This window comes from Shewanella colwelliana ATCC 39565 (assembly GCF_000518705.1).
GTDB lineage: Bacteria > Pseudomonadota > Gammaproteobacteria > Enterobacterales > Shewanellaceae > Shewanella > Shewanella colwelliana.
In genome coordinates this window covers 115,344-170,725 of record NZ_JAEC01000014.1, presented here as the reverse complement: position 1 = coordinate 170,725, position 55,382 = coordinate 115,344, and the positions used below count along the sequence as shown (strand labels likewise).

The 55,382-nt window shown below is 44.9% G+C and carries 50 protein-coding genes and 1 pseudogene (1 of these 51 only partly in view); 13 read left to right on the top strand and 38 right to left on the bottom strand.

Annotated features, from left to right (window positions below; all coding sequences use genetic code 11):
• Nucleotides 1–448: 448 nt before the first annotated feature.
• Entirely contained in the window at nucleotides 449–1,876 is a 1,428-nt protein-coding gene (gene ccoG, locus L876_RS0108935) for a cytochrome c oxidase accessory protein CcoG (RefSeq protein ID WP_028763493.1), read from the bottom strand.
• Between the two features lie 89 nt (nucleotides 1,877–1,965).
• Here ccoG and L876_RS0108930 point away from each other — a divergent pair, with 89 nt between their 5' ends.
• The 4 genes from L876_RS0108930 to L876_RS0108915 all read left to right on the top strand — a co-directional run bounded on the left by L876_RS0108930 (nucleotide 1,966) and on the right by L876_RS0108915 (nucleotide 4,663).
• Nucleotides 1,966–2,319 carry a hypothetical protein gene (locus L876_RS0108930; protein ID WP_028763492.1) on the top strand — a complete coding sequence of 118 codons (354 nt, stop codon included), beginning with the start codon at nucleotides 1,966–1,968 and terminating at the stop codon, nucleotides 2,317–2,319.
• Between the two features lie 128 nt (nucleotides 2,320–2,447).
• Nucleotides 2,448–3,350, top strand: a complete 903-nt coding sequence (locus L876_RS0108925) for a 1,4-dihydroxy-2-naphthoyl-CoA synthase (RefSeq protein ID WP_028763491.1) — start codon at nucleotides 2,448–2,450, stop codon at nucleotides 3,348–3,350.
• A 351-nt stretch (nucleotides 3,351–3,701) separates the two neighbouring features.
• Nucleotides 3,702–3,896 (top strand): DUF2061 domain-containing protein, encoded by a 195-nt coding sequence (locus L876_RS0108920; RefSeq protein ID WP_028763490.1) that lies wholly within the window; start codon nucleotides 3,702–3,704, stop codon nucleotides 3,894–3,896.
• 227 nt (nucleotides 3,897–4,123) lie between these two features.
• Nucleotides 4,124–4,663 carry a porin family protein gene (locus L876_RS0108915; RefSeq protein WP_028763489.1) on the top strand — a complete coding sequence of 180 codons (540 nt, stop codon included), beginning with the start codon at nucleotides 4,124–4,126 and terminating at the stop codon, nucleotides 4,661–4,663.
• A gap of 57 nt (nucleotides 4,664–4,720) precedes the next feature.
• On the opposite strand, the gene L876_RS0108910 is transcribed toward L876_RS0108915, so the two are convergent.
• From L876_RS0108910 to ubiG, 23 genes are all read right to left on the bottom strand, one after another.
• Nucleotides 4,721–5,074 (bottom strand): cupredoxin domain-containing protein, encoded by a 354-nt coding sequence (locus L876_RS0108910; protein WP_028763488.1) that lies wholly within the window; start codon nucleotides 5,072–5,074, stop codon nucleotides 4,721–4,723.
• A gap of 10 nt (nucleotides 5,075–5,084) precedes the next feature.
• On the bottom strand, nucleotides 5,085–7,331 hold the full coding sequence (locus L876_RS0108905; protein ID WP_028763487.1) for a heavy metal translocating P-type ATPase: 2,247 nt from the start codon (nucleotides 7,329–7,331) through the stop codon (nucleotides 5,085–5,087).
• Nucleotides 7,324–7,761, bottom strand: coding sequence for a MerR family transcriptional regulator (locus tag L876_RS21430; RefSeq protein WP_037428259.1), 438 nt, complete (start codon nucleotides 7,759–7,761; stop codon nucleotides 7,324–7,326). The genes L876_RS0108905 and L876_RS21430 overlap by 8 nt, the downstream gene beginning before the upstream one ends.
• Nucleotides 7,762–7,907: 146 nt before the next feature.
• Nucleotides 7,908–9,737 (bottom strand): glutamine--fructose-6-phosphate transaminase (isomerizing), encoded by a 1,830-nt coding sequence (glmS, locus tag L876_RS0108895; protein WP_028763486.1) that lies wholly within the window; start codon nucleotides 9,735–9,737, stop codon nucleotides 7,908–7,910.
• Nucleotides 9,738–9,775: 38 nt separating this feature from the next.
• The gene (locus L876_RS0108890; RefSeq protein ID WP_028763485.1) at nucleotides 9,776–10,546 is read right to left on the bottom strand and encodes a DeoR/GlpR family DNA-binding transcription regulator; all 771 of its coding nucleotides are present in this window, start codon (nucleotides 10,544–10,546) and stop codon (nucleotides 9,776–9,778) included.
• A 160-nt stretch (nucleotides 10,547–10,706) separates the two neighbouring features.
• Nucleotides 10,707–12,839 carry a TonB-dependent receptor gene (locus tag L876_RS0108885; protein ID WP_028763484.1) on the bottom strand — a complete coding sequence of 711 codons (2,133 nt, stop codon included), beginning with the start codon at nucleotides 12,837–12,839 and terminating at the stop codon, nucleotides 10,707–10,709.
• A 198-nt stretch (nucleotides 12,840–13,037) separates the two neighbouring features.
• Nucleotides 13,038–14,402 (bottom strand): bifunctional UDP-N-acetylglucosamine diphosphorylase/glucosamine-1-phosphate N-acetyltransferase GlmU, encoded by a 1,365-nt coding sequence (gene glmU, locus L876_RS0108880; protein WP_028763483.1) that lies wholly within the window; start codon nucleotides 14,400–14,402, stop codon nucleotides 13,038–13,040.
• A gap of 116 nt (nucleotides 14,403–14,518) precedes the next feature.
• Nucleotides 14,519–14,875, bottom strand: a complete 357-nt coding sequence (locus L876_RS0108875) for a DsrE/DsrF/TusD sulfur relay family protein (protein ID WP_028763482.1) — start codon at nucleotides 14,873–14,875, stop codon at nucleotides 14,519–14,521.
• A gap of 503 nt (nucleotides 14,876–15,378) precedes the next feature.
• Complete coding sequence (locus L876_RS0108870; protein ID WP_028763481.1) at nucleotides 15,379–15,807, bottom strand: F0F1 ATP synthase subunit epsilon; 429 nt, start codon at nucleotides 15,805–15,807, stop codon at nucleotides 15,379–15,381.
• A 34-nt stretch (nucleotides 15,808–15,841) separates the two neighbouring features.
• Nucleotides 15,842–17,218 (bottom strand): F0F1 ATP synthase subunit beta, encoded by a 1,377-nt coding sequence (gene atpD, locus L876_RS0108865; protein WP_028763480.1) that lies wholly within the window; start codon nucleotides 17,216–17,218, stop codon nucleotides 15,842–15,844.
• Between the two features lie 34 nt (nucleotides 17,219–17,252).
• Nucleotides 17,253–18,113: a F0F1 ATP synthase subunit gamma gene (gene atpG, locus L876_RS0108860; protein WP_028763479.1), complete on the bottom strand. Its 861-nt coding sequence runs from the start codon at nucleotides 18,111–18,113 to the stop codon at nucleotides 17,253–17,255.
• Nucleotides 18,114–18,162: 49 nt separating this feature from the next.
• The gene (gene atpA, locus L876_RS0108855; RefSeq protein ID WP_028763478.1) at nucleotides 18,163–19,704 is read right to left on the bottom strand and encodes a F0F1 ATP synthase subunit alpha; all 1,542 of its coding nucleotides are present in this window, start codon (nucleotides 19,702–19,704) and stop codon (nucleotides 18,163–18,165) included.
• A gap of 14 nt (nucleotides 19,705–19,718) precedes the next feature.
• Nucleotides 19,719–20,252 (bottom strand): F0F1 ATP synthase subunit delta, encoded by a 534-nt coding sequence (atpH, locus tag L876_RS0108850; protein ID WP_028763477.1) that lies wholly within the window; start codon nucleotides 20,250–20,252, stop codon nucleotides 19,719–19,721.
• A gap of 15 nt (nucleotides 20,253–20,267) precedes the next feature.
• Nucleotides 20,268–20,738, bottom strand: a complete 471-nt coding sequence (gene atpF / locus L876_RS0108845; protein WP_028763476.1) for a F0F1 ATP synthase subunit B — start codon at nucleotides 20,736–20,738, stop codon at nucleotides 20,268–20,270.
• A gap of 37 nt (nucleotides 20,739–20,775) precedes the next feature.
• Nucleotides 20,776–21,027, bottom strand: a complete 252-nt coding sequence (atpE, locus tag L876_RS0108840; RefSeq protein ID WP_011639455.1) for a F0F1 ATP synthase subunit C — start codon at nucleotides 21,025–21,027, stop codon at nucleotides 20,776–20,778.
• 69 nt (nucleotides 21,028–21,096) lie between these two features.
• The gene (gene atpB, locus L876_RS0108835) at nucleotides 21,097–21,891 is read right to left on the bottom strand and encodes a F0F1 ATP synthase subunit A (protein ID WP_028763475.1); all 795 of its coding nucleotides are present in this window, start codon (nucleotides 21,889–21,891) and stop codon (nucleotides 21,097–21,099) included.
• A gap of 3 nt (nucleotides 21,892–21,894) precedes the next feature.
• The gene (locus tag L876_RS0108830; RefSeq protein WP_028763474.1) at nucleotides 21,895–22,287 is read right to left on the bottom strand and encodes an ATP synthase subunit I; all 393 of its coding nucleotides are present in this window, start codon (nucleotides 22,285–22,287) and stop codon (nucleotides 21,895–21,897) included.
• A 223-nt stretch (nucleotides 22,288–22,510) separates the two neighbouring features.
• The gene (locus tag L876_RS0108825; RefSeq protein ID WP_028763473.1) at nucleotides 22,511–23,389 is read right to left on the bottom strand and encodes a ParB/RepB/Spo0J family partition protein; all 879 of its coding nucleotides are present in this window, start codon (nucleotides 23,387–23,389) and stop codon (nucleotides 22,511–22,513) included.
• Between the two features lie 10 nt (nucleotides 23,390–23,399).
• Nucleotides 23,400–24,188 carry a ParA family protein gene (locus tag L876_RS0108820; protein WP_028763472.1) on the bottom strand — a complete coding sequence of 263 codons (789 nt, stop codon included), beginning with the start codon at nucleotides 24,186–24,188 and terminating at the stop codon, nucleotides 23,400–23,402.
• Between the two features lie 93 nt (nucleotides 24,189–24,281).
• Nucleotides 24,282–24,911, bottom strand: coding sequence for a 16S rRNA (guanine(527)-N(7))-methyltransferase RsmG (gene rsmG, locus L876_RS0108815; RefSeq protein ID WP_028763471.1), 630 nt, complete (start codon nucleotides 24,909–24,911; stop codon nucleotides 24,282–24,284).
• 101 nt (nucleotides 24,912–25,012) lie between these two features.
• Nucleotides 25,013–26,902 carry a tRNA uridine-5-carboxymethylaminomethyl(34) synthesis enzyme MnmG gene (gene mnmG / locus L876_RS0108810; protein ID WP_028763470.1) on the bottom strand — a complete coding sequence of 630 codons (1,890 nt, stop codon included), beginning with the start codon at nucleotides 26,900–26,902 and terminating at the stop codon, nucleotides 25,013–25,015.
• A gap of 483 nt (nucleotides 26,903–27,385) precedes the next feature.
• On the bottom strand, nucleotides 27,386–27,826 hold the full coding sequence (mioC, locus tag L876_RS0108805; RefSeq protein ID WP_028763469.1) for an FMN-binding protein MioC: 441 nt from the start codon (nucleotides 27,824–27,826) through the stop codon (nucleotides 27,386–27,388).
• Between the two features lie 256 nt (nucleotides 27,827–28,082).
• Nucleotides 28,083–28,847: a bifunctional 2-polyprenyl-6-hydroxyphenol methylase/3-demethylubiquinol 3-O-methyltransferase UbiG gene (gene ubiG / locus L876_RS0108800; RefSeq protein WP_028763468.1), complete on the bottom strand. Its 765-nt coding sequence runs from the start codon at nucleotides 28,845–28,847 to the stop codon at nucleotides 28,083–28,085.
• Between the two features lie 236 nt (nucleotides 28,848–29,083).
• Between ubiG and L876_RS21425 the strand changes: the two are divergent.
• A pseudogene (locus L876_RS21425) lies at nucleotides 29,084–30,065 on the top strand (nucleoside hydrolase).
• Nucleotides 30,066–30,177: 112 nt separating this feature from the next.
• Here the strand turns inward: L876_RS21425 and L876_RS0108790 are convergent.
• Complete coding sequence (locus L876_RS0108790; RefSeq protein ID WP_028763467.1) at nucleotides 30,178–30,819, bottom strand: LysE family translocator; 642 nt, start codon at nucleotides 30,817–30,819, stop codon at nucleotides 30,178–30,180.
• A 215-nt stretch (nucleotides 30,820–31,034) separates the two neighbouring features.
• Nucleotides 31,035–31,610 (bottom strand): HNH endonuclease, encoded by a 576-nt coding sequence (locus L876_RS21420; protein WP_156029393.1) that lies wholly within the window; start codon nucleotides 31,608–31,610, stop codon nucleotides 31,035–31,037.
• A 318-nt stretch (nucleotides 31,611–31,928) separates the two neighbouring features.
• Here L876_RS21420 and L876_RS21415 point away from each other — a divergent pair, with 318 nt between their 5' ends.
• Both L876_RS21415 and L876_RS0108775 read left to right on the top strand, forming a co-directional pair.
• Complete coding sequence (locus tag L876_RS21415) at nucleotides 31,929–32,639, top strand: sulfotransferase family protein (RefSeq protein WP_051413041.1); 711 nt, start codon at nucleotides 31,929–31,931, stop codon at nucleotides 32,637–32,639.
• Nucleotides 32,640–32,764: 125 nt separating this feature from the next.
• On the top strand, nucleotides 32,765–35,272 hold the full coding sequence (locus tag L876_RS0108775; RefSeq protein ID WP_037428278.1) for a helicase-related protein: 2,508 nt from the start codon (nucleotides 32,765–32,767) through the stop codon (nucleotides 35,270–35,272).
• A 400-nt stretch (nucleotides 35,273–35,672) separates the two neighbouring features.
• Here the strand turns inward: L876_RS0108775 and mnmE are convergent, their stop codons facing one another.
• The 5 genes from mnmE to rpmH all read right to left on the bottom strand — a co-directional run bounded on the left by mnmE (nucleotide 35,673) and on the right by rpmH (nucleotide 39,499).
• On the bottom strand, nucleotides 35,673–37,034 hold the full coding sequence (gene mnmE / locus L876_RS0108770) for a tRNA uridine-5-carboxymethylaminomethyl(34) synthesis GTPase MnmE (RefSeq protein ID WP_028763465.1): 1,362 nt from the start codon (nucleotides 37,032–37,034) through the stop codon (nucleotides 35,673–35,675).
• 102 nt (nucleotides 37,035–37,136) lie between these two features.
• Nucleotides 37,137–38,765, bottom strand: a complete 1,629-nt coding sequence (yidC, locus tag L876_RS0108765; RefSeq protein WP_028763464.1) for a membrane protein insertase YidC — start codon at nucleotides 38,763–38,765, stop codon at nucleotides 37,137–37,139.
• A 3-nt stretch (nucleotides 38,766–38,768) separates the two neighbouring features.
• On the bottom strand, nucleotides 38,769–39,023 hold the full coding sequence (yidD, locus tag L876_RS22435) for a membrane protein insertion efficiency factor YidD (protein ID WP_081730661.1): 255 nt from the start codon (nucleotides 39,021–39,023) through the stop codon (nucleotides 38,769–38,771).
• Nucleotides 38,990–39,346, bottom strand: coding sequence for a ribonuclease P protein component (gene rnpA, locus L876_RS0108760; RefSeq protein WP_028763463.1), 357 nt, complete (start codon nucleotides 39,344–39,346; stop codon nucleotides 38,990–38,992). The genes yidD and rnpA overlap by 34 nt, the downstream gene beginning before the upstream one ends.
• 15 nt (nucleotides 39,347–39,361) lie before the next feature.
• Nucleotides 39,362–39,499 (bottom strand): 50S ribosomal protein L34, encoded by a 138-nt coding sequence (gene rpmH, locus L876_RS0108755; protein WP_011867659.1) that lies wholly within the window; start codon nucleotides 39,497–39,499, stop codon nucleotides 39,362–39,364.
• A 445-nt stretch (nucleotides 39,500–39,944) separates the two neighbouring features.
• Between rpmH and dnaA the strand changes: the two genes are divergently transcribed.
• The 5 genes from dnaA (at nucleotide 39,945) to L876_RS0108730 (ending at nucleotide 46,892) form a co-directional block, all read left to right on the top strand.
• Nucleotides 39,945–41,327 (top strand): chromosomal replication initiator protein DnaA, encoded by a 1,383-nt coding sequence (gene dnaA / locus L876_RS0108750; protein ID WP_028763461.1) that lies wholly within the window; start codon nucleotides 39,945–39,947, stop codon nucleotides 41,325–41,327.
• A gap of 21 nt (nucleotides 41,328–41,348) precedes the next feature.
• The gene (dnaN, locus tag L876_RS0108745; RefSeq protein WP_028763460.1) at nucleotides 41,349–42,449 is read left to right on the top strand and encodes a DNA polymerase III subunit beta; all 1,101 of its coding nucleotides are present in this window, start codon (nucleotides 41,349–41,351) and stop codon (nucleotides 42,447–42,449) included.
• Between the two features lie 75 nt (nucleotides 42,450–42,524).
• Complete coding sequence (recF, locus tag L876_RS0108740) at nucleotides 42,525–43,607, top strand: DNA replication/repair protein RecF (protein ID WP_028763459.1); 1,083 nt, start codon at nucleotides 42,525–42,527, stop codon at nucleotides 43,605–43,607.
• Nucleotides 43,608–43,623: 16 nt separating this feature from the next.
• Nucleotides 43,624–46,041 (top strand): DNA topoisomerase (ATP-hydrolyzing) subunit B, encoded by a 2,418-nt coding sequence (gyrB, locus tag L876_RS0108735; RefSeq protein ID WP_028763458.1) that lies wholly within the window; start codon nucleotides 43,624–43,626, stop codon nucleotides 46,039–46,041.
• A gap of 470 nt (nucleotides 46,042–46,511) precedes the next feature.
• A complete protein-coding gene (locus L876_RS0108730; RefSeq protein WP_028763457.1) occupies nucleotides 46,512–46,892 on the top strand; it encodes a hypothetical protein in 381 nt (126 codons plus the stop codon).
• Here the strand turns inward: L876_RS0108730 and pxpA are convergent.
• The 5 genes from pxpA to glyQ all read right to left on the bottom strand — a co-directional run bounded on the left by pxpA (nucleotide 46,873) and on the right by glyQ (nucleotide 52,340).
• Nucleotides 46,873–47,673 (bottom strand): 5-oxoprolinase subunit PxpA, encoded by an 801-nt coding sequence (gene pxpA / locus L876_RS0108725; RefSeq protein ID WP_248674533.1) that lies wholly within the window; start codon nucleotides 47,671–47,673, stop codon nucleotides 46,873–46,875. The two genes, L876_RS0108730 and pxpA, sit on opposite strands and share 20 nt — an antisense overlap.
• Nucleotides 47,621–48,553 (bottom strand): 5-oxoprolinase subunit C family protein, encoded by a 933-nt coding sequence (locus L876_RS0108720; RefSeq protein WP_028763455.1) that lies wholly within the window; start codon nucleotides 48,551–48,553, stop codon nucleotides 47,621–47,623. The genes pxpA and L876_RS0108720 overlap by 53 nt, the downstream gene beginning before the upstream one ends.
• Entirely contained in the window at nucleotides 48,550–49,212 is a 663-nt protein-coding gene (pxpB, locus tag L876_RS0108715) for a 5-oxoprolinase subunit PxpB (RefSeq protein ID WP_028763454.1), read from the bottom strand. Before pxpB ends, L876_RS0108720 begins: the two co-directional genes overlap by 4 nt.
• A 141-nt stretch (nucleotides 49,213–49,353) precedes the next feature.
• On the bottom strand, nucleotides 49,354–51,423 hold the full coding sequence (glyS, locus tag L876_RS0108710; RefSeq protein ID WP_028763453.1) for a glycine--tRNA ligase subunit beta: 2,070 nt from the start codon (nucleotides 51,421–51,423) through the stop codon (nucleotides 49,354–49,356).
• Between the two features lie 11 nt (nucleotides 51,424–51,434).
• Entirely contained in the window at nucleotides 51,435–52,340 is a 906-nt protein-coding gene (gene glyQ, locus L876_RS0108705) for a glycine--tRNA ligase subunit alpha (protein WP_028763452.1), read from the bottom strand.
• A gap of 109 nt (nucleotides 52,341–52,449) precedes the next feature.
• On the opposite strand from glyQ, the gene L876_RS0108700 reads away from it, so the two are divergent.
• Nucleotides 52,450–53,019, top strand: coding sequence for a DNA-3-methyladenine glycosylase I (locus tag L876_RS0108700; RefSeq protein ID WP_028763451.1), 570 nt, complete (start codon nucleotides 52,450–52,452; stop codon nucleotides 53,017–53,019).
• A 5-nt stretch (nucleotides 53,020–53,024) separates the two neighbouring features.
• Here L876_RS0108700 and L876_RS0108695 read toward each other — a convergent pair whose 3' ends face one another.
• Together L876_RS0108695 and L876_RS0108685 are read right to left on the bottom strand one after the other, a co-directional pair.
• Entirely contained in the window at nucleotides 53,025–53,672 is a 648-nt protein-coding gene (locus L876_RS0108695; protein WP_028763450.1) for a hypothetical protein, read from the bottom strand.
• A gap of 229 nt (nucleotides 53,673–53,901) precedes the next feature.
• Nucleotides 53,902–55,382 carry the 3' end of an amidohydrolase family protein gene (locus L876_RS0108685; protein WP_028763449.1) on the bottom strand. The gene runs 1,711 nt beyond the window's last position, so only the last 1,481 of its 3,192 coding nucleotides appear in the window; the start codon falls outside the window, past its right edge; the stop codon is at nucleotides 53,902–53,904.

Genomic DNA, 55,382 nt, shown 5'->3' with positions numbered 1-55,382 from the left:
TTCATCTTGTTAAAGAGCGTTGGTATCAATCTCTCAGATACCGCCGTTAGACGCTAGGTCGTTGGCTTAGGGATGCGTATTCTACACTTCCCGTTGTTGGCGTCAAGTGCTTATTTTAAGAAGTTTTCCAAGCGATGATTTGTTAACCACTGATGTGATAATCAATCAACACTGGAAGCCTGCTAAAGCGCTTACCACCTGAGTCTAATTCCGAAAAACTAAACTCTCTCACACTGCTGCAAGTCCCGTGCTGCCTAGCGTTTGCTAAGAGCGATTGGCCTGCTGTGCCGTGTCAGTGGATGCGCATTATAGGGAGTTCTCGGATGGGCGCAAGGGCTTTTTGAAAGAATATGACACATTTATGTTTGAGCGCGCAGTTATCAAACGATACGTATAAAAAAGGGGCTAATTAGCCCCTTTTACTACCTATATAACATGATCTTCGCGGTTATTGGCTGAAGAACCTCGATTCCTGTGTCGCTTCCACAGTCTCTCCATCTATTACGGTAGAAACCTTAAAGTCGACTTTAAGCATTGGTCGAGATAAGGAGACAGGGTCAACCGCAACACTAACTGGTAGCGTTAATACCTCACCGCCTGCAATGGTTACAGTCTGTGGGCCAAACCACTGATACTCTGGCAGTCCATCGACACTTAAATCATATTCATGCACGGATTCAGTCTTGTTGAGAATTTTTAGAGTAAAGGTGTTCTCTGTGAGTCCCTGATCATTTTCTCTAAACAGCTGGTTTCTATCACGGATGATATCCACTCGCACTGGTGCAATCGTGGCGCTAGCATAGACAAAGATAAGTATCATGACAGTCAGCACGACACCATAACCCACCAACTTAGGGCGAAGTACCTTTTCCTTTACACCATCTAGTTTATTTTCAGTGGTGTAAGCGATTAAGCCTTTTTGATAACCCATACGCTCCATGGTGGTATCGCACGCATCGATACATGCACCGCAGTTAATACACTCGTATTGCAAGCCGTTACGAATATCGATACCGGTTGGGCATACCTGTACACACAGGTCACAATCGATACAGTCACCAAGGCCCATCTCTTTGTGGTCAGCTTTACGTGAACGCGGACCTCTAGATTCACCACGCTTTGCATCATAGCCCACAATATAGGTGTTCTTATCGAACATAGCGGCCTGGAAACGTGCATAAGGACACATGTGAATACACATGATTTCACGCATCCACCCCGCGTTCCCGTATGTCGCTAAGGTAAAAAGCACCACCCAGAAGTAGATACCACCGGACGCGCTGCCACTAAATACATCGATGTAGACTTCAGTGGTTGGCACAAAGTAGGAAACAAAGGTCATTGCCGTTAAGAGTGAGATCAATAGCCAAGCAGTATGTTTAGCCGTTTTACGCCACAGTTTATTAAAACTCCATGGCATTTGATCTAGCTTAATGCGCTTATTGCGCGCTCCCTCTAACTTCTCTTCAAACCAGATAAAGATAAAGGTCCACACGGTTTGTGGGCAAGTGTAGCCACACCAAACACGGCCAAGATAGGTAGTAACGAAAAATAGGCCAAATGCAGCTATCATTAATAGTGCTGCGAGTAAGGTAAGGTCTTGAGGCCAGATAGTTAAACCAAAGATGTGAAACTTCTGCTCACCAAGGTTAAACCATACTGCTTGTCTATCCCCCCAAGGGATCCAAGGCAATATAAGGAAGAATAGCATCGCGACCCAACCCAAACGGCGACGAAGTTGTGTCCACACACCTTCGATTGCTCTGACATAAATGCGGTTGCGGGGGTTAAAACGATCGGACTTATTGACGTCAGGCTGATGAATTTTGATTCGCTCAGTCTTTGAATAATCCTTTTTATTTGATTCTGCGTTCATATTTAGCAGCCTTACAGCTTTAATATTCCATGAAAACTGGCTTATTATACCTTTTCTATTACAAATTGTTCACCAAGGTTGGTTAAATAATGAGAGGCTGGATTATTTTAGGAGTGGGTGTTGGGTTACTTTATTACCTCGCGACCAAAACAGATAAGCTGGATGAGCCCATAGCTCAGACCGATGCACTGATGAAAAAGGTTGAGCGTAAGCTGGACTCAATGACAGGAACCAAAATCATCAAAGTCGATAGCCATATCTCTCAACTTAAAACCGAAATAGCTAATCGGCTAACAAAAGCAGAACTTGCTGCGTTAGATAGCATTCTCGAATCAGAACAAACCGTATTAGAGTACAAAGATGAATATTGTGGTGGCAAAGCCAGCCGCTTCTCTGATTTAAGTAAAGACAATCAGATTTTCATTTGCGATAAATTAAGATAGTCCCTTCGATAAGATATGAACGCCGCGCTCACAGCACGGTTTTCATATCCATTATTGACCTCAATAAATATTAAGCCTAGCCTTGGCAAATTCCTCTTAGTTAACGAGTCAGATACAGGATAATGAACATGACTGATAAGGTTTCAGATATTTTTGACCCTAGATTGTGGGATCAAGTGGCTGGATTTGAATTTGAAGATATCACCTACCATAGAGCCAAAGATCAGGGTACTGTTCGTATCGCTATTAATCGCCCCGATTGCCTCAACTCATTTAGACCCAAAACAGTCGATGAACTCTATATTGCTTTGGACCATGCGCGCCAATGGTCAGATGTGGGTTGTGTATTAATCACTGGCAACGGCCCATCAGCCAAAGGGCAATACTCTTTTTGCGCTGGCGGTGATCAACGTATTCGTGGCAAAGACGGTTATAAATATGAAGGGGAGCAGCAAGGTACCCCCGATATAGCCCGCATGGGTCGCCTACATATATTAGAGGTTCAGCGTCTGATCCGCTTTATGCCGAAAGTCGTGATTGCTGTAGTACCGGGTTGGGCTGTTGGTGGTGGCCATAGCTTGCATGTCGTGTGCGATCTCACTCTTGCATCAAAAGAGCATGCCATATTTAAACAAACAGACCCTGACGTCGGCAGTTTCGATTCTGGCTACGGCAGCGCATATCTTGCCAAGATGGTCGGTCAAAAGCGTGCCCGCGAAATCTTCTTCTTAGGTTTTAACTACAGCGCAGATGAAGCGTTCGATATGGGTATGGTCAATCGTTCGATTCCTCACGCAGAACTTGAAACCGAGGCCTTAGTCTGGGCGAAAGAGATTAACTCAAAATCGCCAACGGCCATGCGCATGTTGAAGTATGGCTTCAACCTCCCAGATGATGGATTAGTCGGTCAGCAACTGTTTGCTGGTGAGGCGACTCGTCTGGCCTATGGCACCGATGAGGCGGTTGAGGGACGCGATGCTTTCTTAGAAAAGCGTGACCAAGACTTTTCTAAATTCCCTTGGCACTATTAATCACAAATCTTTAGCCACCAAAGTCTCTCCTAAAACAAAGCCGCATATCTGCGGCTTTGTTATGTTAATGGGTTAAACCAGTCAGTATAAGAAAGTGATCGACTCAGCCTGTTTTTAGCTACTAATTCAAGGCCAATGGGCGATGAAATGGTTGATCCTTTGTGAGGCAAGTAGGAAGCAAAAACAGGCTTAACAGGGAGCTTTAGCGCTGGACGAGCACATCTTTATATTGATTGGTATTACACACACCCTGGGGCAATCTAAAAACTCTTTTAGCCCTATCGGCATTATCCTCTTTAAAACGCAAGTGATAATGATTATCATTTAATGGAATTAAAGAGGAGTTACATCATGACTAAGACATTCACTTTTGCAATACTGTATTTCAGCGTTGCCTTCACTGTTACTTACCTATTAACAGGCAGTATTGTCATTGGTGGTGCTATTGCCTTGATTGAGCCTGCGATCAACACTGTGGTGTTCTACTTCCATGAAAAAATATGGAAGCGCTTTGAGAATAAACAACTCAAGCCCTTAGCCGCCTGACCATTTATAGACGGTTACCACCATTGATGCGGTGCAAAAAATAACGGTCGCGATAGTGCCTGCATCCCACAGAGGTTTATCTATTAATTCGACACAAACAAAAACTAATCAACTCAATGTTAAGGAAACACTTTGGTAAAGTATGGTATACCCTGTTTCAGACAGATTAAATATCTGATATAAGTCAGTTTCGATATTTAGTCGTTATCACTTTACAAAGGATTGTTATGAAAACAGTAATCACTGCATTATGCCTGCTTATCTCCCCGCTCACACTCGCCGCAGACTACCAGCACGCGCTATCGGCGGGTATAGGTTGGGGAGTGACCGAAGCGTCATCAGACAAAGATATTGATACTGATGATGTGCAAACCCACTACGATATTGCCTACCGGTATCAGTTTAATCCTGAGTGGGGCGTGGAGCTGGGTTATATGGAGCAAGATGTTTTTCTAACCGATATCATCACCATCAACAATCAACTAAAAGATGTGTACAGTTTTCGCGTGGCGGCCTTATATGCACTTCCGCTTTCTCAGCGTAACCGCCTAGTGTTTAAACTTGGCGCTAACCAATATAACCTCAAGTTTATCGATACCAATAATGATTACCAGCGACATAAAAAGGATGGCGTTGGCTTGCTTGCGGGTCTGGGTTGGCGCTTTGAGTTTAGTTCAGGGTTAGAGATGTCCGTTAACTATGCTTTCCAAACCATGGATCTGCTTGATACACATACCACAACCATTAACCTAGGCTATAGATTCTAACGCTAACAACCTCTATTAGGGTAAACCTAAGTCGGTGGTTTACCCTGCCCATAAAATCTATTCAACAATAAGCACACCTTTATACATCTGCATTTGACAATGAAATGGATAAACGCCTTTCGCTAGTGGCGGAAGATTAATAAGCGTGGCCGAACCTAAGGCTAACTCTTGGCTTATCTCTAAATCAGGAATCAACAAACTTGCCGAGCAGCCAGACTGATCATGACGAAGAAAAGTCAGTGTGGTGGCCTGTTGTGCTTTCACTTTGACTCTCGCAGGTGTGTAGACCCCATCTTTGACCACAACCGCTTGATTATCACCGACACTTGTCGCGACAGCTGGCTTGTATAACCAGAACCACCAGATGATGAATCCAATAAAAGCGACACAGAATATATTGATAAATAACATACAGTAACTCCTAATGATCTTTAGCTTTAAATAAGCGTAAACGGTTAGCATTACTCACCACAGTTAGCGAAGAGAAAGCCATAGCAGCCCCAGCTATCACCGGGTTAAGCAACACACCAAACAAGGGATATAAAATCCCCGCAGCAATGGGAATGCCTGCGATGTTATAGATAAATGCGCCAAATAGATTTTGCTTAATGTTTGCTAGCGTCGCCTTACTCACGGCTATCGCATCCGCCAATCCATGCAGAGATCCACGCATGAGGGTAATATCAGCACTTTCAATGGCAACATCCGTTCCAGTGCCTATGGCAAACCCCACATTAGCTAATGCCAAGGCTGGCGCATCATTAATACCATCACCTGTCATGCCGACTATCTCGCCTTCAGCTTGCAGGTCTGCAACTTTTTTAGCTTTATCCTCCGGCATCACTTCGGCATAAAAATGGTCAATATCTACCATCGCTGCCACGGCCTCTGCAGTAGATTTATTGTCCCCGGTTAACATAATTACTTTAATACCATTACGCTTTAGACGTTTGATGGCTGCCACTGAGTCGACTTTAATCGGGTCTGCTACCGCAATAATGGCAACCAATTGGCCCGCTACCGAAAAATAGATGGGGGTTTTTGCCTCACTGGCTAACTGTTGCGCCTTAGCTTGATAAGCATCGATGTTAATCTTGCTGTCATGCATTAACTTCTCATTACCAAATAGCAGTATTTGGCCTTTAAAATCGGCCTCAACCCCTTTACCCGCTAACGCGTTAAACATTGTGATATCCACCAGCGGTAGTGAACGACTTGCAGCACTCGCCACAATCGCGTCGGCCAAGGGATGTTCAGAGTGACGCTCAATACTTGCTGCCAGACTTAAAACTGTGTCTTCATCAAAGTCTTTGACATCAGTCAATACGATGTCTGTGACCTTGGGGGCCCCTTCGGTAATAGTGCCGGTTTTATCTAGCACCATGGCAGTAATTTTAGAGGCTGTTTGCAGAGCTTCGCCATTACGGATCAGCACGCCTGACTCAGCCGCTTTACCAACGCCCACCATCACTGACATTGGCGTGGCTAAACCCAAGGCACAAGGACATGCGATGATCAATACGGTCGTAGCCGATACCACAGCAAATACCAATGAGGGTTGAGGGCCAAAGTTGAGCCATACCATGGCGCTAATAGTAGCGATAATGATAATGGCTGGAACAAAGTAACCGGCAATCATGTCGGCTAGCCGTCCAATTGGTGGTTTTGCATTCTGTGCTCGCTTAACCATATTGATAATGCGGGCCAGCGCGGTATCTTTACCAACGCGTGTAGCGGTAAAAGTAATGGAACCGGATTTATTGAGGGTGCCTGTAACCACCTCGTCATCAATGTTTTTTTTGATTGGCATAGGTTCACCCGTTAACATCGACTCATCAATGGTGGTCCTACCGTCAACAACAACGCCATCTACCGGTACTTTTTCACCAGGGCGTACTTTGACGATGTCACCGAGCAACACCTGAGCAATATCGATATCAAGTTCAATCCCATCACGGATCACTCGTGCCGTTTTCGCTTGCAATCCAATAAGACGCTTGATCGCTTCCGAGGTTTTCCCCCGAGCTTTGACCTCTAATGCCAAGCCAAGATTGATCAAACCTATGATCATCGCTGTCGCCTCAAAATAGACGTGGCGTGCCATTTGCGGCAGCAGATCAGGCACCGCAACCACGACCATTGAATAGAGCCAAGCAGTACCTGTACCCAATGCGATCAACGTATCCATATTAGCGTTATGGTTAAGGAATGATTTCCAAGCCCCGACATAAAAATGTTTACCCGACACAGCCATAATGGCAAGAGTCACTAAGCCAACCGCACTCCAAACTATCTGTTCAGAGGGGCTACTCACCGTCATCTCACCTATCAATAGTCCGTAGACCATCAAAGGCACGCCAACACTAAGCGCCACAAAGGTGTAACGCAACAGCTTATGATAGTAGGCCTGATCCGCCAGTTCTTTCTCATTCATTGCAGCTTCAGAAGCGCCTGCTTGAATAGCTGTAGCCTTGTAACCCGCGGCTTCAACCGCATCAATAAGTTGCTCAATTGGGGGGCTACCCAGCACTAAAACAGTACGGTCAGCAAAATTCATTTCGGCAGACTCGACACCAGCGACGCCCTTAATGGCAGCCTCAATTTTTCCGACACAACTAGCACAGCCAGCACCAATAATATTGAGCTGAATACTTGATGATTTACTCATGATGCTCTCCCCCATTCGCGCCGCTAAGGTTGGCACTGCCCTCTATAAGGTGACAAATCATATTACCCGTTGGCGCTTGATCAGGCTTTGTCGACCACTCCGTCACGGCTTGAGTCAGTTTAGAGCGTAGCTTTACCATCTCTTGAAACTGCTTTTCAGTCTCTTGCAGTTTAAGCACTATCATCTGTCTCACTATTTGGCAGGCGCTTTCACCATGATCGGTGCGGGAAAAGATCACTTTAATATCGTCGACACTAAAACCAAGGTTACGAGCACTTAAAATAAACTGCATGCGCGACTGATCAGTTTCGCTGTAATCTTTATAGCCATTGACCTCTGACTTAATCGGCGTTAGCAGGCCAATACGCGTATAGAAGCGCACTGTATCACCGGTAATATTTAGATTTTTAGCTAGTTGATTGACTCGCATAACAACACTCCAATAAGACATTTTTAAACTCTATGCCTTGACTATAAGCCTGTGTGTTAGACACAGGTCAAGAAAATAGAGAATAAAAAAAAGCAGCCTCAATGGAGGCTGCTTTTAAATAATGAGCAATGTGGTCAACCGATGGGTTATTCCACTGTTACAGATTTTGCGAGGTTACGAGGCTGATCCACATCAGTACCTTTAATCAATGCCACATGATATGACAGAAGCTGCAGAGGTATGGTGTAGATAAGTGGTGCCATAAACTCATCGCAATGAGGAACTGGGATCACCTTCATCGTGTCATCTGACTCAAACTCGGCATCTTTGTCGGCAAACACATACATTAGGCCGCCACGTGCGCGTACTTCTTCAACGTTTGATTTTAGTTTTTCCAATAACTCATTGTTGGGTGCAACAACAATCACTGGCATATCAGCATCGATAAGGGCTAATGGGCCATGCTTTAATTCACCCGATGCATAAGCTTCTGCATGAATATAAGAGATCTCTTTAAGCTTAAGCGCACCTTCCATCGCAATAGGGTACTGATCGCCACGACCTAAAAACAGTGCGTGATGCTTGTCAGCAAAATCTTCCGCCAGTTCAGCAATTGCATCATCTAAACCTAGAGCCTGCTCAACTTTAGCTGGCATAGATTGTAGGCTTTGAGTGATCTTAGCCTGCATTTCGTCAGACATGCCGTTATGGCGCCCAACCACTGCGGTTAGCATAAGAAGGCCAGCGAGTTGTACCGTAAAGGCTTTAGTTGATGCTACACCAATTTCAGCGCCCGCTTTCATCATGTAAGCCATATCTGACTCGCGCACCAAAGAGGAACCCGGTGCATTACAGATGGTCATAGTGGCTTTGTAACCCATCTCTTTAGCAAGACGTAGCGCCGCTAATGTATCGGCGGTTTCACCTGACTGTGAAATAGTCACTAGCAAGCTGTTAGGAAACAGGTGTGATTTGCGGTAACGGAACTCAGAGGCAATTTCGACGTTACATGACACACCCGCCCAATCTTCAAGCCAGTAACGTGCAGCCATACCTGCATGATAGCTGGTACCACAGGCAATAATTTGTACGTGTTTAATATCTTTTAAAAACTCAGCGGCATTTTCGCCAAATGCAGAATCTAAAACATGGCCACTCGCAATACGACCCTCTAAGGTATGGGCAATCGCGCGTGGCTGCTCATAAATTTCTTTGAGCATGTAATGGCGATATTCACCTTTATCACCCGCATCATGGGTCACTTCAGACTCTTTGATTTCACGCTCAACGGCATTGCCATCGACATCAAAAATACTCACGGTGCGACGAGTCACTTCTGCAACATCACCCTCTTCTAAGAAAGCAAAAGAGCGTGTCACTGGCAGTAGTGCTAACTGATCAGAAGCAACAAAGTTCTCACCTAGGCCGTAACCAATAACCAGTGGGCTACCGCTACGGGCAACAATCATGCGCTCGCTATCGCGACGGTCAATCACAACGGTACCGTAGGCACCTTCCAGTTGCTTTACCGTGGCTTGGACTGCGGCAAGTAAGGTGTCATGTGACTTAAGCTCATGATGCACTAAGTGACAGATCACTTCGGTGTCGGTATCAGAGGCAAACACATAGCCTAGGCCTTTAAGCATTTCGCGTAGCTTATTGTGGTTTTCGATAATACCATTGTGTACCACGGCAATATCACCAGATGATTGATGTGGATGCGCATTGCGCTCACTTGGCTCACCGTGAGTCGCCCAACGGGTGTGGGCAATGCCCGTGCCGCCAACCAATGGCATTTGTTCTAGCGCACTCGATAGCTCTTGCACCTTCCCCACACGACGAGTACTGCTAAGCTCACCATTATGGATAACCGCAACGCCCGCCGAGTCGTAACCGCGGTACTCAAGACGACGTAAGCCTTCGACCAAAATTTCCGCAACATCCCTTTGCGCTACTGCGCCAACAATTCCGCACATAATCTATTCCTACACTTAATAAATATTAAAAACTAAAGTTAATTTGAATAGGGCGCTAATATCACTTCAACACCCTGCTCTGTAATTTGTTTGATGACTGAAGGCTCAACTCTATCATCGGTAACCAACACACTAATCTGCTGCCAAGCGAGCTCTAAATTGGGAATACGCTTACCAATTTTATCTGAATCCACCATTACGATAACTTCACGAGACACTTCGGCCATCACCTTGCTCAGGCCAGTCAGTTCGTTAAATGTGGTGGTACCACGGCCTAAATCGATACCATCGGCACCAATAAATAGCTGGTCGAAGTTATAGGAGCGCAATACTTGCTCGGCGACCTGGCCTTGAAAGGATTCAGAATGCGGGTCCCAAGTGCCACCAGTCATCAATAATGTTGGTTCATTTTCCAGCTCATGTATGGAGTTAGCCAGTTGCAGCGCATTGGTCATCACCACCAAACCACGCTTATCGTTTAACTGCTGCACTATGCCAGAGGTCGTGCTGCCACTGTCGATAATGATACGATTATGATCTTTTATTAACTTGGCGGCTGCCTGAGCAATGGACAACTTATTGGGTGCAATTTTGGCACTGAACTGTTGGGTCACTTCATCAGGAATGGCTACGGCACCGCCATAACGGCGTAGTAACAAACCGGTTTTTTCTAACTCAGCAAGATCTTTTCGAATAGTTACTTCAGAGGTTTCAAAACGATTAGACAACTCATCGACACTGACTTCACCTTGCTGATTCAAGATGGCAATAATGCTGTGTCGGCGCTGTTGCGTATTTCGTTTGTTCATAAAACCTTTCATTTAACTTTCGTTTCGAAAGATGCATTATAGTGAAACGAAACATTTTTACCAGCATCGAAACTCATTTTGGCTAAATTTCCCAAAAAAAGCCCCTATCGAAAGATAGGGGCTCATAAATAATGTATGGCTTACGCCAAACTCAACTTGTTTAGAACTTAGCTTCTAGCGCCAAACCAAAGTGTCGCCCTTCGCCGACAGTCACATCGGTATTGGTGCCACCCGCTAAGTAGTCAGTGTCGAATAGATTTTTAACGTTCAAACGCACACTAACGTCACTGCCCATCACATCCATGGAATACGCAGCGCCCATATCGAAACGAACATAGCTATCTTTGCTAATGGTATTTTGAGTATTAGCAAAACGTTCACCCACATACACGGCGCCAAAGTTAAATGCTAATGCTTCAGTGACTTCATAACGGGTCCAGATATTAGCCGACCACTCAGGTGCATCGACTGGCGTCTTACCGTCTAATGCATCTGCGGTGTCATAAACCGCATCCAAATACATCATTGAACCTGTGACAAACCAGCTATCACTGACTTGACCCTGAGCGCCCATCTCGAAGCCTTTATGGCGTTGCTCACCACTTTGGTTAGTAATCGTTTTATCACCCTCTTCATTAGGCACTTCAAGATCTTGCGTGACGGTGACATTGGAAACGGTAATATCGAATACGGCACCGGTTAATAATAAACTGCCATCGAACAGCTCCCACTTGGTACCCATTTCATATTGCTCGCCATACTCAGGATCGAGATTCATGCCGTTATTTACATCATCCTCATCATTCACTATCCCTTGCGGGGTGAAACTTTTGGAATAGTTAACATAGATACTGCCGTTTTCCGCTGGCGAGTAAATAACGCCAAACTTTGGTGACACGGCGTAGCTGTTATTACCCGACCCGTCTTTCTTTTGCTCGTCGTAACGCACACCAGCTAATAACTGCCACTGATCATTTAATGTAACTAGGTCCTGGATATAGAAGCCGTAGTGTTTGTATTCGCTCTCATAGAGGGTACCATCACGATGGTAATCAAGATCGGGTTTTGGCAAGGGTTGACCAGGCATGACTGGTTGGCCCCTTTTGCCAGCATCTTTCAATTGACCATAATAGTAATCCAGCATATTGGCGCCGATGAGAAACTGATGATCAATATCGCCAGTGCTGAAGTCACCAGTAAAGTCGATAAAGCCTGTCTTATGTTGCCAGTCATCATAGCGATCGAATGGGCTGATGGTATAACCGTCTTTGAATGGATCTTCAGAACCTTTAGCTAAACTTGGCGATGAATCTAAACGCTGACGATTAAACTGCTGATCGTTATAACCCGCTTTCACTTTCCAATCATCACTGATGTGATAAGTCAGCTCGGCCCCCAAGTTTGATACCGTATTATCAGTAAAAGCCCACGGCATATCCCAAATAATATCTTTGCCACCGATTAACTCGCCGTCGCTATTAAGCCAACCACCGCGATCAATTCCGGTCTTGTCTTGAGTGTGATCGTATTTAAGTGACAGCAATAGATCATCGGTAATATCAAATTCAAGATTTAAGTAACCTAGCCAGCGGTCACGCTCTTGGTTCGATCCGTCTTGGTATTCACGCCAGTAAGTCGTATCTTGTTTAACTAATACACTGCGATAGCGAATTGTTTGATCTTCATTCAAACTGCCGCCAGCATCAATTTGGTAACGAGTAGAACCATGCTCATCAGTATCAAAGCCAACATCGAAAAACGTGTCATAGGTTGGCTTCTTAGTCACCATGTTAATCAATCCACCAGGGCCAGATTGACCATATAACATACTTGATGGGCCTTTAAGCACTTCAACTTGTTGCAGTGTCTCAATAGGCTGAACATAGTGAGACCATTGCTGCTGACCATTGATTAAGAATCCTGAGCCTGAAGATAACTCAAACCCACGAATATTGAATACTTGGCGGTTCCACTTTTCGCTGCCACCCGTTACGCTAGAGTCATTGACTAAGACTTCCGATAAATTGGTCGCTAATTGCTCGTCAGTAACAAAGTCAGGAATAATAGTTACCGATTGAGGGGTATCCATTAAATCAATATCCCCCCGCATCGCACCGGACGCGACTCCCACTTTATAATCGTTGAATGTACGTCCAGTAACAGTAATCCGCTCAATATTGGTAGTTACCACACTCTCTGCAGCATCTTCGGCAACAGCAGGTAGGCTGGCGAGGCCCGCTAAAACAGCTAAACCAATAGTAGAATAATTAAACGAAAAACCTTTAAGAGACATGAAAACCTCACAACAAAAAAACGGGAATAACATCAAAGTTGAAAGGAATATAAATGAGAATCGTTTTTATTTGAGATTTATTTACACTCTTTACATTGCAAAGAGATCACCATCAACAAAGTCGATAACTCCCCCTTAATGAGTGAGACTTAACCAATAAAAAAGCGACCCTTAGGTCGCTTTTTTAATGAAGGAAATTTACTTCTTTTTCTTAACTGGGCGAGCCCACCCCGATAAATGACGTTGTTTAACACGAGTTATTACTAATTCATCCGCGGCCACATCACGAGTAATCGTCGAGCCCGCGCCAAGCGTTGCCCCCTTGCCTATAGTCACAGGTGCCACAAGCTGAGTATCACTACCAACAAACACGTTGTCCTCAATAATGGTAAGGTGTTTATTCGCGCCATCATAATTACAGGTAATGGTTCCTGCACCTATATTTACCCCAGCACCAATTTGCGCATCACCTATATAGGCTAAGTGCCCCGCTTTAGAACCTTCACCCAACACCGCTTTCTTCATCTCTACGAAGTTACCAATATGGGCGTCACGTTTTAATTCGGCACCGGGACGCAGGCGAGCGAATGGCCCAGCGCTAGCCTCAATACCAAGCTTGGCATTTTCGATAATAGAATAAGGTTTGATTTCAGCATTATCGCCAATCTCACAATCAATCAAAATCGCACCAGCGCCAATAGTCACGTTATTACCGATAGTCACTTTGCCTTGGAATATCACATTAACATCGACCATAACATCCATGCCCACGCTAACATCACCGCGGATATCGATACGAGCAGGATCCCTAAGGTTTGCGCCCTCAAGCATCAGTTTCTCGGCAGCGCGAGCCTGATAGGCACGTTCCAATTGTGCTAATTGCACGCGGTTGTTAGCGCCTTCCACTTCGATAGCCGACTGAGGTTGTGCAGTGGTAATCGCCACACCATCGCGGTGAGCCATAGCCACTATATCAGTAAGGTAATATTCACCTTGGGCATTGTCCGATGACAGCTGACCTAACCACTCTTTTAACTGCTTGCCGGGGGCAGCCATAATGCCGGTATTAATCTCATTGATGGTTAACTGCTCAGCATTCGCATCTTTCTGCTCGATAATACCTATGACCTTACCCGCCTCACGCACGATACGACCATAGCCCGTAGGATTGGGCAGATTAACAGTCAAAATAGCCAAACCATTCGCTTCACGCGCTGATAGTAGCGCCTCGAGCGTCGATGCCTGAATTAATGGCACATCGCCATATAGAATGAGCACGGTATCATCATCAGCAATATGAGTATTAGCTTGAGCTACAGCATGCCCTGTCCCCAGTTGCTCTGCTTGCAGTACCCAGTTAAGTTGTTGCTCACCTAGGTTTGCTTGCAGTTTATCGGCACCGTAACCATAAACCAGCTGAATCGCATCACTGCCTACCTGATGGGCTGTATCGATAACATGTTGAACCATGCTTTTGTGCGCTATAGGATGAAGAACTTTAGGGAGATCTGAGCGCATGCGGGTTCCCTTGCCTGCGGCCAAAATCACTACATTCAATGCCATGAAAAAATCCTTGAGAGACTACCTAATGGTAAAAAGTAAATTTGAGGTCTATTTTTATGGACTGATTTTAAGCTATTAGTAGCCTAAAAGCGACTACAGCCAACACCACACTATATTTAAAAGGAAACGGTTTTATCTGCACTTAATACCCATTGGGCGAGTTCATCCATCGTAGCCACTTCGCAACCTTCAATCACACTAAGTTGCGCTAACCCGCGAGCATGCATACAAGAACCACAAAACTTCACAGGGCTGTTTTGTGCTATCAAAATCTCCAGCATCTGCTGAATGTTATAGCCCTCATTTGGATTTTGTTTAGGGATTACAGCGGTGATAGCATCTGATAATAGAAATAAGCTGACTTGCGCTAGTGGACTTTCTTGTTCATTGAGCTGTATAGCCAGACGCAGGGCATTAAAGAGTCTTTCAGATCCATAAGGGGCGTCATTAACGATAATAAGGACGTGTTGCATAGAGAAGTTCCCAGACATTAAATGAGTGCCAGAGGTTAACACTCAAATCAGGTTTAAAGACTTACACGGATCACGATAATTAATTCAAGCGATTAGATTCTACTAAAAGGTACTAGGACGTGACGCTGTCACGGCTAGAGCGTCGCTACGCTCCTGCTAGGTCCTATAAGAGCTATACCGACAACGCTAACTTGGCTTTCCTGCTCTTACAACAAATTTAGCCCCCCTTAATTGACGGGCTAAAGCCTGACCTACAAAAATCAAATTATTTCGTCTTTTCCGTTAGTGAGCTTGCAAGCGTTCTATTATCCGTCAGCAAAGCGTTCGCAACGACTTTTCTAGAACCATCTTTTCCGTCAGCGTAGCGTTCCGTAAGTGACGCAGTCACGTTCCCTAGGCCGCAGGCCGTTCGTCTTTGTTTTTCCTAGCATCTAGGAGCTGCTTTTTACTTTTTAGACACAAAAAAAGCGCCATGAGGCGCTTTTTTTCATCAAACAATAACCTTATCTGGCAATGTTCTTCTTGATGGTTTCTACAACGCGCAATTGAGCGATAGCCTGAGCTAATTCAATCGCTGCAGCGGCATAGTTTAGGTCTGCACCAGCATCAGCCATATGGGCCTCTGCACGACGCTTCGCTTCTACAGCTGCCTGCTCATCAATCTCTTCGGCACGCAATACCACGTCAGCCAATACGGAAACTGAAGAAGGTTGCACTTCCAGGATACCACCCGAAAGATAAAACACCTCTTCTTTACCATCTTGCTTGACGATGCGCGCCATGCCAGGTTTGATATTTGTCAGCAAAGGCGCGTGACCAGGCATAATACCTAAATCACCTTCTGAACCAGTTACTTGTAGGTGTGCTACAAGACCAGAATAGATGCTACTTTCTGCACTTACTATATCAAGTTGTACTGTCATGGCTGCCATCCGTTCTCCTTAAAATACCAAGCCTAGGGCTCGATTATTTTTTGTTAGCTCGCTCGATAACTTCGTCGATTGAACCTGCCATGTAGAACGCTTGCTCTGGAATGTGGTCAAACTCACCTTCCAATAGTCCCTTAAAGCCACGGATAGTGTCTTTTAGAGAAACGTACTTACCTGGAGAACCGGTGAATACTTCTGCTACGAAGAAAGGCTGAGAAAGATATTTTTCAATCTTACGCGCACGAGATACAGTGGTCTTATCTTCATCAGATAATTCGTCCATACCAAGAATCGCGATGATATCTTTCAGCTCTTTATAGCGCTGTAGTACCGTTTGTACACCACTTGCTACGTTGTAATGCTCTTGGCCAACAACCAATGGATCTAGCTGACGTGAAGTCGAATCCAATGGGTCAACCGCTGGGTAAATACCTAGCGAAGCAATGTTACGTGACAATACAACAGTCGCATCTAAGTGAGCGAAAGTTGTTGCTGGTGACGGATCCGTCAAGTCATCCGCAGGTACGTATACAGCTTGAACAGAGGTAATAGACCCTGTCTTAGTTGAAGTAATACGCTCCTGAAGTACACCCATCTCTTCAGCCAGTGTTGGCTGGTAACCTACTGCTGATGGCATACGGCCTAGCAGTGCAGATACTTCAGTACCCGCCAAGGTGTAACGATAGATGTTATCAACGAAGAAAAGAACATCTTTACCTTCGTCACGGAACTTTTCAGCCATTGTTAGACCAGTCAGTGCCACACGTAGACGGTTTCCTGGAGGCTCGTTCATCTGACCATAAACCATGGCCACTTTGTCGAGAACACCAGACTCTTCCATCTCGTAGTAGAAGTCGTTACCCTCACGAGTACGCTCACCTACACCAGCGAATACTGATAAACCTGAGTGTGCTTTAGCGATGTTGTTAATCAGTTCCATCATGTTAACTGTTTTACCAACACCCGCACCACCAAACAGACCTACTTTACCACCCTTAGCAAACGGACATACAAGGTCGATAACCTTAATACCTGTTTCTAAAAGTTCAGTAGTGTTTGATTGATCTTCATATGAAGGCGCTTCACGGTGAATCTCATAACGATCTTCTTCACCAATTGGGCCCGCTTCATCAATCGGCTTACCTAATACGTTCATGATACGGCCAAGGGTTGCAGCCCCAACCGGAACAGAAATAGGTGAACCTGTATTTACTACCTCAAGACCACGACGCAGACCATCTGAAGTACCCATAGCGATGGTACGAACTACACCACCACCAAGTTGTTGCTGAACTTCCAGCACCAAGTCTTCACTTTTGATCTCTAGAGCGTCATAAACCTGAGGTACGGCATCATGTGGAAACTCAACGTCCACAACCGCGCCAATTACTTGGACAACAGTACCTGTGCTCATGATTAATCCTCTAAACTTTTATTCGTTACCCAGCCTAAACTGCTGAAGCCCCTGAAACAATTTCCGACAGTTCCTGCGTAATCGCAGCCTGACGGGCTTTGTTGTAGACCAACTGCAAGTCACTGATAAGATCACCAGCATTGTCTGTCGCAGCTTTCATAGCAACCATACGGGCTGCTTGCTCAGATGCGATGTTTTCGACAACACCTTGATACACTTGAGATTCAACATAACGAACCAATAATGTATCCAAAAGTTCTTTTGGATCAGGCTCGTACAGGTAATCCCAGTGATGAGAAATCTCATCGCTTTCCGACTTAGGCAAAGGTAGCAGCTGTTCGATCACAGGCGTCTGACTCATGGTATTAACAAACTTGTTAAATACCACATACAGACGGTCTAGCTTGCCTTCGTTGTAAGCTTCTAGCATCACACGTACTGTACCGATCAAGTCAGCTAACGACGGAGCGTCACCTAGACCTGAAGCAGAAGCAGATACCTGTCCACCAAAGCTTGAGAAGAATTGTACGCTACGTGCGCCAATTGGGCAGAATTCAACTTCTGCTCCGGCTTCACGTTGCTTCTTCACGTCTGCGATAACCTTTTTGAAAAGGTTAACGTTCAGACCACCACAAAGACCACGGTCGGTTGATACAACAATATAACCGACTCGCTTAGCTTCTCTCACTTCCAAATATGGATGCTTATATTCGAGAGAACCTTGCGCCACGTGACCGATCACCTTACGCATATTTTCTGCATATGGACGGCTCGCTGCCATGCGGTCCTGCGCTTTGCGCATTTTGCTGGCTGCAACCATTTCCATCGCAGATGTGATCTTCTGAGTGTTCTGAACACTCGCGATCTTGGTTTTAATCTCTTTAGCGCCGGCCATCTTTACTCTCCAATCTGGACCTGAGGTGTCTTAAGACACCTCTGTGTCTTTACCAGGTTTGGGTTTCTACGAACTTGTCGAGGCCAGCCTTCAAACTACCTTCGATATCAGCATTATAATCGCCAGTATCATTGATAGATTTCATTAGGTCAGCATGCTCGCTGTTCATGTAAGAGAGCAAAGAAGCTTCGAAGTCACCGATCTTGTTAAGCTCAACGGCCTTTAGGTAACCTTTTTCAGCTGCGAAAATTGACACAGACTGATCAGCTACGCTCATTGGCGCGTATTGCTTTTGCTTCATAAGTTCGGTAACACGCTCACCATGCTCAAGCTGAGCACGAGTTGCATCGTCAAGATCAGATGCAAACTGAGAGAACGCCGCAAGCTCTCGATACTGTGCTAGTGCGGTACGGATACCACCAGACAGTTTCTTGATGATCTTAGTCTGCGCCGCACCACCAACACGAGAAACTGAAATACCAGGGTTAACAGCAGGACGTAGGCCTGAGTTAAATAGGTCAGTTTCAAGGAAGATCTGACCATCGGTAATCGAAATTACGTTGGTCGGTACGAATGCAGATACGTCACCAGCTTGAGTTTCAATAATTGGCAATGCTGTTAGAGAACCAGTTTGGCCTTTAACTTCGCCTTTAGTGAACTTCTCAACATACTCAACGTTTACACGTGAAGCACGTTCTAGTAGACGTGAGTGAAGATAGAAAACGTCGCCTGGGTATGCTTCACGTCCTGGAGGACGCTTTAGTAGCAATGAGATCTGACGATAAGCAACTGCTTGCTTAGACAGGTCATCATAGACGATTAGTGAGTCTTCACCGCGGTCACGGAAGTATTCACCCATTGAACAGCCAGAATATGGCGCCAAATATTGTAGTGCAGCGGCTTCAGAAGCGGTTGCAACAACAACGATGGTATTAGCCAATGCGCCGTGCTCTTCAAGTTTGCGAACTACGTTAGCAATGGTAGAAGCCTTTTGGCCTACTGCTACGTATACACACTTAATGCCAGAGTCTTTTTGATTGATAATGGCATCGATCGCTAGCGCTGTTTTACCAGTCTGACGGTCACCAATTACCAATTCACGTTGTCCACGACCGATAGGGATCATAGAGTCAACGGCTTTATAACCAGTTTGCACTGGTTGATCTACTGACTTACGTTCAATAACACCTGGTGCGATAACTTCAACAGGAGAGAAACCATCGTTGTCGATAGGTCCTTTACCGTCGATTGGTTGACCCAATGTGTTGACTACACGGCCTAATAGACCACGGCCAACTGGAACTTCCAAAATACGACCAGTTGTTTTAACTTTTTGACCTTCTGCCAAAGAGGCATAAGGACCCATAACTACGGCACCGACAGAATCACGTTCTAAGTTCAACGCGATTGCGAAACGGTTACCAGGCAGTTCGATCATTTCACCTTGCATAACATCGGCTAGGCCGTGGATGCGGATGATGCCGTCACTTACTGCAACGATAGTACCTTCGTTGCGAGCTTCACTAACGACTTCGAACTGCTCGATCCGCTGTTTAATCAGATCGCTGATTTCAGTGGAATTCAGTTGCATGCTCAAACTCCCAATTACGACTGCAGCGTTTCAGACAGACGGTTTAGTTTACCGCTGACCGAGCCATCAATGACTAGGTCGCCTGCCGTGATAATTACACCAGCAACAAGGCTGGCATCTACGCTGCAATTCAGCTTAACTTTGCGTGTGAGACGTTTCTCTAGAGAAGCACTAATGTGCTGCTGTTGCTCTGCGTTAAGCTCAGTGGCAGAAACAACATTTGCTTCAACCTCTTTTGCCCACTCATTGCGGAACTCATGAAAGAGTTCACTTACAGCAGGAAGTACTTCCAAACGACCGTTTTCAGCCATTACCTTTAACAGGTTTTGACCTTGCTCATTGACCTGCTCACCACAAACTTTAATAAAAAGCTCTGCAAGCTGGTTACTGGCTAAAGCGCCAGACAGTAGCGGCTTCATAGTTTCGTTTTCACTAACTATGGCGGCAAAGTTAAGCATTTCTGCCCAACTATCTACTGCATTTTTCTCAATAGCAAAGTCAAACGCTGCCTTTGCGTAAGGACGAGCGATGGTGGTTATTTCAGCCATAACTCAACTCCCTTATCAAATTTCAGCAACTAGTTTATTAACTATGTCACTGTGGGCGGCTTCATCAATCGAACGCTCAAGGATCTTCTCAGCACCAGCTATGGCTAGAGAAGCAACTTGCTTACGCAAGTCCTCTTTCACGCGATTACGTTCAGCTTCAATTTCTGCTTTACCCTGAGCGATAATTTTAGCTCGCTCAGCGTCTGCTTCGGCTTTGGCCTCATCGACAATCTGAGCTTTACGCTTATTAGCTTGCTCAATGATTTCGTTAGCAGTTGCCTTAGCTTCTTTTAGTTGGTCGGTGGCTTTCGCCTGCGCCAACTCAAGGTCTTTTACAGCACGATCAGCATCAGCTAGACCGTCGGCTATCTTTTTTTGACGCTCTTCGATGGCATTCATCAAAGGGGGCCAAACAAACTTCATGCAGAACCACACGAAGATAATAAAGGCAACCGTCTGACCGATTAGGGTAGCGTTGATATTCACAACAGCCTCCTATTTAGATTAAAGACAGAAGCGTTGATTACAGCATTGCACCCAGTGGGTTAGTAAACAGCATAAATAGTGCAATACCTACACCGATCATGGTTACCGCATCCAATAGACCAGCAACAATGAACATCTTAACTTGTAGCATAGGAGCCATTTCTGGTTGACGCGCAGCGCCTTCCAAGAACTTGCCACCTAGTAGGCCGAAACCGATAGCGGTACCAAGAGCACCCATACCAATCAGTAGAGCAACAGCGATAGCTGTCATGCCTAATACAGTTTCCATCTCTATCTCCAGTATTCTAAATCTTTAGTTAGTTAGTGATTTAGCTTAAAAAAATTTCTTCAGCAACCCTTAATGATCTTCATGAGCCATGCTTAGATACACGATCGTAAGCATCATGAAGATAAACGCTTGCAGAGTGATAACCAAAATATGGAAGATTAACCAACCTAGTTGCAGTGTTACACCTAGGGCAGATAACGCCATGTTAGCACCATACATCAGCGCAATAAGGATGAAGATCAACTCACCTGCGTACAAGTTACCAAATAGACGTAATGCCAATGAGATTGGCTTAGCAATTAAGGTAACTGACTCTAATAGGAGGTTGACGGGTATCATTGCCTTATGGTTAAACGGCTGTAGCGTCAATTCTTTAACAAAGCCTGATACGCCTTTGACTTTAATGCTGTAGTAAATAATCAGCAAGAACACACCAATAGCTAAGCTAAAGGTAATGTTTAAGTCTGTCGTTGGTACAACTTTCATGTAAGGGATACCAGCAGCAGCTGCCAGTGATGGGATCCAGTCAACTGGAACCATATCCATGAAGTTCATCATGAATACCCAAACAAAAATCGTTAATGCCAACGGAGCAATAACAGGATTGCGGCCATGGAAGGTTTCTTTCACGCTAGAATCGACAAACTCAACAATCATCTCGACAAAACACTGAAGTTTGCCAGGAACGCCTGTTGTAGCCTTCTTACCAACGCTGCGGAATAGCCACAAGAATAGAACACCAAGCCCAACCGAAAAGAACAACGAATCAATGTGCCATGTCCAGAAGCCTTCACCAACACTTAAGTTGGTAAGGTGGTGCTGGATATAGCCCTGCGGTGTTAACGCTTCACCAGTTGCAGCCATGATTCATCCCACTTTACTTTGCTTGAAGTATAAAGGAGCTGTCCAATGCACAATTAACGCAGCGACATAACAAACAAAAAGCGGCATAAATACAACCTTAAGATTGATAAAAGCTAGCGAAAACATAGCTATGGTTAACAGCAACTTTACCGCTTCCCCCCAGTAAAAAGTTTTCATAACTTTTCCTGCTGAACTTGCTCCCGTATGGGAAAAAGCGAGGGTCGCGAATACAAAATTAGGGAGTACAGCGATAGCGCCACCTGCCAAGGCAGATAGTCCATACTGAGCTCCCCACACGGCGAAAAAGACAATCGAAACACCCCCAGCCACCGCCGCCTGCATCATAACCAACTTATAGGCAGACCACCGGCCACGACGTGCTAAAACCTTGCTCAATTCATCTTCTCCGCATTCATACTTTTTGTTTCTATGACCGGACTACAAAACGCCGGACAATGTTGAGGTACAAAAAGCTTGCGAAAGTATACCTTTTCGGCCATTCAAAGCAAGTTTAAGGTGAGGAAAAAGGAGACTTTTAACGTGAACTACGCCAAAAGTCTAAAAGTGGAAGATTAACAGATGTCACAAAGTTACATAATATTACGTTAACTTAGAGAATTTAGCGGATTTTCCCAATGATACCATCCAATTCAGCCAAATTTTGATAGTTAATTACCAATTTTCCCTTACCTTTTTTATTATGAGTAATAGAAACTTTGGCACCTAATTTTTCAATTAATTGGCTCTCTAGACGGGTGACATCTTGATCTTTTGCCGGTTTATCGACGACTTCAGGTGGATTTAAGGTTTTATTAACTAATCGTTCAGTTTCACGAACGGTTAGTTCTTTCGCACTTACTAATCTAGCTAGATTAGTTTGCTCGTCACCGTTAATGGCAAGCAAGGCTCGCGCATGACCCATATCGATATCACCATACTCCAACATACGCTTTACCGGCTCATTCAGGCCATTTAAACGCAGTAGATTAGAGACGGTCGCACGGGATTTACCCACCGCATCAGCGGTTTGCTGATGCGTCAAATCAAACTCTTCAATTAGACGATTTAACGCAATCGCTTCTTCCATCGCATTAAGATCTTCACGCTGGATATTTTCAATCAACGCAATGACGACAGCCGATTCGTCAGGAACTTGTTTAATGATACAGGGAACTTTTTCAAGCTTAGCCAATTGCGACGCACGCCAGCGACGCTCACCAGCAATGATTTCATATCCCTTATCCGATACGCGACGCACAACGATAGGCTGAATGATCCCTTGGGTACGAATAGACTCAGCAAGCTCATCAAGTGCTTCTGGCGACATATCTTTACGTGGCTGGTACTTACCTGGTTGCAACAGATCCACCGCAATCATCTTCAGCTCTTCAGCACCATTGCTTGCAGCATCTTGCGCCGACACACTGTTAGCCGCCGCATGGCTTGTACTTAACAGTGCATCTAATCCTTTGCCTAGGCCGCGTTTTTTAGGGGTCATCTGTTTTTCCTTAAGCTTGCTCTAACTTTGAATGTTGCTCTGCACGTCTAATAATTTCACCCGCTAACGCAAGGTAGGCCTTAGCACCTGCGCTAGACTTATCATAATACATGGCTGGCGCACCAAAACTTGGGGCTTCAGCCAGTCTAACGTTACGAGGGATCACGGTACGATAAACTTTATCGCCAAAATGCTGTTTGAGTTGATCAGAGACATCATTAGCTAGTCGATTACGTGGATCGTACATAGTACGTAAGATCCCTTCGATTGAGAGTCCAGGATTAACCATAGACGCCAGCTTACTGATGGTATCCATCAAAGCGGTTAACCCTTCCAGCGCGTAATACTCACACTGCATAGGCACCAAAATTGAATCGGCAGCCGACATAGCGTTTACCGTTAACATATTGAGCGAAGGCGGGCAGTCGATAAAGATAAAATCGTAATCATCTTTAATTGGTGCGAGGGCATTGCGCAAGCGAATTTCGCGAGCAAAAAACTCCATTAACTTGATCTCAGCCGCAGTAACATCACCATTGCCAGCAATCAGATCGTACTTACCAGCAGTATCTCGGTAAACGATCTCATCAAAACTTTTCTCTTCAACAAGCAACTCATAAGCGGTATTTTCGACGCTGTATTTGTCGACGCCACTGCCCATGGTTGCATTACCTTGAGGATCAAGATCGATAAGTAACACTTTGCGCTTTGTGGCAGCCAAAGAAGCAGCTAAATTCACACAAGTTATTGTTTTTCCGACGCCACCTTTCTGGTTAGCTACGGCTATGACTTTACCCACAATATTATCCTGTCTATCACGTTAGCTAATTCGATACGCTTAATAATCTATCAAATTGCTTGAACTGGTTAAATAATGCAACTCAAAAGCGACTTATACCGCTGAGTTTTTGACCACTCTTAACAAATGGCGCTGTTCATCGAGACGAGGTACATGTAATTGGAACACATCAGTAACGGCAAATCCGTGAGGCAAGTGCGCCATCTCTTCATCACTTAACTGACCTTTCAATGCATAAAAACAACCGCTCTCTTTTGGCAGATGATGACACCAATGCAGCATATCTTGAATCGATGCAAATGCGCGGCTGAGTACACCATCAAATAACTCTTCAGGTTGATAGGCTTCAACACGGCTTTCAACAGAGCTGATATTATTGATCCCAAGTTCAAACTGAACCTGCTTTTGAAAACGAATCCGTTTACCTAAACTATCAAGCAGCACAAAGGTTTTATCAGGGTTCATGATGGCCAATGGAATACCAGGCAATCCAGGTCCAGTACCAACATCAATAAAGCGTTCGCCCACTAAATGCTTGCTTGCAGCTAGGCTATCCATGATGTGACGGATCAACATCTGCTCAGGATCTCTTACCGATGTGAGGTTATAAGCCTTGTTCCACTTAGCTAACATGGCGACAAAATCGAGCAACTGTTGCTTTTGCTCTGGGGTAGCCGCTAAATCAATTTCGGCCAAATAGGTATCTAGTTGGGCTGATAACACAGACGTATCCTCGGTAAACAATCGGATATTATGAAGCTGAGAGGCGCAGATGGGAAGTCCAAAGACCTCCCATCTGAGTTAAAAATAGATAAAACCTGTGATTAGGCGCTCTTTCTTAACAAGCCACGCTTTTTAAGGTGAACAAGCAGTATTGAGATCGCAGCAGGAGTGATCCCAGAGATCCGCGATGCCTGACCTATGGTCTCAGGCTTATGATCATTCAATTTGGCGATCACTTCGTTTGATAAACCTGGCACTTCTTGATAATCAAGATTTTGTGGCATTAAGGTTTTTTCATGACGAATCGCTTTGTCGATCTCATCTTGCTGACGCTGAATATAACCTGAGTACTTAACCTGAATCTGCACCTGCTCGGCAGCGCGTTGATCCTTAATCGCCGGGCCAAAGCCTTCGATCCCCATCAGTTTGGGATAATCGAGTTCTGGGCGACGCAATAACTCTTCGAAGGTAGCCTCACGAGTAATAGGCGTATTGAGATGTGGATTAAGTTCATCGACCAATGGTGAATTTGGGTGCACCCAATGACTACGCAACCGCTGCAACTCAAGCTCAATGGCTTCACGCTTAGCATTAAATTTCGCCCAGCGCTCATCGTCAACCAAACCAACCTCACGGCCTTTCTCGGTTAAACGCAGATCGGCATTGTCTTCACGGAGCAGTAGACGGTATTCAGCACGGCTAGTGAACATACGGTAGGGTTCTTTGGTGCCTAGCGTCGACAGATCATCGACCAACACGCCTAAATAGGCTTCATCACGACGAGGAGACCAAGCATCTTTGCCTTGCACTTGCAGGGAAGCATTCATCCCCGCAAGTAAGCCTTGGGCACCCGCTTCTTCATAACCCGTAGTACCGTTAATTTGTCCGGCAAAGAATAAACCGCTAATAGCTTTGGTTTCTAAAGAATTTTTAAGATCGCGAGGATCGAAATAGTCATATTCAATCGCGTAACCAGGACGAATAATCTCTGCGTTTTCCATACCTTGAATAGAACGGACTAAGTTTAACTGCACATCGAAAGGTAAACTGGTAGAGATACCATTAGGGTAGATCTCATTGGTATTAAGCCCTTCAGGTTCAATAAAAATTTGGTGTGAAGACTTATCAGCAAAACGATTAATCTTATCTTCAATCGATGGACAGTATCGTGGACCGATCCCTTCAATGACCCCTGAGTACATAGGGCTTCTGTCGAGTCCACCACGAATAATATCGTGGGTACGCTCGTTCGTATGGGTGACAAAACAGCTCACCTGACGCGGATGGTCTTTGACATCACCGATAAATGACATCACAGGCAATGGATCATCACCTTTTTGCTCAGTCATCAGATCAAAATTAATTGTATTGGCATCAATACGTGGTGGAGTGCCCGTTTTTAAACGACCAACTCGAATAGGTAATTCATGTAATCGTTGTGCCAATGAGATAGATGGTGGATCACCTGCGCGTCCACCGCTGTAATTTTCTAAACCAATATGGATCTTACCACTGAGGAAAGTGCCTGCGGTTAGCACGATTGCAGGAGCCTCGAAGGCGAGTCCCATTTGGGTAACAACCCCAATAACACGATCGTTTTCAACAATCAGATCGTCTACAGACTGCTGGAAAAGTCGTAAATTAGGCTGGTTTTGTAAAATCTGCTGGATCTTAGCACGATATAACGCACGATCGGCTTGTGCACGTGTCGCTCTAACCGCTGGCCCTTTGCTTGAATTAAGCGTTCTAAACTGAATACCTGCATGGTCAGTTGCAATCGCCATAGCACCGCCTAAGGCATCAATCTCTTTGACCAAATGGCCTTTACCAATACCACCAATAGCGGGATTACAGGACATCTGTCCTAAGGTATCTATGTTGTGGGTCAACAACAGTGTTTTTGACCCCATTCTAGCAGATGCCAATGCTGCTTCGGTTCCGGCATGACCACCACCAACAACAATTACATCAAACCGCTCATGAAAATGCATCACAGTACCTTAAATAAAACCGTATCAAAGTTAAAAGTAGAAATTGATTTAGCTATCGATCAATTACTCATCGAGTAGCCGAGTATTTTAGCACTTGGAAGACCTTTGGTGAAAGATCAATTTAGGCCTTTCGATCTCAAGTGGATCTGCTTAATAGATCTTAAGATCTTTATATAGATCCTTTATTATGTTTACTATTAGGATCGCTGTTTTCGGTGGATAACTCTAATTCATTATTAGAATCAATAGTTAGCACGATCCTGATCCTGTGATCTGTTGGCGATCTTATTGGCATAAGCTTGGGGATAGATCGCCTACTTATCCACAAGGTGGATCTTTGGTCGGATCGGACAGTGAATAATACAGAGTTAGATCATGATCAAATAATAGCTTATCCACATATTTATCATTTAAGATCGTAATATGTGGATAAAGTAGATCTAATCTGTGGGTTGTTAAGAGGGTTATACCTTAAATAGATCGTTAAAGTAGATCTTGCCAGCTCGATAACCAAGCTTGGGCGGGTTCTTCAGGGATTGGATCGTATTGCACATCGATCTGGATCTTATCCACATAGACTTGTGCACCGCAGTTTTCTATCGCTTCAACTAATTTTTCTGGGCCTTGGCAGAAAGTGTCGTAACTTGAATCACCGATCGCACATAAGGCAAATTTGGTACGGCTGAGATCGGGCTTTTTCGCCTCTATTTCTTCAAAAAATGGCTGGATATTGTCTGGTAGATCGCCAGCACCATGGGTTGAAGAGACGATTAGCCACAAGCTTTTAGGGTCAATATCACTCAATTCAGGAGTTAAATGAACCTGAGTTTCATGGTCACCAGCCTCTAATTGTGCCGCTAATTCATCGGCAACATACTCGGCACTGCCCAAGGTGGTACCGACTATAAGTTCTATTTTTGCCATCTGATTTCCTAAATTTGGGGGAGTTAATTGCTCATCTTTACATTGCTAAATGCGATCTTAGTGGATCAATATTGCAAAAAGTCGATGAGATAATGGCCCAATCATAAGGTAAAAAGTGTTTGTGGTCTTGTTGCTTTACTGGAACTGTCGACATGCCTACAAAACCGCTTTAGCTATATATAAGGCATTTAAAAGCCAATTTGCCCACGTTATAGCCTGCGATTTAACGGCTGTATGGTAAATAGCTGGGCTGTATTTAGGTAGGTTTTTCTGCATAAAGCAGATAGTTAACGCTTGTTTCTTTTGTTATTTTCCACTTGTTTATTAATGGATTAAATTTAACTCCTTCAACCGATAAAGTGTTTAGACCTTTAGCATTGAGCTGCTGGCTTATCTCTTGTGGTTTAACAAAGTGCTGCCATTCATGGGTTCCCTTTGGCAGATAACCCATCACATATTCAGCACCAATAATGGCGATTAAGTAAGATTTAACGGTACGGTTCAGCGTGGCCATGACTAATAGTCCGCCCGGTGCCAAGGCATCACAACAGATCTCTATCAGCTGATGCTTATCTTCAACATGCTCAATAACCTCTGTATTTAAAATCACATCATACTCTTGCTCAGTATTGAGTAAATCATCTGCAAGGCAATGTTTATATTCAACTTTTATAGACCAGTTATTTGCATGTTGCTGCGCCAAGCGAATGTTGTAAGCACTGGCATCGATACCAGTTACGTCAGCGCCTTGGCTTGCTAAGGGTTCACATAGTAGGCCTACACCGCACCCAATATCTAAGATCCTCAGTCCCTGAAAGGGAATGTCTTGATTAAGATCGCGCTTAAAATGCTGTGCAATGGCGTTTTCAATGGCGGTTAAACGTGTTTGATTAAAGGCCAAAACATGTTTGAATTTGCCGTTGGGATCGCGCCATTCAGCGGCTAGTGCATCAAACTTTTCAATCTCAGCTTGTTGATTGAGTGGTTTAATTGTTGGACTAAGTTGGCTTTTATCTAACATCAAAATGAGTGTCTACTGGGCGATTAATTGAGTATATACGTAATAGCTACGGTTTTTGGGTCACATTTGAGGTGGGTATAGCTCAATGAGGGTTTTGGCTATATATAGGTAAAAGTGCGATTTTTATTGGTTTGATCATCACGGATAAAAGCATTATCACATAAGTTTTGGCAAACTAGAGGTATCTTGGGCTACAGATTTTTCCCATTTATTGAGCGACTGCGAGACATTAGATAATGATAAATAAAATAATACTCGATACAGATCCTGGGATTGATGATGCCATGGCAATACTGTTTGCCCAGGCGCACCCAGCGATTGAACTTAAGGCGATTACTACGGTATATGGCAATGCCACCATTGATAACGCGACACATAATGCATTATTTTTAAAACAAAAATATGGTTTCAGTGCTGATGTGGCTAAAGGTGCGGCCAAACCAATCGTTCGGCCTCCAGTGGGCCCAACCGTAGTGGTACATGGTGAAACGGGTTTTGGTGATGTGCATGCGCCAAAGGCATTAACCGCTCAAGCCGACCCCCGTCCAGCGTACCAATATATTATCGATGCGGTTAACGCTGAACCTGGTGAAATTACTTTAGTCGCAGTGGGGCCACTGACTAACTTGGCATTGGCTTTAGAGGCTGAACCCGAAATCGTCTCTCTTGTTAAAGAGGTGGTAGTGATGGGGGGGGGCATTTGGTGTTAACGGTCATCGTGGCAATGTCACTCCGTATGCTGAGGCCAATATTCATGACGATCCCCATGCCGCAGACAAGGTATTTACCGCATCATGGCCAGTGGTGGTCATTGGTTTAGATGTTACCGAAGAGAGCTTCTTTACCCGTGAATATTTAGATCAATTGCGTGATGATGCGGGCGAAGTGGGTCAATTCATCTGGGATATTAGCCGTTATTACCTTAAGTTCTACTCCGAAAAGGTGGGACTAGAGGGTTGCCATGTGCATGATCCATCGGCAATCGCCTATGTTATCGATCCGACACTGTTTACCCTGCGTGAAGGGCCTATACGGGTAGTGACTGATGGCCCAGCAGAAGGGCACACAATGCAAAAGTATGATGGTCGAAAATACTTGCATGATGACTGGCAAGATAATGCGCATCAACGGATCGGTGTAGCGGTAAAAGATCAAGTCCTACTTAAACTATATCGAGACACCATTGTTGAATATGGTGCAGATAAAGAAAAGTTCTGAATATCAGTGCTGTATGCTAGGAATAGGTTGGATTGAATATGGCTACGAAGAACATTTTCTGTAGCCATTTTTGCACTCTTTTTAGTGCTGACTTTACTATCAGTGTTAGGTACTAGTTAATGCTTTGTACTTGTGAGGCCAATAGCCATAGCGCTAAGGCAAAAAAGATAACGCCCATAAATTTGTTTTGATATGTTCTAAACTTTTCATTATTTAATAATGGTTTACCTAACGTCCCAACCATAGCCACCAGCAATAGGTTAAACAGTAATCCCATTACGTTTAACAGCAGTCCTAATGCTAGCATCTGCTCACCCGAGCTGGCATTTAGTTGAGTCGAGACAAATTGCGGTAGAAACAGTACAAAAAAGATCAATGCTTTAGGGTTGAGTAGATTACTCATTACCGCGCGGCGATAGAGTAGCTTAGCAAGATTGTTATTTTGCTCTATTTGCGGCGCGTCGGCTGCACTGGCGCGAATACAATCCCATCCCATCTTCAATAAGTAAGCGGCACCTAATATACGAAGTAGTTCTAAAGCTAATGGATTAACCGCTATGAGTGCAGAAACGCCCATTGCCGCCAGCAATGTCAAAATAAGTCCCGATGTCGCATTGCCAAAACTGGCATAGACACCGACTTTCTTACCATAACTCAGGCTAGAGCTGGCGATCAGCAACATATCCGGACCAGGAATAAAGAGCAGGGCGATAACACTGGTTAAATAGAGTGGCAGTAGATTGAGATCGATCATCAAAAATAGGCTGCTTAAGGTTTGAGATTAAAACAAGGCGCGGATTTTACAGCGATCGATTAGAAATGAAAGTGAAGTGGTGTTTAAAACCGTTAAATACTGGCAGGGTAGGTTTACGGTGTTAGCGAACGGTGCAGTTAATTGATAACGTTACTCATTTATTTATGCTAAACATCTGTGAGTTGGTCAATGTATATGGGCTTATTGATCCGTTGTTATTGCTGAAATATCTCTATGCGGTGATGGGCTAAGAACTCTTCTTTTGGAATAAATTTAGTTGGAAGGGTAATAGATTTTCCCTCGTATTGTTTAAAGGAGTAATCCACAAATGGATTATTTTGATGTAGTAGTTTGCTCGATAACACGACTTCTAGATTTGAGTTGAGTGTGAGCAGACCTTGGTCAAAAGCACTGTCATGAATACTCGATAGGCACAATCCATTACACGGATTCAATCGTTCACTTGGCTTAGCACTCCAAGGCATAATGTGGCTCGCGACCAATAAATTAGGAATACTCAAATCTGTAATACAGCATTTATCATTATAAGAACTCAGTATTATCTGGCGGAATTGGTTTTGTCCGATACGGGCCTTTGATTGAACTAATCTTTCGCGGCCGATGAAGTTGCTATCTGTTGATTCACTTTCTTCATGTTTATTGGCGATAGTAAGGAATGCTTCAACACTTGTGATATAAAAATTTTCCCAATCGGTAGACATCTCTGCCCACATATCCTTGTCAGCTTTCGATGCTCCTTTTAGTCCATTGCGGCCAGACTCTTGGATCACAACTGGCTATATTGGCCATTTTCATTGATAGAGAAGAAGGAGTTCGATTTAAAAGGTTAGATACTTTTATTATCTCTGGATTTCGAGCGCTGATTTTTCCAAATGATGTTTTATTATAGAGATAGAATGCTACCAGTAAGTCATTCCGTGACCATGGGCGACGTTCTGTCATTATTACTTCTCATTAGGATTTTTGGTTATCATCAAAGATAGCCGATTATTTTGTTGATTAATATATACTATCTATTAATTTACTGAGTGTTAACCCTGTTAGTATCCCTTTATTTTATTACTTTAATTTATTAGATACAGTAGAAATTGATCACTAAGTTTGATTGTAATAGTCACAAAATCTTCATCATCGGCCTGCCAAGAACTGGGACAACGAGTGTCAGTGTGGCTTTGTTAGAGATGGGCTATAAGGTGGCGCATCAGGCATTTACTAAGCAGGCGTTTGAGTTGGCAGATGTGGTGTCTGATGCGCCATGCTTTAGTGATTATAAGCAATTACATCAGCTCTATCCCAATGCCAAATTTGTTTATCTGGAGCGGGCCTTAGATGCTTGGGTGCCATCGATGCAGATGCTACTTAGCCGCATGATGGTGCATTTAGATAATAAGACTGGCAAGTTTCATCCAATATTAAAACGAAGTTTTAACCATAGTTTTGATGTGAACGGCATTGATAATCCTTTGGATGCCGAACATTTAGTGCGTAGTTACCTTAGCCATAAAAAACAAGTAATTGATTATTTTAAACAATCTAACATAAATAACTTTATCGGTATCGATATTAGCGAGCCTGATAGTTTGTCTCAATTGCGTCAGTTTTTAGCCCGCGATTTAAACCTCAGTGGCGAACGGTCCATAGATAATCCCATACACAGTTGCAGTGAAGGAGAGGGGTTTCCGCACCTTAATCGTGGTCGTAATGTGGCGAGTTGGGATGAGTATAAGCACCCTAACAAAGTTAGCACTAATGCCAGTGGGCCAGATAAACGCAAGTACTTTGCTTACAAGCTACCTTGATTACAAGCCTTGCTGTTGAATCTGTAATGGCTCTAGTGTGAAAGTTGAAGCTTAGCGGTTAAAGTTGCCCCATTTATCTATTGGCGCGTTATCATTGTACCCATTACTAATCATTGTCGCTAATCATGCCTAACTCTTCAGACTCTGCATTTTCTTTGCCCACTTTGCCGATAGATAAACTTTATAAAGAGTTTAAGTTAGCGATTGAGCATCATCACATGGTGGTGGAGTCTGACACTGGTTCGGGTAAATCGACTCGTTTACCGCTTTGGTGTACTGAGGCTAATACAGAGGGAAAGGCTAAGCGGGTGTTGGTGATAGAGCCTAGGCGGGTGGCCTGTTTAGCTCTGGCCGACTTTGTCGCCAAACAGACTCTCTTGCAGGTTGGTTATGCTATTCGCTTTGACTCTACGGTGAATGAACAGACGGATATTGCTTTTGTAACGCCCGGTATTGCATTGCGCTGGCTCTCTGCTAATGCCGAAGGTACTGACAACAATGAGTTGGGGGATAAAGCTGGGTTAGTCTGTTTTGATACCATTATTATCGATGAGTTTCATGAGCGTCGCTGGGACACTGATCTGCTGTTGGCATTGCTTAAAAGCGCTGACAAGCATCGTTTAGTTATCACCTCTGCTACCATTGACGGCGAGCGTTTAGCTAACTATTTAACTGATAAATATGGAAATAAAGCTGCCAGATTACAAGCCGAAGGGCGAAGGTTTCACGTGGAACTAAGGTACCAATCTGCAGAGAGTCATCATCTTGCCGATGTGCGTGATATTGATAAAAACGTAAAATATGCTGTGGAAACGCTACTCGCGGAAACCAGGGGTGACATCTTGGTGTTTTTACCGGGTAAGCGGGAGATCCAACTTTGTCTGCAGACCTGCCATAGTTTATTAGCCAAGCATGAATCCCTTGAACTACTGGGATTACATGGTGGTATCGATGCTAAACAGCAACAAGCAATATTATCTGAGACTTTGCATCAACGGGTGATCTTTGCCACCAATGTGGCTGAAACCTCGTTGACGATTCCCGGGGTGACAGCCGTGGTTGACTCGGGCCTTGAGCGCCGCACACATCAACGGAATGGCCGTACTGTGTTGTCGTTAGCACGAATCTCAAAAGCCAGCAGCGAACAACGGCTTGGTAGAGCGGGGCGGGTACAAGCCGGGATCTGTATTCGTTTATGGGGCAAAGGCGCACCGCTCGAGGCGATAACTCCGCCAGAATTGCAAAGAGAGGAGTTGGTGGAGCCAATGCTTGCGGCTGCTTGCAGCGGTTATCTGTTGTCAAGACTGCCTTTTGTCGATCAATTACCTGAGAAGTCGTTAACTAAGGCGACACAGCAATTATTGTCGATGACAGCGATTGATAACGCTGGGCAAGTTACTACTCATGGTAGAAAGCTATTCCCACTCCCCATAGATACCCAATTTGCCCACTTAATTAGTGCTATGCCAGATGATACCTGCAAGGGTTTGATGGTTGATTTAGCTGCCGCTTTAACCGTACCGGGTCAGGTTTATACATTGCCTAGCGATGAGTTTGGCCTGCAACAACTTGGGTTATGGGAACCCTTTGGTTGTGATGGCTATTTAATGATTAAGCTGTTGCGTGGTGCGGCGCCAGAGTGGCTATCGCTCACCGACGCAAATATTAGCTTGCTCAAGGAGGCTCGTATGTTGGCTAAGCAGATAAGAGAGGTGCTCAATTTACCCAGCAGTCATGTAAATGAGTTATCCGACAGTACATTAAGGCAGCGTTGGTGCTTAGCAGCGATTGATGCGTTGCCTTCATTGGCATTTATACGCCGAGAAAAACGCCCGCAAGCATTGGGGAATGGCTTTAGCGAGGTGCAAATTGCGCGGGACTCTCGTTTTGACATTGCCATAGATAAACAGGTATTACCCACTGCTGCCGTGGTGTTCGATCAATTTGCTATAGCAGGACGAGGCGCAAAACAGACATTGAATTTAGCTACCTGCATGGTGCCAGTTTCGGTTGATACGTTACTGGACGCGAAATTGGGTGAGGAAAGATTAGCAAGTAATAAAGAGCAGGCTGATGATGCGGCGGTGTTGATTGAGCGTGTCTATGCCGGACGTATTATTGCTACCTATCGTAAGCAAGTTTCGGGTGAGCAAGCTATTGAAGCGATTGTACGCAGCATTTGTGAAGGGCGCAGTTTCAAGGGGCTTAGCCTACAACTGACAAGAGATATTGCTGCATGGAATATTTGGCTGGCATTGGGCAAGCATCAAGATCCGTTAGTTGGTGATGTGGCTGATTTTGACCAACCTTTGGCATTACATCGCTATCTTGAAGAGCGGCTGTTGGCATTGGGAGTAGAAACCTTTGATGATCTTGCGCTGATTGATGCTGAGGATCTACTGTTTAATGGTGTACCAAGCTGGCAGCGAGCGGAGTTTGATCAGCATTATCCTGTTGAAGTGGTGTTGGCCGATCTTAGGCTGAATGTGAGCTACTTTCCTAAGCGAAAATTTGTCCTGCTTGAGTATGGCGGGGGACAGCGAAAAACAGGTCCAAAACGGTGGGAATTACCGCGCTGGCAGGGCTGGAAAATACAGTATAAAAAAGCCAGTCGTGTCGTTGACGTTAAATGAAACCTAGATCTGGCGTAGATCGAGCTAAAAAAGTTATCCAAGTTGCTGAGTATAACTTTTTTGATTTGATCTAAAACTGGATCGTGATGCAAAAGGCTGTAGTGATATATAAATTTAAAAAACAATTAAAAAACATATAGATATATCGTTTTGGTTGTTTTTTAGTGGATAAGATCAGTGTTTTAATTACTTGTTGATATCTCTGTTGATTAATTTGATCAAGATCTTGGGTATTTATGCACCAAAATGCATCAAGATCTTAATACGATCGACTGTTTTTTGTTTGAATTATGAGCGATTGTCGTGCCGCAGGGCCTGTGGTTGCGGGATATTTAAGGGCATCTATTTTGGTGCGTTTGAATAGCTTTTAGAAGCCCTAATTTGGAACGGTTATTTTTGACTATTTACCTATACAGAATGAGCTAAATATTTTTCCCAGCAGATCATCAGACGTGAATTTTCCAGTAATTTCAGACAGGGCCATTTGGCACATGCGTAACTCTTCTGCGAGTAACTCACCGGCTTCATAAACCTCTAACTGCTCTTTTCCTAGCATCAGGTGACTTGTCGCAAGCTCTAAAGCCTCTAAATGGCGTCTACGGGCAATAAAGCCACCTTCAAGGTTACTTTGATAACCCATGAGTGATTTTAGGTGTGCTTTGAGTTCTTCAACGCCTAAGCCTGTTTTGGCGGACAAACGGAATACTTTATGGCCAAGTTCCTGGGTTGTATCAAGTGATTCTCCGGTTAAGTCGGCTTTGTTGCGTACCACGGTAATTCCTAAGTTTTTGGGTAAGCGCTCAATAAAGTCTGGCCAGATGTCATGAGGGTCTACGGCATCTGTTGTGGTGCCATCAACCATAAACAATACTTGGTCGGCGGTGTCGATTTCAGCCCACGCACGCTCAATACCGATTAACTCAACGGTATCTGTGGTGTCACGCAAACCTGCGGTATCGATAATGTGCAGCGGCATACCATCAAGATGAATGTGTTCACGCAATACATCACGTGTAGTACCTGCTATTTCTGTCACAATGGCAGACTCTTTGCCTGCCAAGGCGTTAAGTAGACTTGATTTACCCGCATTGGGACGGCCTGCAATGACGACTTTCATCCCTTCGCGAATAATTGCACCCTGCTTGGCACTTACTTGCACATGATCAAGCTTGCTGATGATGTTATAGAGTGCGTTGGCTATTTTGCCGTCGGATAGAAAGTCGACCTCTTCATCTGGGAAGTCGATGGCGGCCTCAACATACAGACGCAGGTTAGTCACTTGCTCAACTAGCTCGTGTACTTGGGTTGAAAATTCCCCCTGCATTGAGTTTAAGGCGCTTTTAGCCGCTTGTTCACTGGTCGCATCAATTAAGTCAGCAATGGCCTCAGCTTGGGTTAAGTCGAGCTTATCGTTCATAAACGCTTGCTCACTAAACTCACCTGGCTTGGCAATACGGACACCGCTCACTTCCATGACCCGTTTAATCAACATATCTAGAACGATTTGGCCACCGTGACCTTGAAGCTCAAGTACATCTTCACCAGTAAAGGAGTTAGGGCCTTTAAAGTAAAGCGCAATGCCTTGGTCAATCACTTCACCATCGGTGGCTTTAAAATCACAGTAATCGGCGTAGCGGGTTTTAGGTAGATGTCCTAAAACAGACATGGCGACGTCACTGGCTTTGTCGCCAGAGATACGGATGATACCCACACCGCCGCGTCCGGGCGCGGTTGCTTGTGCCACAATCGTATCAGTTGTCATTACTGTGATTCCTATAAAATTGACAAAATAAGGTGTTTCATAAAAGAGAAAAGCGGCTAATACCTAAGGTATCCAGCCGCTTTTATCAGTTGGAACTAAAGGTTATTTTAACCCTTTTTTCTCCAAACCAGCATAGATGATCTTCTGCTGTGTAATCGCTACCAAGTTACCGACTAACCAGTAAAGTACTAGACCCGCTGGGAACCACAGGAAGAACACGGTAAATACCACAGGCATCCACTGCATCATCTTCACTTGCATTGGGTCCATCGTAGGTGCCATTGGCTGCATTTTCTGCATCAAGAACATCGAGATACCCATTAGGATTGGCATCACGTAGTAAGGATCTTGTACTGACAAGTCAGTAATCCAAAGCATAAACGGTGCGTGGCGTAATTCAACGCTTTCTAGCAGTACCCAGTAAAGCGCAATGAAGATTGGCATCTGTAGCAAGATAGGAAGACAGCCACCCATAGGGTTAACTTTCTCTTTCTTATACAGCTCCATCATGGCTTGGCCCATCTTCTGACGGTCGTCACCAAAGCGCTCTTTCATCTCTGCAAGCTTAGGCTGCAGGTTACGCATCTTAGCCATAGAGGTGTATTGTGCTTTAGTCAGCGGGTACAACAAACCACGTACGGTTAGTGTGATAAGAATAATCGCTGCACCCCAGTTACCTACTAGTGATTGGAAGATCATCAATAGTTTGTAGATAGGTACTGCTAACCACCATAAGAAACCATAGTCGACCACTAAGTTGAGTGATTCAGAGATTTCAGACAGTGCTGCTTGATCCTTAGGACCAACATAGAACTGAGCATTGATGGTTTGGTTTGCACCTGGGGCAATATCGTATACCGCGCCGCGGAAACCTATGTTAGCTAACCCACCAGCACTGATGCTAGAGAAGATAGTGTTTTGATCGTTTGCTGGTGGTACCCAAGCAGAAACAAAGTAGTGTTGTAGCATTGCAGCCCAACCACCCAGTGTTTTCTTGTCTAGGTTTTTGTCAGCCATATCTTCAAAGCTGTACTTTTCGTAGCGCGTATCTTGTGTTGAGAATGCTGAGCCACGGTAAGTCGGCATCATCATGCTGCTTTCGCTTTTTTTGATGCTGTGCTTGATTTGGCCATACATCTGCACTTGAAGCTGTTCAGACGATGTATTGTTAATACGGTAGTCTACATCTATGTTGAACTTGCCACGGTGTAGTACAAAGACTTTGGTGTAAGTAACGCCATTGTCTGCCACATAGGTAAGTGGCACTTCTAGGGTATCTTTGCCTTCAGCTAAAGTGTATTGCTGTGACTGACTAGAAAAATGAGCACGGCCTTTAGCACTGCTGTCTATACCATTGCGACCAATCAAACCACTTTGGGCGATATAGTAGATATCGTTAGTTTGCTCAAGAAGCACGAAAGGTTCGTCTTTATCGAGTTCAAGCTTATGCGATACCAATGCCGAGTAAACAATGTCACCACCAACTGGGTTAATCTTTAGGACTAATTGGTCAGTGGTTACAGTAATAAGTTCTTTAGAGGCGACAACGGCTTCAGGAAGCCCTGCATCAGCGTCAGGAACGTCACTACCGTGTGATTCTGGGGCAGTCGAAGCAACTACTGAAGATTGAGTTGCAACGGGTTGCGGGTTTTTATCTGTTTGCCATTGCTGCCACAGCAAAAAGCTGACAAAAAGCAGACCGATAAGCAATATATTGCGTTGTGATTCCATAGCCTATTTATTACACCTGTTATTTTTTGGGGGGACGGGATCTTCTCCGCCCGGATGTAAAGGGTGACATTTTAATACGCGTTTCCCTGCAAACCAACTCCCTTTCACAAAACCATGCAAACGAATTGCTTCTATTGCGTAATATGAACACGTGGGATGAAAACGGCACTTTGGCCCTAGTATAGGGCTGATAAAGATTTGGTAGCCACGAATTAACGTGGTAGCTAGCCATTGTAACGGCGACTGAGTTTGCGCCATAACTTCTCTACCAGTTTGTGGAGTGCTGCATTGTCCATATCCAATACGCCATTTCTTACAAGAACGACGATATCAAGCGGGGGTAATTCGTGCTGATGCAAACGAAAGTTGTCGCGGATGATACGTTTAATTCTGTTGCGCTGATTAGCTTTCTTTACATAACGTTTTGCAACAGTTAATCCAATACGTGGATGCTGCTCAGTGTTAGGAATTGCAAGTAAGGTAATTTCAGCCGAAGAAGCTTTGATAGGTTTAGAGAATACAGATTTGAATTGCGCGGGAGTTAACAAACGTAACTCCCGCGTAAAGGTATAGCTGGTCACTAGCATTTCTACTTATTAAGCAGAAAGACGAGCGCGACCTTTTGCACGACGACGTGCGATGACCTTACGGCCACCTACAGTAGCCATACGAGCGCGGAAGCCGTGAGAACGCTTGCGCTTCAGGTTGCTAGGTTGAAAAGTACGTTTACTCATTATGGCAATCCGTCTTTGTTAGGTGAATAAACCTTACTCTCCATAAAATAGAGGTAAGGGCAAAAAAGAGGCCGAATTGTAATCACTTTAGTTGTGCCCGTCAACAAGCAAAACTCATAAGGATGCAAAATCTGCCTAATAAACTTCTTATCAAGTTATCCCAATACACTATCTAGTGTGGATAACTCTGTGAATGGACACTACATCTTGTGGATCTAGTCTTCATTGCGCTGATCGAAGGTTGCTAATTATAGATCGATCTGGATCGCTTAATAAAGCTGAGTTTGCAGGTTTCTGCAATTATTTTGATCGGCTCAGATCGATCTGGATCGGCGTAAAGAAATAAAGATGATCTTACTGGGGATAAATCTATTTAAAGGATAGCGATCATCGTGATCTCCCTATAGAATACACCTCTTTTGTATGATATTTTGGGGATAAGTACGTGGCGGTTTCACTTTGGCAGCAATGTATCGGACGACTACAAGACGAGCTTTCAGCTCAGCAATTCAGTATGTGGATCAGACCGTTACAAGCCGAAATGGACGGGGATACTCTAGTATTATATGCACCGAATCGATTCGTTCTCGATTGGGTTAGAGACAAGTACCTTAATACCATTAATCAGTTTTTTACCGAGCAGATGGGTAGTGACGCACCTAAGTTGCGTTTTGATATTGGTAGTCGCCCAGCGAGCAAACCTGCGACCCCAGCTGCGTCGGTAAGGATGCCAAGCCCCCCATCAGCCAGTCGTTCGCCGAGTAAGCCAACTTTTAATACTAATGAACCTGCGGCGACCGCTAATCATAGAAGTAACATTAACCCGACTTACCAGTTTGATAACTTCGTAGAAGGTAAATCTAACCAGTTAGGTAAGGCTGCAGCGTTGCAGGTGTCTGAAAACCCTGGCGGTGCTTATAACCCACTATTCCTTTATGGTGGCACCGGTTTAGGTAAAACCCATTTATTGCACGCTGTGGGCAATGGCATTATTAAGAACAACCCTAATGCCAAAGTGGTTTACATGCACTCTGAACGCTTTGTGCAAGATATGGTTAAAGCACTGCAAAACAATGCTATCGAGGAGTTTAAGCGTTACTACCGTAGCGTCGATGCCTTGTTTATCGATGATATTCAGTTCTTTGCGAATAAAGACCGATCTCAAGAAGAGTTTTTCCATACCTTTAATGCCTTGCTGGAAGGTAACCACCAGATCATTTTGACATCGGATCGTTACCCTAAAGAGATCGACGGCGTTGAAGATCGTCTTAAGTCTCGTTTTGGTTGGGGCTTAACGGTTGTTATCGAACCACCAGAATTAGAAACCCGTGTTGCTATCTTGATGCGTAAGGCGCAAGAGAGTGGCATTAACTTGCCAGATGAAGTAGCTTTCTTTATTGCAAAGCGTTTGAGATCCAACGTTCGTGAGTTAGAAGGCGCATTAAATCGTGTTATCGCTAACGCTAACTTTACCGGTCGCCCAATCACCATTGATTTTGTGCGCGAAGCGTTAAGAGATCTCTTGGCTCTGCAAGAAAAATTGGTCACTATAGACAATATTCAGAAAACCGTCGCTGAATATTACAAGATCAAGATGGCTGATATGTTATCTAAGCGTCGCTCACGCAGTGTGGCGCGTCCAAGACAGATGGCCATGGCACTGTCTAAAGAGCTTACTAACCAAAGCTTGCCTGAGATAGGTGATGCCTTTGGGGGTCGTGACCACACCACCGTTTTGCATGCGTGTCGTAAAATTGCGCAGTTGCGTGAAGAAAGTCATGACATTAAAGAAGATTATGCTAACTTGATCCGAACGTTATCTTCATAAAAATCTGGGAAATTGAAACCGATGAAATTTTCAATTGATAGGGATGCCCTATTAAAGCCGCTTCAACTTGTTAGTGGAGCGGTGGAGAGACGACATAACTTGCCTATTCTGGCTAACCTTTTAGTTGAAGTAAGTGGTCACTCACTCAAGTTGACCGGCACCGATTTAGAAGTTGAATTGGTTGGCCAGGCACAGCTTGAAGGTGAGGTTCATGAGGGACGAACCACAGTTCCGGCTAAGAAATTTCTCGACATTGTAAAATCACTTCCCGATCAAGTAGAGCTTAAAATAGAGCAGCAGGAAAATCGTCTGTTGTTACGTTCTGGTCGTAGTCGTTTTACCTTAGCCACACTACCCGCTGAAGAGTATCCAAACGTTGAAGCGTTCCAAGCTGATATTCAATTCACCATCAAGCAGGGTACGTTGAAGTCGTTGATCGATGCGACGCAGTTCTCTATGGCTAACCAAGATGTGCGTTACTATCTCAATGGTTTGTTGCTTGAGACCGAAGGTAACGTGCTTCGCGCGATTGCTACCGATGGACATCGTTTGGCACTTAGCCATCGAATGATAGAAGACTCACTACCTGAGAAGCAGGTCATTGTACCGCGTAAGGGTGTTATTGAGCTGCAACGCCTTTTTGAAGGTGAAGATCTGGATGTCACTATCGCTATTGGCGAGAACGCGATTAGGGCGACCACACAGAGTGCGGTATTTACCAGTAAGCTGGTTGATGGACGTTTCCCTGATTATCGCCGTGTATTACCCAAAGGTGGTGATAAAGTGGTTATCGCTAGCCGTAACCACCTAAAGCAAGCGTTGCTGCGTGCCTCTATTCTCTCTAATGAGAAGTTCCGTGGCGTGCGTGTACAGCTAGAACAGAATTTAATTAAGATCACTGCCAATAACCCTGAACAGGAAGAAGCGGAAGAGATCTTAGATATCGAATATGATAATACACCGCTAGAAATTGGCTTTAACGTCAGCTATCTATTGGATGTGTTGAATAACCTCCCCTCTGATGATGTGCGTATCACGCTTATCGATGGCAACTCGAGCGCCTTGATAGAGAACCATATCGAAGAAGATTCTATGTATGTGGTTATGCCAATGCGTCTATAGAAGATTATACAGCGCCACCTAAGGTGGCGTTTGTGTTGCTTGCTGTAAGACTTTGGCTGATCTACTGAGTACTAAATGAGTTTAACTCGCCTTCATATCGACTCCTTTCGTAATATTACTAGCGCGCAACTGCAGTTAGGCGAAGGGCTGAATCTTATATACGGTCATAACGGTAGCGGTAAGACTAGCATTCTCGAAGCGATCTACTTTTTGGGGATGGGACGTTCCTTTCGAAGCCACCTATCTCAACGTGTGATCCAAAATAGTGAAGATAAACTCACCCTGTTTGCCAATTTGAACCAAGGCGAACAGGAGCAAAAGATCGGTTTGCGCCGTTTTCGTTCTGGTGAGACAGAGGTCAAAATTGATGGTGAAAAGGTTAAACGTCTGTCGACATTAGCTGAAACTTTGCCGATTCAAGTGATCACGCCTGAGAGTTTTTCGCTGCTTTTTGAGGGACCGAAATCACGTCGGCAGTTTATCGACTGGGGCGCCTTTCATACCGACAGAAACTTCTATTCGGCTTGGGCTAATGTCCGAAGGATTTTAAAGCATAGAAATCAGATGCTTAAAAACGAAACGCCTTATCAGCAGGTGCAGTTTTGGGATAAAGAATTAGTTCGTTATGCCGAAATTGTTACCGAGATACGAAAGCAATATGTAGGCTCGTTAAATGAACGACTTAAGGGTATAATCGAAGAGTTTTTACCTCAGATAGATGTTAAAGTTTCCTTTACTCGAGGTTGGGATAGCAAAACGGATTATCAGGCGTTATTGCAAGCACAGTATCCCAGAGATTTAGCAGCGGGCCATACGGCGAGTGGTCCCCATAAAGCAGACTTAAGACTCCGTGTCGGCACACTGCCTGTGCAAGATGCGTTATCTAGGGGTCAACTGAAATTGTTAGTGTGTGCGTTGCGTATTGCACAGGGAAAGTTGCTAAAACAACAAATAGATAAAAACAGTATTTATCTGGTGGATGATTTGCCATCGGAATTGGATGCAAGACACAGACAGCTTTTGCTACAGCAGCTAAGCGATACCGGGGCACAAGTTTTTGTGACGGCCATCGAGCCTGCGGCAATAATAGATTCGTTAAGTACGCCGCCTGCAAAGGTGTTCCATGTGGAACAAGGGCGTGTAACGGTAATTGAATAACCGACGAGAGAATAATATGTCAGAGAATAGTTACGATTCTTCGAGTATTAAGGTTTTAAAAGGCCTTGATGCGGTACGTAAGAGACCAGGAATGTATATCGGTGATACCGACGATGGTACGGGTCTACATCACATGGTATTCGAAGTGGTCGATAACTCTATCGATGAAGCACTTGCTGGCTATTGTAGCGACGTTACTATCCAAATCCACGCAGACGGTTCTGTATCGGTTAAAGATGATGGTCGTGGTATTCCTGTTTCTATCCATGAGGAAGAAGGGGTTTCTGCTGCCGAAGTTATTATGACGGTACTGCATGCGGGCGGTAAGTTCGATGATAACTCGTACAAGGTTTCTGGTGGTCTTCATGGTGTGGGGGTTTCAGTTGTAAACGCACTGTCAGAAAAACTACAAATGACCATTCGTCGTGATGGTAAGCTTTATGAGCAGTTTTATACTCATGGTGTACCCAATGAGCCAATTAAGGCGATTGGTGACGCGACGACGACGGGGACTGAGATCCGTTTCTGGCCAAGCGGTGAAACCTTCACCGATGTTGAATTCCATTTCGACATACTTGCTAAACGCGTACGTGAACTCTCATTCCTAAACTCGGGCGTTGGTATTCGTTTGGTTGACGAGCGTGATAACCGTGATGAGTTTTTCAAATATGAAGGCGGTATTAGTGCGTTTGTTGACTACTTAAACGTTAACAAGACGCCAGTGAACAAAGAGGTCTTCCACTTTATTCAAGAGCGTGAAGATGGTATTACCGTTGAAGTCGCTATGCAGTGGAATGACGGTTTCCAAGAGAATATCTTCTGTTTTACTAACAACATCCCACAGCGCGATGGTGGTACTCACTTAGCGGGCTTCCGTAGTGCGCTAACACGTAACCTAAATACTTATATGGACCGTGAAGGTTTTAATAAGAAAGGCAAAACTAGTGCTACGGGTGATGATGCACGTGAAGGTTTGACTGCGGTTATCTCGGTTAAAGTGCCGGATCCTAAGTTCAGCTCGCAAACCAAAGATAAACTGGTTTCTAGTGAAGTGAAAACAGCGGTTGAGCAAACCATGGGTGAGCAGTTAGGCGATTACCTAATGGAGCATCCAAACGAAGCTAAACTGATTGTGGGTAAGATTATCGATGCTGCTCGTGCACGTGAAGCCGCGCGGAAAGCTCGTGAAATGACACGTCGTAAAGGCGCGTTAGATTTAGGTGGTCTGCCAGGTAAGCTTGCAGATTGCCAAGAAAAAGACCCTGCGCTTTCTGAAATATACATAGTGGAAGGGGACTCTGCTGGCGGTAGCGCCAAGCAGGGGCGTAACCGTAAGAACCAAGCGATTCTTCCACTTAAAGGTAAAATTCTAAACGTTGAGAAAGCACGCTTCGATAAGATGCTGTCATCTCAAGAAGTGGCAACGCTCATTACTGCATTAGGTTGTGGTATTGGTCGTGATGAGTATGATCCTGATAAGACGCGCTATCACAATATCGTCATCATGACCGATGCTGACGTCGACGGCTCGCACATTCGTACCTTGCTGTTGACCTTCTTCTTCCGTCAAATGCCTGAACTGATTGAGCGCGGTTATGTTTTCATCGCTCAACCGCCGCTATACAAAGTTAAAAAAGGTAAGCAAGAGCAGTATTTGAAAGATGATCCTGCGTTAACTGAATACCTGACTAACTTAGCCTTGGACGGTGGTGAAATTCATCCGTCTCAAGATGCTCCTGCGATGTCTGGTGCGCCGTTAGAAAAGTTGGTTTACCAGTATCGTGAAGTTGAAACAATTTTCACTCGTCTGGAACAGCGTTTTCCGTTGATGCTGACTGAGCGTATGCTTTATCAACCGGCATTAACCGACGAGCTGTTAGCTGATGAAGCTAAGGTTAAGCAGTGGTGTGACAACTACGTTGCTGCACTCACTGAGGCTGAGTCTGGTGGGTTTATCTTTAGTGGTGAAGCCTTCCTTGATCCTGAGCGTCAGGTTTACGTACCTAAGATCACTATTCGTAAACACGGTATTGATACGCACTACTTGTTCTCATACGACTTCCTTCATTCAAGCGATTATCAGCGTATGTCTACGCTAGCCGAAGCGCTTGACGGACTTATCGAAGAGGGCGGTTATGTTAAGCGTGGTGAGCGTGTTAAAGAGATCACTTCGTTTGTTGAAGCATTAGATTGGTTGATGGGTGATTCGAAGCGCGGTTTATACATCCAACGATACAAAGGATTGGGTGAGATGAACCCTGAGCAGCTATGGGAAACCACGATGGACCCAGAGTCTCGTCGTATGCTGCGCGTTACTATTGAAGATGCTATTGGTGCCGATCAGCTGTTTACCTGTTTGATGGGTGATCAGGTTGAGCCACGTCGTGACTTTATTGAATCTAACGCACTGAATGTTGCTAACTTAGATGTCTAAACGCTAAGTTAACAGTCTCGAATGTCGAGATTGATAATGAATAAGCCTCAGAGAAATCTGGGGCTTTTTTATTTCTACGTTAAGACGGTCGAAGTGGCACTTTACATTGATTATGTTAAAGCCCCTGTGTTGACGAAAAGGATGTCGAACATGCGATTGCGGTATTTATCTATACTGTTAGCGGTAGTGGTAATACTTGTTGGCTTGCGCTGGTCTTATTTTGCACAACCCCGACAGACTCCTGAAGCGCTCGCTGCTTCAGAGGCTATGCAAGCAAGTAAACCAGTCGTTGGATTAAGTCAGTCACACGTCGATGTGAATGATGCTCTACAAGGCTTAAAGCCGACTCAATCTGAGCTAAATCATTCGCTTGATTCGGTTAAAGATAACCAGATCGAAACAGAACCTAACATTGTTGAGCCATCCAGCAAAAACTACTTGCGTTGTACCGCGAGAAACAGGGGCCTTTTATGGATGAGGGCATCGCTTATTTCTATAAAGATGATAATGGCAACCCGTACTTCTTAGCCTCGCCGCCAGCGCTTAATGAACTTATGTCTAATGATCCTGACCACTACATAGAGCTCAAGGTCGAGGAGTTTAATCGCATAGATGAGGCTTACACTGATAATTGGGGCGGTGAGTTTGACGCGCTAAATGTTAATTTTCACTACTGCAAAGAAAGTACGTGTTTGGTTAGGGTCAATCATGAATCTGTTACCTTTGTGCGAGAGTACTTGGCACAGTTTGAAGCACAGCATAGTGAGCTCGATGTTACCGCCACAACTATGGCCAGTGGTGATGTTGTGGTTATCTATAAAAAGCGAACACCTAATTGGCAGGATGATTAACCTCAAGTTGTTGACCTATTAATTTGACCAGACTTAATGCGTGTGGATTATCGCCATGGACACAAAGGCTGGTAGCATTAATGATGACCGGTTGACCATCTAAGCTTGTGATCGGCTCTCCTGCCGTTAGTTTTTTAACCTGTTGCAGCGCTTGCTGGCTATCTTCTATTACCGCCTCAGGCTGAGCTCGTGGTGCAAGCGCTCCAGAGGAGAGGTAGCGTCGATCCGCAAAGGCTTCCTCTATCACCGCAAGCCCTTGTGCACGCGCCTGACTAACAAGCTGGCTGCCGGCTAAAATTATGAGCTTTAGCTTGGGATCTATTGCCTTTATGACATCTATTATAATTTGCCCCAGATCACTGTTCTGGGCGGCTTGATTATAGAGCGCACCATGAGGCTTTACATGGTGTAGTTTGACGCCTATAAGCTCGCATATCTCTCTTAATGCATTAATTTGTTGGTGCAGTGAGGTAAACAGTTCATCATGGCTAATATCTATGGTAACCCGGCCAAAGTTGGCTGGATCTGGGTAACTTGGATGCGCGCCGATTTTGACTTGATAGTGTTTAGCTAACGTCACAGTCTTTATCATGGAGGCTTTATCACCAATATGGCCACCACAGGCTACATTGGCTGAAGTGATGAGCCGCAATAGTGACTCATCATATCGACCGCCTTCACCTAAGTCGGCATTAAGGTCTAAAGCATAACTATGTGGCTTGTGTTCGTTAGCTGGCATCCATTGCCCTCGATAGTCGATAAAAATATTGCTGCCATTCATAGTTAGCGTCCTCCGCCTGGCTTGGACTGACGTGAGTAAAACGTATCGGTACACCAGTGCGAGTTTGCGCTAACTTCCATAGATCCGCTTCGATGACACTGGCTATTCGTGGATAGCCACCGGTGGTTTGTGCATCGGCTAGCAAAACGATGGGCTCACCAGAAGGGGGGACTTGAATAACCCCGGGCATCACTCCGTGTGATCGCAAGTTTACCTCTGTTTGGCTGGTAAGCGTCGCCCCGCTGAGTCGAACTCCCATTCTGTCTCGCTGAGGAGAGATTTGCCATGAGGAGTGCCAAAAAGCTTTTCTGCTTGGCTCACTAAATAGGGCTAATTCAGGGCCTGGAAGTGCCCGTAAAATACCGTCATTTGCACGCTGAACGGCTCCCACTGGACGACTAAAAGAGGGCGGGCTAGCTTTCATCTGTACAAGCTTATCACCCGTCTGCAAGTGGCGGCCGTGATGGCCCCCAAACTGCGCGCGTAAATCTGTACCATAGCCATTTAAAACCCTTTCGCCATCAATGCCACCCGCTACGGCTAAGTACCCCAACATCCCTTTTTTTGGGCCACGGATGGTTAGCTGCTCGCCTTTATTCACTTTGGCTCGCCAGCCATTCCATAGCGGTCTTTTTGCTATTTTTGCATCATACTCTGCACCGCAAAGTGCCACCCAAGTGTCGTTATCAAAGCTAAGTTGTATTTCGCCACTGCTTAGCTCTAAAGCAGTCGTATTATCGGGGTTCGCAACTAAACGGTTTGCCAGCATTAGTGCGTGTTTATCTAGCGCTCCACCAGAAGAGACCCCAAGATGTGCCACACCACTGCGCCCCATGTCCTGAATAGTAACATGACCGATTATATGGGTAACTTCAATCATGATGGTGTATCCCTTGTCGGCTCGAAGGTAACGATATCACCGGGTTGCAATAGGCAAGGAGCAGCGCTGGTATGGTTGAATAACTGGCTGTCGGTTCTGCCTATTATCTGCCAGCCACCCGGACTTTGGCTAGGATAAATGCCTGTTTGCTCGCCACCTATGCCAACTGAGCCTGCCGCAACCTCTAATCTGGGCTGTGAATGCCTTGGTGTATGCAGCTTTGCGACTAAGCCCTCTAAATAGGCAAAACCTGGTTGGAAACCGATAAAATAGACTTGATACTGAGCTTGGCAGTGTAAGGCGATCACTTCATTTGTGGTGAGCTGGTGGTATTTGGCCACGTTATCGAGATCAGGACCAAATTGACCACCGTAAGTGACAGGAATCGTTATCTCCCGAGCATGGAACTGATGTTGTTTTGCGTTGCGCCACAGAGTCTCAAGCTGTTGCTGTATCACTTTAAGTTGATCTGGCTGAGCAACGAATAGCGTGAGGTTATTCATCCCTGGTACCACGTCAAGAATGGTTTTTGATGAGCGTAACTGCTCAGCTACCCAACACAGTTTACGCTGCAGACCAACGTTAATTGGGGATGATGGTGTGGGGTCGAGTACTAATCCGCGCTCACCCAAAGGGTAGATGATAGGGTCTAAAGCCACGCTGCTCTCGGTTTTGTTGACTTGATGGTCTTAGTCTAGCGTGAGCAAGGGGGGATTTCTATCTTGATAGCGCAGTCGCTTATTGGCCGACATAAAAAAACGCACCACTTACGGGTGCGTTTTTATAGGCAAACTTAACACTTACTGCAGTAGCGAAATGTCAGCCGCGTGTAAGAACTGCTCACGTAGGCTAGATAGCAAGGCTAGGCGGTTGTTCTTCAGTGCTTCATCATCGGCCATTACCATCACATCTTCAAAGAAGGTATCTACGCTTTCACGTAGGTTGGCTAGCAGTGACAGGGCTTCTTGATAGTTAGCGGCTGCAAACAATGGTGCAAGCTGAGGTTGTAGCTCATTAAGCTTAGCGGCGAGGGCTTTTTCGGCGCCTTCAACTAACAAGTTATCGTCGATAGTGGCTGGGAGCTCACCTTCAACTTTAGCTAGGATGTTAGAGACACGCTTATTGGCTGCTGCCAGAGCTTGAGCTTGCTCAAGGGTTCTAAAGTGGGCTACCGCTTTGATGCGGCTTTCGAAATCTGCAGGAGCAGTAGGGCGACGAGCCAATACCGCTAAGATCACGTCTACACTCACTCCTTGATCTTGATACCAAGCACGGAAACGTCCCATAAAGAACTCAAGTACTTGTTCTGCGACCTTATCGTTGCTGAGGCTCTCACCATGAAGTGCTTGTGCTTTAGCAATTAGCTCAACCAGATCAAGCGGTAAGTTGTTCTCTAAACAGATACGTAGCACACCAATAGCGGCACGACGTAGCGCGAACGGATCGGCTGCGCCTTTTGGTGCTTGGCCAATGCCAAAAATACCTACCAAGGTATCTAGCTTCTCTGCTAATGCTACGCAGATAGAGATAGGCGCTGTGGGCACTGTATCGCCTGAAAACTTTGGTTTGTACTGCTCTGCCAATGCTACTGCTACTGCATCGGTTTCTCCATCTAGACGCGCATAGTGCATGCCCATGGTGCCTTGCAGATCAGTGAACTCCATGACCATATTGGTCATCAAGTCTGATTTAGATAACAGACCTGCACGTGCGGCATCAGTGCTGTTGACATTAATGCTACTGGCGATAAAACCTGCTAACGCTGAAATGCGTTCAACACGTTGCTTGATGGTGCCTAGCTGTTTTTGGAATACGACAGTTTCAAGGCTGGCAAGACGTGCTTCGAGTGACTGCTTTTTGTCGGTTTCGAAGAAGAACTCAGCATCGGCGAGACGTGGGCGAACCACTTTCTCATTTCCTGAAATAATCTGCGCCGGATCTTTAGATTCGATGTTAGTGACGAAAATAAAGTTAGGCAGCAGTGCACCAGCTTGATCAAATACTGGAAAGTATTTTTGATCGCCTTTCATGGTATAAACCAAGGCTTCTGCTGGTACGTCGAGGAATTTCTCTTCGAAGTTAGCCGTTAATACTACTGGCCATTCAACCAAAGAGGTTACTTCTTCAAGTAGGTCATCCTCAAGGTCGGCAACACCACCGATTTTAGCCGCAGCGGCTTCAGCCCCAGCTTTAATTATCGCTTTACGCTCAGCATAATCGGCTAATACTTTGCCTTGCTCTTTTAGCGCGCTGAGATAGTTGTCAGCATGGTCTAGCTCTAAGGTGTCAACACCCATAAAGCGATGGCCGCGTATGGTGCGCGCAGATTTTATGCCCAGTAGTTCGCCTTCAATAAGCTCGCTACCCATCAGCATAGTTACTGTGTGCACAGGACGGATAAATTGTGTTTTGCTGCTGCCCCAACGCATTGGCTTTGGAATAGGTAGCTTGTCTAATGCACGCTGAGCCATATCGGCGATCAGTGACTTTGTTTCTACGCCAACGACTTTAGCTTGGTGTAGTAACCATTCACCTTTATCTGTTTTAAGACGCTCGGCTTGTTCAACGGAAATTCCGTTACCACGAGCCCAGCCCATAGCAGCTTTGGTTGGGTTGCCATCGGCGTCGAATGCTTGTGCGATAGCTGGTCCGCGCTTCTCTACAACCTTGTCGGCTTGGGCCAATACCAGTTGTTGAACATTGATTGCTAAGCGACGAGGAGCGGCGTACCAAGTTGCCGATTCAAAACTGAGTTCTGCTTTGTTTAGCTCTTCGGTGAAGTTAGCTAAAAATGATTCTGCCAAGTTACGTAGTGACTTGGGTGGTAACTCTTCGGTGCCTACTTCAATGAGTAAGTTTTCAAATTTCATAATAATAACCTCTACTTACACATTGGGAAGCCAAGGGCTTCACGGGCTTGATAATAAGATTCAGCCACTGCTTTCGCCATAGTGCGAACGCGAAGAATATAACGTTGACGCTCGGTAACTGAAATAGCATGACGTGCATCGAGTAAGTTAAAAGCGTGCGATGCTTTCATCACCTGCTCATAAGCGGGTAAGGGGAGTGGTGTGTCTAAAGCAAGTAGCTCGTTACAGGCTTTTTCACAGTCATCAAACTGCTTAAACAGTACTTCAACATTGGCGTGTTCGAAGTTGTAAGTAGACTGCTCAACCTCATTTTGATGGAACACATCGCCATACATAATTTTACCCATCGGGCCATCAGTCCAGACAAGATCGTAGACGCTGTCGACTTCTTGGATATACATAGCTAGACGCTCTAAACCATAGGTGATTTCGCCTGTTACTGGGCTACACTCTAGGCCACCGACTTGTTGGAAGTAAGTAAACTGCGACACTTCCATGCCATTTAGCCAGACTTCCCAACCGAGACCCCAAGCACCAAGTGTGGGGGATTCCCAGTTATCTTCAACGAAGCGAACGTCATGAATGCCCATATCTACACCTAAGGCTTCAAGTGAGCCCAAATACAGCTCTTGAATGTTGCTTGGTGACGGCTTTAGCACAACCTGGAACTGGTAGTAGTGTTGTAGGCGATTAGGGTTTTCACCATAACGACCATCGGTTGGACGGCGACATGGCTGAACATACGCGCTGCTCATTGGCTCTGGACCTAATGAGCGCAAGAAAGTCATTGGATGGAATGTACCTGCACCCACTTCCATGTCCAGCGGTTGAACGAGAGCGCAACCTTGCTGCGCCCAGTATTCTTGCAGGGTAAAGATAAAACCCTGGAATGTTTTTACGTCATGTTTCGTCGTCATGTCTACTACTGTCAGCTTGTGATAGAAAATGGTTTCGATTATACCTTGTTGAAAACGGCTTATGTAGGTTATTTTTTATCTTAACCGAGGAAAATTGAGAAAAAACACCATGGAAGTTAAACGTTGTGGCTGGGTCAGCAATGATCCCTTATATCAAGCGTATCATGACGAAGTGTGGGGTAGGCCAGTCTACGATAGCCAGGAACTGTTCGCTAAGCTCTGCTTAGATGGTCAGCAGGCGGGTTTATCTTGGATAACTATTCTTAAGAAACAGCAAAATTATGAGGCGGCCTTTGCCAATTTTGATCCTAAGATTATAGCCACTTTTGATCAGCAAAAGGTAGAAGCATTGTTGCAAAACCCAGGCATTGTGCGTAATCGGCTAAAAGTAAATTCGATTATTAAAAATGCCAAAGGCTATCTAGCATATGTAGAGCAGGGTAATGATTTTTCTACATTTTTATGGAGTTTTGTTGGTGGAAAGCCCATAGTGAATCACTTCACTTCTTTAGAGCAGCTTCCGGCACAAACCCCTGAGTCAGAGGCAATGTCAAAGGCCCTCAAAAAGTTAGGTTTCAACTTTGTCGGACCGACAATCTGCTATGCCTTTATGCAGGCTGTCGGCATGGTTAACGATCACTTGGTCGATTGTTTTTGCTATCACCCGCCACAAAGATAACCTTGCTACTGTCTAAAGCTCATGGTTGATGGCTCATGGGTTTGCAGATAGATGGCCTGAAACTTGATGTCACCGTTTTCAGATTCAATACGGCGGATAAATGTGTAGTTGTCATCAAACTTTGCAATTTTATCAGTTACTTGTTGAGACAAGTTGTCTGTAACTAGGGTTAGAGCACATATTCTGCCTGTGCAGCCAAATTGCTGTGAATAGATACGAGTATCAGTTAATGCTGACAGTGTGTCTCCTAATAGAGACATTCTGTTAGCACCCATCTCATCCTGCTCAAGCGCTGTGATTCTACCTATGAATTGATCTAGGTCTCCGCGAAGAAGGCGCTCCACCGCGCCACCATTAATCACATTGTCGTCATCAATAAATAGGCTGGATATCTCTTCACCGCTTATTGGTTCCAGCTCTTCATCTTGGGCTTGTACTTGCTCGTCCCTAGTTGTCAATTCTTGTGATTGCTCGGCCTCATCGTTGTTGGTTAATGGCTCTGTTGGTAGAGTTGCAGTAGTCTGTTGTTTTGATTGGATGCTATCCTCTAATGCAACGACTGGTGATGATTGCTGACTAGAATAAAATGCTGTGATCAAGATTGCACATAAGGCAATGGTGGTGATGGCAAAAATGAGGTGATGTAATTTCAATTTTATATTCCTTTATTTTTGGTCTCTCATCCTGTTGAGAGGTTAGTTGCCTACATTAGCAATATCATCTTCTTTGGTAAATATTCAGTTTGTGCAGATCTAAAAAGGGGTGTTCCACGTGGAACACCCCTTTTTAGATTTAGCAAACCAACATTTTGAACTGTTTTTAAATTTTTATGAAATTAAAATTTACCACTATAGTCAGGCAGATTTTAAAATTAAAATTTGATTAAAGTTCAAAGAAAAATGGTTTCCGTTTAGTTTTGTCACCGTTTAGCTGATCCATGGTTTCGGCATTATAGAGTTTGCCGTTGACCATGGTATAAGTGACACGGTCTGTAACGCGAATGTCTTCGAGTGGATTGCCATCAATTACGATCAAGTCGGCAAGCTTACCTGACTTAATCGAACCCAGTTGATGATCCATGGCGAAGGTCACAGCAGGGTTGATGGTTGCTGTTTTCAACACTTCCATATTACTCATACCGCCTTGAGCAAACATCCACATTTCCCAATGAGCGGCTAAACCTTCACGTTGTCCGTGTGCGCCAATGTTTGGCTTAACACCAAGTTCGTTTAGCTCATTAGCAACGCGCGCAACATTGAAGTGGTTATAGTGTTCATCGGGTGCAGTTGGGCGACGCATTGAGCGAGCTTGCAACAAGTCACCTGGCACGTATTTAGACAGGCGAGGGTGAGACCACACATCTGTTTTGTCGTACCAATAATTTTCACCAGAGATACCGCCATAGGCAACGACTAAGGTGGGGGTGTAGTGCACTTCGGTCTGGCTCCAGAATTGCTTGATGTCGTTATAGATGGCACCAGCTGGGAGTGAATGCTCAATGGTTGTGTGGCCATCCGCAATCATGGTGAGGTTATGCTGTAACAAGCTGCCACCTTCTGGAACCACCATCATCTCTAACTCACGTGCCGCAGCAATCACTTGCTGACGCTGGTTACGACGAGGTTGGTTGTAGCTCTTAACGCTGAAGGCGCCGACTTTTTTGAGCCTTTCTAAGTGGAACTTTGCATCATCGAGTGAATCGATGTGAGAGGTATAGCCTGGTGCATTTGCACCATACAAAATTGTGCCAGTAGAGAAGATACGTGGCCCAGCGATATTGCCCGCCTTTTGCTGCTCTGAGGCGGCAAAAATTTCAGTGGTATCGTTAGAAGGATCATGAATAGTGGTAACCCCTAGCGACAGATTAGAGTAAAGCTCCCAGTTTTGCTGCGGGATAATTTCACTTTCACCTTGTGATCCGTGAGCATGTGCATCAAATAAGCCCGGCATTAGCGTCTTACCTTTGATGTCGATAACCTCTGCTCCAGACGGGATCTCAGTTGTTGCATCACCTACAGCGACAATCTTGTTGTCTTTGACTATCACTATGCCGTTATCGATAACCTTATCATCTTCCATGGTGATCACTTGCCCGCCGATAAAAGCAATGGTTCCACGTGGAACGTCTGCTTTTTTAGTGAAACCAATCTCGGTGATTTTAGGTTGGGAGTTATCAGCCTTGGCATCTTTCTGCGTGGTGTAGCTGTTATCGACGTTAACTTGGTATAGCTCTGGGCCCAGAGTCCAGTAAAGCTGGTCACTATTGCTGCTCCAGCTGATGCTTTCGCCTGCGCGGACACTTAATTGAGTTACTGGCAGGTTGCTGGCTTTAGGGCCGATATTAATGGTTTCACCATGTTTAG

Bases quoted from the DNA above. Each gene is read 5' to 3' on its own strand.
- ccoG (WP_028763493.1), bottom strand. From the start codon at position 1,876: ATGAACGCAGAATCAAATAAAAAGGATTATTCAAAGACTGAGCGAATC.
- L876_RS0108930 (WP_028763492.1), top strand. From the start codon at position 1,966: ATGAGAGGCTGGATTATTTTAGGAGTGGGTGTTGGGTTACTTTATTAC.
- L876_RS0108925 (WP_028763491.1), top strand. From the start codon at position 2,448: ATGACTGATAAGGTTTCAGATATTTTTGACCCTAGATTGTGGGATCAA.
- L876_RS0108920 (WP_028763490.1), top strand. From the start codon at position 3,702: ATGACTAAGACATTCACTTTTGCAATACTGTATTTCAGCGTTGCCTTC.
- L876_RS0108915 (WP_028763489.1), top strand. From the start codon at position 4,124: ATGAAAACAGTAATCACTGCATTATGCCTGCTTATCTCCCCGCTCACA.
- L876_RS0108910 (WP_028763488.1), bottom strand. From the start codon at position 5,074: ATGTTATTTATCAATATATTCTGTGTCGCTTTTATTGGATTCATCATC.
- L876_RS0108905 (WP_028763487.1), bottom strand. From the start codon at position 7,331: ATGAGTAAATCATCAAGTATTCAGCTCAATATTATTGGTGCTGGCTGT.
- L876_RS21430 (WP_037428259.1), bottom strand. From the start codon at position 7,761: ATGCGAGTCAATCAACTAGCTAAAAATCTAAATATTACCGGTGATACA.
- glmS (WP_028763486.1), bottom strand. From the start codon at position 9,737: ATGTGCGGAATTGTTGGCGCAGTAGCGCAAAGGGATGTTGCGGAAATT.
- L876_RS0108890 (WP_028763485.1), bottom strand. From the start codon at position 10,546: ATGAACAAACGAAATACGCAACAGCGCCGACACAGCATTATTGCCATC.
- L876_RS0108885 (WP_028763484.1), bottom strand. From the start codon at position 12,839: ATGTCTCTTAAAGGTTTTTCGTTTAATTATTCTACTATTGGTTTAGCT.
- glmU (WP_028763483.1), bottom strand. From the start codon at position 14,402: ATGGCATTGAATGTAGTGATTTTGGCCGCAGGCAAGGGAACCCGCATG.
- L876_RS0108875 (WP_028763482.1), bottom strand. From the start codon at position 14,875: ATGCAACACGTCCTTATTATCGTTAATGACGCCCCTTATGGATCTGAA.
- L876_RS0108870 (WP_028763481.1), bottom strand. From the start codon at position 15,807: ATGGCAGCCATGACAGTACAACTTGATATAGTAAGTGCAGAAAGTAGC.
- atpD (WP_028763480.1), bottom strand. From the start codon at position 17,218: ATGAGCACAGGTACTGTTGTCCAAGTAATTGGCGCGGTTGTGGACGTT.
- atpG (WP_028763479.1), bottom strand. From the start codon at position 18,113: ATGGCCGGCGCTAAAGAGATTAAAACCAAGATCGCGAGTGTTCAGAAC.
- atpA (WP_028763478.1), bottom strand. From the start codon at position 19,704: ATGCAACTGAATTCCACTGAAATCAGCGATCTGATTAAACAGCGGATC.
- atpH (WP_028763477.1), bottom strand. From the start codon at position 20,252: ATGGCTGAAATAACCACCATCGCTCGTCCTTACGCAAAGGCAGCGTTT.
- atpE (WP_011639455.1), bottom strand. From the start codon at position 21,027: ATGGAAACTGTATTAGGCATGACAGCTATCGCTGTTGCTCTACTGATT.
- atpB (WP_028763475.1), bottom strand. From the start codon at position 21,891: ATGGCTGCAACTGGTGAAGCGTTAACACCGCAGGGCTATATCCAGCAC.
- L876_RS0108825 (WP_028763473.1), bottom strand. From the start codon at position 23,389: ATGACCCCTAAAAAACGCGGCCTAGGCAAAGGATTAGATGCACTGTTA.
- mnmG (WP_028763470.1), bottom strand. From the start codon at position 26,902: ATGCATTTTCATGAGCGGTTTGATGTAATTGTTGTTGGTGGTGGTCAT.
- mioC (WP_028763469.1), bottom strand. From the start codon at position 27,826: ATGGCAAAAATAGAACTTATAGTCGGTACCACCTTGGGCAGTGCCGAG.
- ubiG (WP_028763468.1), bottom strand. From the start codon at position 28,847: ATGTTAGATAAAAGCCAACTTAGTCCAACAATTAAACCACTCAATCAA.
- L876_RS0108790 (WP_028763467.1), bottom strand. From the start codon at position 30,819: ATGATCGATCTCAATCTACTGCCACTCTATTTAACCAGTGTTATCGCC.
- L876_RS0108775 (WP_037428278.1), top strand. From the start codon at position 32,765: ATGCCTAACTCTTCAGACTCTGCATTTTCTTTGCCCACTTTGCCGATA.
- mnmE (WP_028763465.1), bottom strand. From the start codon at position 37,034: ATGACAACTGATACGATTGTGGCACAAGCAACCGCGCCCGGACGCGGC.
- yidC (WP_028763464.1), bottom strand. From the start codon at position 38,765: ATGGAATCACAACGCAATATATTGCTTATCGGTCTGCTTTTTGTCAGC.
- yidD (WP_081730661.1), bottom strand. From the start codon at position 39,023: ATGGCGCAAACTCAGTCGCCGTTACAATGGCTAGCTACCACGTTAATT.
- rpmH (WP_011867659.1), bottom strand. From the start codon at position 39,499: ATGAGTAAACGTACTTTTCAACCTAGCAACCTGAAGCGCAAGCGTTCT.
- dnaN (WP_028763460.1), top strand. From the start codon at position 41,349: ATGAAATTTTCAATTGATAGGGATGCCCTATTAAAGCCGCTTCAACTT.
- recF (WP_028763459.1), top strand. From the start codon at position 42,525: ATGAGTTTAACTCGCCTTCATATCGACTCCTTTCGTAATATTACTAGC.
- gyrB (WP_028763458.1), top strand. From the start codon at position 43,624: ATGTCAGAGAATAGTTACGATTCTTCGAGTATTAAGGTTTTAAAAGGC.
- L876_RS0108730 (WP_028763457.1), top strand. From the start codon at position 46,512: ATGGATGAGGGCATCGCTTATTTCTATAAAGATGATAATGGCAACCCG.
- pxpA (WP_248674533.1), bottom strand. From the start codon at position 47,673: ATGAATGGCAGCAATATTTTTATCGACTATCGAGGGCAATGGATGCCA.
- L876_RS0108720 (WP_028763455.1), bottom strand. From the start codon at position 48,553: ATGATTGAAGTTACCCATATAATCGGTCATGTTACTATTCAGGACATG.
- glyS (WP_028763453.1), bottom strand. From the start codon at position 51,423: ATGAAATTTGAAAACTTACTCATTGAAGTAGGCACCGAAGAGTTACCA.
- glyQ (WP_028763452.1), bottom strand. From the start codon at position 52,340: ATGACGACGAAACATGACGTAAAAACATTCCAGGGTTTTATCTTTACC.
- L876_RS0108700 (WP_028763451.1), top strand. From the start codon at position 52,450: ATGGAAGTTAAACGTTGTGGCTGGGTCAGCAATGATCCCTTATATCAA.